Annotated in this window: 54 protein-coding genes and 2 tRNA genes (2 of these 56 cut by a window edge); 32 read left to right on the forward strand and 24 right to left on the reverse strand. The window is 46.0% G+C overall.

The features are described from left to right. On the forward strand, nucleotides 1-153 hold the 3' end of the coding sequence (locus tag AZI85_RS16710; RefSeq protein WP_063245122.1) for a serine hydrolase. The gene continues 876 nt to the left of window position 1, outside the view; 153 of the gene's 1,029 nt are visible here — the last part of the coding sequence; its start codon lies off the left edge, out of view; the stop codon is at nucleotides 151-153. A gap of 1 nt (nucleotide 154) precedes the next feature. Here AZI85_RS16710 and AZI85_RS16715 read toward each other — a convergent pair whose 3' ends face one another. Then, a complete protein-coding gene (locus tag AZI85_RS16715; protein WP_063245123.1) occupies nucleotides 155-1,177 on the reverse strand; it encodes an aldo/keto reductase in 1,023 nt (340 codons plus the stop codon). A gap of 229 nt (nucleotides 1,178-1,406) precedes the next feature. Here AZI85_RS16715 and AZI85_RS16720 point away from each other — a divergent pair, with 229 nt between their 5' ends. The 5 genes from AZI85_RS16720 to AZI85_RS16740 all read left to right on the forward strand — a co-directional run bounded on the left by AZI85_RS16720 (nucleotide 1,407) and on the right by AZI85_RS16740 (nucleotide 7,372). Beyond that, nucleotides 1,407-4,757: a Calx-beta domain-containing protein gene (locus tag AZI85_RS16720; protein ID WP_063245124.1), complete on the forward strand. Its 3,351-nt coding sequence runs from the start codon at nucleotides 1,407-1,409 to the stop codon at nucleotides 4,755-4,757. Nucleotides 4,758-4,944: 187 nt separating this feature from the next. Beyond that, nucleotides 4,945-5,685 (forward strand): bifunctional 2-polyprenyl-6-hydroxyphenol methylase/3-demethylubiquinol 3-O-methyltransferase UbiG, encoded by a 741-nt coding sequence (gene ubiG / locus AZI85_RS16725; RefSeq protein ID WP_216635874.1) that lies wholly within the window; start codon nucleotides 4,945-4,947, stop codon nucleotides 5,683-5,685. 60 nt (nucleotides 5,686-5,745) lie between these two features. Then, complete coding sequence (locus AZI85_RS16730) at nucleotides 5,746-6,375, forward strand: LysE family translocator (protein ID WP_063245125.1); 630 nt, start codon at nucleotides 5,746-5,748, stop codon at nucleotides 6,373-6,375. A gap of 165 nt (nucleotides 6,376-6,540) precedes the next feature. Further along, nucleotides 6,541-6,626, forward strand: a tRNA-Leu gene (locus AZI85_RS16735). Between the two features lie 320 nt (nucleotides 6,627-6,946). After that, complete coding sequence (locus AZI85_RS16740; RefSeq protein ID WP_063245126.1) at nucleotides 6,947-7,372, forward strand: hypothetical protein; 426 nt, start codon at nucleotides 6,947-6,949, stop codon at nucleotides 7,370-7,372. A 90-nt stretch (nucleotides 7,373-7,462) separates the two neighbouring features. Here AZI85_RS16740 and AZI85_RS16745 read toward each other — a convergent pair whose 3' ends face one another. Next, nucleotides 7,463-8,368 carry a S1 family peptidase gene (locus AZI85_RS16745; RefSeq protein WP_063245127.1) on the reverse strand — a complete coding sequence of 302 codons (906 nt, stop codon included), beginning with the start codon at nucleotides 8,366-8,368 and terminating at the stop codon, nucleotides 7,463-7,465. A 277-nt stretch (nucleotides 8,369-8,645) separates the two neighbouring features. On the opposite strand from AZI85_RS16745, the gene AZI85_RS16750 reads away from it, so the two are divergent. The 13 genes from AZI85_RS16750 (at nucleotide 8,646) to AZI85_RS16810 (ending at nucleotide 22,068) form a co-directional block, all read left to right on the forward strand. Further along, nucleotides 8,646-9,845 (forward strand): hypothetical protein, encoded by a 1,200-nt coding sequence (locus tag AZI85_RS16750; RefSeq protein WP_063208342.1) that lies wholly within the window; start codon nucleotides 8,646-8,648, stop codon nucleotides 9,843-9,845. Nucleotides 9,846-9,962: 117 nt separating this feature from the next. Beyond that, nucleotides 9,963-10,592, forward strand: a complete 630-nt coding sequence (locus AZI85_RS16755; RefSeq protein ID WP_063245128.1) for a hypothetical protein — start codon at nucleotides 9,963-9,965, stop codon at nucleotides 10,590-10,592. 1 nt (nucleotide 10,593) lies between these two features. Then, entirely contained in the window at nucleotides 10,594-11,031 is a 438-nt protein-coding gene (locus tag AZI85_RS16760) for a GNAT family N-acetyltransferase (RefSeq protein ID WP_063245129.1), read from the forward strand. Between the two features lie 247 nt (nucleotides 11,032-11,278). Next, nucleotides 11,279-11,800, forward strand: coding sequence for a ribosome maturation factor RimP (gene rimP, locus AZI85_RS16765; RefSeq protein WP_063245130.1), 522 nt, complete (start codon nucleotides 11,279-11,281; stop codon nucleotides 11,798-11,800). A gap of 15 nt (nucleotides 11,801-11,815) precedes the next feature. After that, nucleotides 11,816-13,213 (forward strand): transcription termination factor NusA, encoded by a 1,398-nt coding sequence (nusA, locus tag AZI85_RS16770; RefSeq protein ID WP_063245131.1) that lies wholly within the window; start codon nucleotides 11,816-11,818, stop codon nucleotides 13,211-13,213. Nucleotides 13,214-13,308: 95 nt separating this feature from the next. Further along, a complete protein-coding gene (gene infB, locus AZI85_RS16775; RefSeq protein WP_063245132.1) occupies nucleotides 13,309-16,224 on the forward strand; it encodes a translation initiation factor IF-2 in 2,916 nt (971 codons plus the stop codon). After that, on the forward strand, nucleotides 16,224-16,625 hold the full coding sequence (gene rbfA / locus AZI85_RS16780) for a 30S ribosome-binding factor RbfA (protein ID WP_063208330.1): 402 nt from the start codon (nucleotides 16,224-16,226) through the stop codon (nucleotides 16,623-16,625). The genes infB and rbfA overlap by 1 nt, the downstream gene beginning before the upstream one ends. Continuing rightward, a complete protein-coding gene (truB, locus tag AZI85_RS16785; RefSeq protein WP_253721045.1) occupies nucleotides 16,561-17,547 on the forward strand; it encodes a tRNA pseudouridine(55) synthase TruB in 987 nt (328 codons plus the stop codon). Before rbfA ends, truB begins: the two co-directional genes overlap by 65 nt. Nucleotides 17,548-17,692: 145 nt before the next feature. Continuing rightward, nucleotides 17,693-17,962, forward strand: a complete 270-nt coding sequence (gene rpsO / locus AZI85_RS16790) for a 30S ribosomal protein S15 (protein WP_063208326.1) — start codon at nucleotides 17,693-17,695, stop codon at nucleotides 17,960-17,962. Between the two features lie 104 nt (nucleotides 17,963-18,066). Then, on the forward strand, nucleotides 18,067-20,160 hold the full coding sequence (pnp, locus tag AZI85_RS16795; protein ID WP_063245134.1) for a polyribonucleotide nucleotidyltransferase: 2,094 nt from the start codon (nucleotides 18,067-18,069) through the stop codon (nucleotides 20,158-20,160). Between the two features lie 70 nt (nucleotides 20,161-20,230). Further along, nucleotides 20,231-21,502: a M16 family metallopeptidase gene (locus tag AZI85_RS16800; protein ID WP_063245135.1), complete on the forward strand. Its 1,272-nt coding sequence runs from the start codon at nucleotides 20,231-20,233 to the stop codon at nucleotides 21,500-21,502. 18 nt (nucleotides 21,503-21,520) lie between these two features. Continuing rightward, on the forward strand, nucleotides 21,521-21,970 hold the full coding sequence (dut, locus tag AZI85_RS16805) for a dUTP diphosphatase (protein WP_063208320.1): 450 nt from the start codon (nucleotides 21,521-21,523) through the stop codon (nucleotides 21,968-21,970). Between the two features lie 22 nt (nucleotides 21,971-21,992). Beyond that, nucleotides 21,993-22,068: transfer RNA gene (locus AZI85_RS16810), tRNA-Ala, on the forward strand. Between the two features lie 213 nt (nucleotides 22,069-22,281). Here the strand turns inward: AZI85_RS16810 and AZI85_RS16815 are convergent. The 4 genes from AZI85_RS16815 to AZI85_RS16830 form a co-directional block, all read right to left on the reverse strand. Then, nucleotides 22,282-23,070 carry an aminoglycoside adenylyltransferase family protein gene (locus AZI85_RS16815; RefSeq protein WP_063245136.1) on the reverse strand — a complete coding sequence of 263 codons (789 nt, stop codon included), beginning with the start codon at nucleotides 23,068-23,070 and terminating at the stop codon, nucleotides 22,282-22,284. Between the two features lie 13 nt (nucleotides 23,071-23,083). Next, on the reverse strand, nucleotides 23,084-23,923 hold the full coding sequence (locus tag AZI85_RS16820; RefSeq protein ID WP_063245137.1) for a hypothetical protein: 840 nt from the start codon (nucleotides 23,921-23,923) through the stop codon (nucleotides 23,084-23,086). A gap of 46 nt (nucleotides 23,924-23,969) precedes the next feature. Further along, on the reverse strand, nucleotides 23,970-24,743 hold the full coding sequence (locus AZI85_RS16825; protein ID WP_063245138.1) for an exodeoxyribonuclease III: 774 nt from the start codon (nucleotides 24,741-24,743) through the stop codon (nucleotides 23,970-23,972). Between the two features lie 71 nt (nucleotides 24,744-24,814). Then, a complete protein-coding gene (locus tag AZI85_RS16830; RefSeq protein WP_063245139.1) occupies nucleotides 24,815-25,714 on the reverse strand; it encodes a LysR family transcriptional regulator in 900 nt (299 codons plus the stop codon). A 116-nt stretch (nucleotides 25,715-25,830) separates the two neighbouring features. Here AZI85_RS16830 and AZI85_RS16835 point away from each other — a divergent pair, with 116 nt between their 5' ends. Next, nucleotides 25,831-26,583, forward strand: a complete 753-nt coding sequence (locus AZI85_RS16835) for an SDR family NAD(P)-dependent oxidoreductase (RefSeq protein WP_063245140.1) — start codon at nucleotides 25,831-25,833, stop codon at nucleotides 26,581-26,583. On the opposite strand, the gene AZI85_RS16840 is transcribed toward AZI85_RS16835, so the two are convergent. The 8 genes from AZI85_RS16840 to AZI85_RS16875 form a co-directional block, all read right to left on the reverse strand. After that, nucleotides 26,584-27,021: a hypothetical protein gene (locus AZI85_RS16840; RefSeq protein WP_063245141.1), complete on the reverse strand. Its 438-nt coding sequence runs from the start codon at nucleotides 27,019-27,021 to the stop codon at nucleotides 26,584-26,586. A 125-nt stretch (nucleotides 27,022-27,146) separates the two neighbouring features. After that, nucleotides 27,147-29,825 (reverse strand): phosphoenolpyruvate synthase, encoded by a 2,679-nt coding sequence (locus AZI85_RS16845; RefSeq protein ID WP_063245142.1) that lies wholly within the window; start codon nucleotides 29,823-29,825, stop codon nucleotides 27,147-27,149. Nucleotides 29,826-29,827: 2 nt separating this feature from the next. Continuing rightward, on the reverse strand, nucleotides 29,828-30,691 hold the full coding sequence (locus tag AZI85_RS16850) for a UbiA family prenyltransferase (protein WP_253721046.1): 864 nt from the start codon (nucleotides 30,689-30,691) through the stop codon (nucleotides 29,828-29,830). Continuing rightward, entirely contained in the window at nucleotides 30,684-33,092 is a 2,409-nt protein-coding gene (locus tag AZI85_RS16855) for an alpha/beta fold hydrolase (RefSeq protein ID WP_063245143.1), read from the reverse strand. The genes AZI85_RS16850 and AZI85_RS16855 overlap by 8 nt, the downstream gene beginning before the upstream one ends. Continuing rightward, the gene (locus AZI85_RS16860) at nucleotides 33,089-33,829 is read right to left on the reverse strand and encodes a formyltransferase family protein (protein ID WP_063245144.1); all 741 of its coding nucleotides are present in this window, start codon (nucleotides 33,827-33,829) and stop codon (nucleotides 33,089-33,091) included. Before AZI85_RS16860 ends, AZI85_RS16855 begins: the two co-directional genes overlap by 4 nt. Nucleotides 33,830-34,000: 171 nt before the next feature. Then, nucleotides 34,001-34,570, reverse strand: coding sequence for a Yip1 family protein (locus AZI85_RS16865; RefSeq protein WP_063245145.1), 570 nt, complete (start codon nucleotides 34,568-34,570; stop codon nucleotides 34,001-34,003). A gap of 41 nt (nucleotides 34,571-34,611) precedes the next feature. After that, nucleotides 34,612-35,280, reverse strand: a complete 669-nt coding sequence (locus AZI85_RS16870; RefSeq protein ID WP_063245146.1) for a hypothetical protein — start codon at nucleotides 35,278-35,280, stop codon at nucleotides 34,612-34,614. A 7-nt stretch (nucleotides 35,281-35,287) separates the two neighbouring features. Beyond that, on the reverse strand, nucleotides 35,288-35,944 hold the full coding sequence (locus AZI85_RS16875) for a hypothetical protein (RefSeq protein ID WP_063245147.1): 657 nt from the start codon (nucleotides 35,942-35,944) through the stop codon (nucleotides 35,288-35,290). Nucleotides 35,945-36,023: 79 nt separating this feature from the next. On the opposite strand from AZI85_RS16875, the gene AZI85_RS16880 reads away from it, so the two are divergent. From AZI85_RS16880 to AZI85_RS16935, 12 genes are all read left to right on the forward strand, one after another. Next, nucleotides 36,024-36,464 (forward strand): hypothetical protein, encoded by a 441-nt coding sequence (locus tag AZI85_RS16880; RefSeq protein WP_063245148.1) that lies wholly within the window; start codon nucleotides 36,024-36,026, stop codon nucleotides 36,462-36,464. A gap of 45 nt (nucleotides 36,465-36,509) precedes the next feature. Then, complete coding sequence (locus tag AZI85_RS16885; RefSeq protein ID WP_063245149.1) at nucleotides 36,510-37,205, forward strand: polyprenol monophosphomannose synthase; 696 nt, start codon at nucleotides 36,510-36,512, stop codon at nucleotides 37,203-37,205. Next, nucleotides 37,180-38,025: an SH3 domain-containing protein gene (locus tag AZI85_RS16890; RefSeq protein ID WP_063245150.1), complete on the forward strand. Its 846-nt coding sequence runs from the start codon at nucleotides 37,180-37,182 to the stop codon at nucleotides 38,023-38,025. The genes AZI85_RS16885 and AZI85_RS16890 overlap by 26 nt, the downstream gene beginning before the upstream one ends. Nucleotides 38,026-38,105: 80 nt before the next feature. After that, the gene (locus AZI85_RS16895; RefSeq protein WP_063245151.1) at nucleotides 38,106-38,681 is read left to right on the forward strand and encodes a hypothetical protein; all 576 of its coding nucleotides are present in this window, start codon (nucleotides 38,106-38,108) and stop codon (nucleotides 38,679-38,681) included. Nucleotides 38,682-38,756: 75 nt separating this feature from the next. Beyond that, nucleotides 38,757-40,625 carry a DNA mismatch repair endonuclease MutL gene (mutL, locus tag AZI85_RS16900; RefSeq protein WP_063245152.1) on the forward strand — a complete coding sequence of 623 codons (1,869 nt, stop codon included), beginning with the start codon at nucleotides 38,757-38,759 and terminating at the stop codon, nucleotides 40,623-40,625. Further along, on the forward strand, nucleotides 40,625-41,584 hold the full coding sequence (gene miaA, locus AZI85_RS16905; protein WP_063245153.1) for a tRNA (adenosine(37)-N6)-dimethylallyltransferase MiaA: 960 nt from the start codon (nucleotides 40,625-40,627) through the stop codon (nucleotides 41,582-41,584). Before mutL ends, miaA begins: the two co-directional genes overlap by 1 nt. A gap of 7 nt (nucleotides 41,585-41,591) precedes the next feature. Further along, on the forward strand, nucleotides 41,592-42,470 hold the full coding sequence (locus AZI85_RS16910) for a YicC/YloC family endoribonuclease (RefSeq protein ID WP_063245154.1): 879 nt from the start codon (nucleotides 41,592-41,594) through the stop codon (nucleotides 42,468-42,470). Further along, entirely contained in the window at nucleotides 42,467-43,024 is a 558-nt protein-coding gene (gene gmk, locus AZI85_RS16915; RefSeq protein WP_063245155.1) for a guanylate kinase, read from the forward strand. The genes AZI85_RS16910 and gmk overlap by 4 nt, the downstream gene beginning before the upstream one ends. A 49-nt stretch (nucleotides 43,025-43,073) precedes the next feature. Further along, complete coding sequence (gene rpoZ / locus AZI85_RS16920; protein ID WP_063245156.1) at nucleotides 43,074-43,313, forward strand: DNA-directed RNA polymerase subunit omega; 240 nt, start codon at nucleotides 43,074-43,076, stop codon at nucleotides 43,311-43,313. A 150-nt stretch (nucleotides 43,314-43,463) separates the two neighbouring features. Beyond that, nucleotides 43,464-45,680 carry a RelA/SpoT family protein gene (locus AZI85_RS16925; RefSeq protein WP_063245157.1) on the forward strand — a complete coding sequence of 739 codons (2,217 nt, stop codon included), beginning with the start codon at nucleotides 43,464-43,466 and terminating at the stop codon, nucleotides 45,678-45,680. Next, entirely contained in the window at nucleotides 45,667-48,264 is a 2,598-nt protein-coding gene (locus AZI85_RS16930) for an ATP-binding protein (RefSeq protein ID WP_155724070.1), read from the forward strand. Before AZI85_RS16925 ends, AZI85_RS16930 begins: the two co-directional genes overlap by 14 nt. Nucleotides 48,265-48,566: 302 nt before the next feature. Continuing rightward, complete coding sequence (locus tag AZI85_RS16935) at nucleotides 48,567-49,223, forward strand: transposase (protein WP_253721047.1); 657 nt, start codon at nucleotides 48,567-48,569, stop codon at nucleotides 49,221-49,223. 11 nt (nucleotides 49,224-49,234) lie between these two features. On the opposite strand, the gene AZI85_RS16940 is transcribed toward AZI85_RS16935, so the two are convergent. The 10 genes from AZI85_RS16940 to AZI85_RS16985 form a co-directional block, all read right to left on the reverse strand. After that, nucleotides 49,235-50,140 carry an OmpW family outer membrane protein gene (locus AZI85_RS16940; RefSeq protein ID WP_063245160.1) on the reverse strand — a complete coding sequence of 302 codons (906 nt, stop codon included), beginning with the start codon at nucleotides 50,138-50,140 and terminating at the stop codon, nucleotides 49,235-49,237. A 9-nt stretch (nucleotides 50,141-50,149) separates the two neighbouring features. After that, nucleotides 50,150-50,542, reverse strand: coding sequence for a hypothetical protein (locus tag AZI85_RS16945; protein ID WP_063245161.1), 393 nt, complete (start codon nucleotides 50,540-50,542; stop codon nucleotides 50,150-50,152). A gap of 196 nt (nucleotides 50,543-50,738) precedes the next feature. Beyond that, complete coding sequence (locus AZI85_RS16950) at nucleotides 50,739-51,182, reverse strand: single-stranded DNA-binding protein (protein WP_063208275.1); 444 nt, start codon at nucleotides 51,180-51,182, stop codon at nucleotides 50,739-50,741. A 158-nt stretch (nucleotides 51,183-51,340) separates the two neighbouring features. Next, nucleotides 51,341-52,306 (reverse strand): type II secretion system protein GspN, encoded by a 966-nt coding sequence (gspN, locus tag AZI85_RS16955; protein WP_063245162.1) that lies wholly within the window; start codon nucleotides 52,304-52,306, stop codon nucleotides 51,341-51,343. A 2-nt stretch (nucleotides 52,307-52,308) separates the two neighbouring features. Then, the gene (locus AZI85_RS16960; protein WP_063245163.1) at nucleotides 52,309-52,995 is read right to left on the reverse strand and encodes a hypothetical protein; all 687 of its coding nucleotides are present in this window, start codon (nucleotides 52,993-52,995) and stop codon (nucleotides 52,309-52,311) included. Further along, on the reverse strand, nucleotides 52,992-54,662 hold the full coding sequence (gene pilM / locus AZI85_RS16965) for a pilus assembly protein PilM (RefSeq protein WP_063245164.1): 1,671 nt from the start codon (nucleotides 54,660-54,662) through the stop codon (nucleotides 52,992-52,994). The genes AZI85_RS16960 and pilM overlap by 4 nt, the downstream gene beginning before the upstream one ends. A gap of 274 nt (nucleotides 54,663-54,936) precedes the next feature. Next, nucleotides 54,937-56,199 (reverse strand): general secretion pathway protein GspK, encoded by a 1,263-nt coding sequence (locus AZI85_RS16970; RefSeq protein ID WP_253721048.1) that lies wholly within the window; start codon nucleotides 56,197-56,199, stop codon nucleotides 54,937-54,939. Further along, nucleotides 56,147-57,001: a type II secretion system protein GspJ gene (locus AZI85_RS16975; protein ID WP_063245165.1), complete on the reverse strand. Its 855-nt coding sequence runs from the start codon at nucleotides 56,999-57,001 to the stop codon at nucleotides 56,147-56,149. The genes AZI85_RS16970 and AZI85_RS16975 overlap by 53 nt, the downstream gene beginning before the upstream one ends. A gap of 2 nt (nucleotides 57,002-57,003) precedes the next feature. Then, on the reverse strand, nucleotides 57,004-57,513 hold the full coding sequence (locus AZI85_RS16980; protein WP_253721049.1) for a prepilin-type N-terminal cleavage/methylation domain-containing protein: 510 nt from the start codon (nucleotides 57,511-57,513) through the stop codon (nucleotides 57,004-57,006). After that, nucleotides 57,510-57,671, reverse strand: the final stretch of a protein-coding gene (locus AZI85_RS16985) for a pilus assembly FimT family protein (protein WP_063245252.1). The gene runs 429 nt beyond the window's last position; only the last 162 of its 591 coding nucleotides appear in the window; the start codon falls outside the window, past its right edge — the gene reads right to left on this strand; it ends in the stop codon at nucleotides 57,510-57,512. The genes AZI85_RS16980 and AZI85_RS16985 overlap by 4 nt, the downstream gene beginning before the upstream one ends.

Consider the following 57,671-nt stretch of genomic DNA (forward strand, 5'->3'; position numbering starts at 1 on the left):
AATGTCGGTATCGCTGCCTCAAAGAAGAAAGCTCAACAAAAGACGGTGATTGTGGCTTGTGCTGAAAAATACCTCGATCAAGCGGGGGCAGAGAAAGTTCTAAAGAAAATGGCCGACGCCCTCACTGAAGAAGGCGCCTTTAAAAATTTCTAAATTAGATAGGTGAAGGAATTAACTCGCGATCACCGTGTTGATGCCAATACGGATAAATCGGTTTCACGGCACTGACTTTGTCAAGTTTAGCAACGTGTTCTGCCGAAAGCTTCCATCCCAGAGCCCCGAAGTTTTGTTTTAATTGTTCTTCGTTGCGTGCGCCAATCACAATGCTCGTGACAGAAGGACGATGCATCACCCAGTTTAAAGCGACTTGCGGTATTGTCTTGCCTGTTTCTTTGGAAATTTCATCGAGCGTATCGACGATGTTGTGCAAAGCTTCAGATTTAGCGGACACCACAAAATCAATTTGTGAAGAACGACTGCCCGCTGGAGGCGCCTGATTACGACGGAATTTTCCGGAAAGGGCTCCACCGGCCAAAGGACTCCACACAAACGTAGAAATTTTTTGATCTAGCGCTAGCGGCATTAACTCCCATTCAAACTCACGACCTGCCAAAGAATAATAAGCTTGGTGGGCCACATATTTGCTCCAACCATAGCGCTCAGAAACACTCAGTGACTTCATCAAATGCCAACCCGAAAAATTGGAAGCTCCGATGTAGCGGATTTTTCCGGCGGTGATCAAATCATCTAAGGCGCGCAGAGTTTCTTCGACAGGAGTATTGGCGTCAAATCCATGCATTGTATAAAGATCGACGTAATCGGTTTTCAGGCGACGCAGACTGGCTTCGCATTCTTTGATAATATTCCAGCGCGTGGAACCTGACTTGTTCGGTCCATCGCCCATACGGAAGGTGGATTTTGTCGATAACAAGATCTGATCCCGTTTGCCTTCAATCGCAGCACCCAAAATTTCTTCCGACATTCCTTGAGAATAAACATTGGCGGTGTCGAAAAGATTTAAACCGTTATCTAAGCAAACACTAATCAGTCGCTGAGCTTCTTTAAGATCCGTGCTGCCCCAAGCCTTAAAGAACTCGCTGCCACCACCAAATGTCGCTGTGCCGAAACTCATCACGGGAACATCAAGACCGCTGCCTAATAACTTTCTGTATTCCATAGTATCTCCTAACGGTACTTAGCCTAGGTCAGTTTGAAGAAGGAAACAATCAGGCAAAAACCGAATTGAGTTTTTCCTAAAGGGAAATAATTTGAATGAATATGAGACGCTCCTGGAAATTCGCGGACATAATTCGCATCCAATGGCGGTAACTTCGGATTTTTATCTGTAAAAACGCTCACTTTTGACCGAAGAGCCTAAGATGGAACCCTTGTGGAGGCCCTTTGAGATGAAATGGAACGTTCTTGGACGAGCTCTAGCAGCTGTGCTTTTCTGCCTGCTGTCCGGATGTGGACAAATGCGCGCCGATTTTTTTGGTCGTATGACGAAAGAGATTCTTCCGTCGACGCCGGCATTGCCACCTGTTCCAAAAGTTACCAAAGTCGATGCCGATACAGCGGGCGCTTCGTCAGTGTCAGCGTTTTCAGTTCCTCGTTTCACCACCGCGCAAGTCGTACCTATTCAAGTGCATTTTTCTGGGCCTGTGAGTGTCACGGGCGTTCCTAGTATTGAGTTAGAAACGGGCAGTGTCAAAAGAACCGCCTTTTATGCCTCTGGTTCGGGAACTGCCATCTTAACTTTTGAATATGCCGTCGTAGCCGGGGATTCGGCTCTGACTTTGGATTATACGAGCTCCACAGCTCTTGCATTGAATGGCGGAACTATCGAACCCGCCGAAGAGGTCCAAGGAACGACGGAGGATTTTGATAATCTAACAAAACTGCCCGATCCAGGAACGGACGAGTCTTTATCTAAGACCACTCCGATCTTGATTCGTACAATTCCCGAAGTTAAAAAACTCAGTGCACCACAAACAGACGTCTATCTGGATGGAACAAGCTTAGAAATCGTTGTGAAGTATGACCAGCCGATCACCGTCACGGGATCTCCGCGAATTCCGGTGAAGGTCGCTGGCAACACGCGACTCGTGAACCTGATTTCACAGATTTCTCCTTCAGAACTTTTGTTCCGCTATGAAGTTGTTGTCGGTGATAATGACACGGATGGAATCGAACTTCCCACCGCGATTGATTTAAATGGTGGATCCATCGTGAATCCTGCAAATGAAACGGCAGTGACCGCTCTTCCCGTCAAAGACACGACCGGTGTTTTGACCTACACCACACCGTTGACGGCTTCATTTCTGTCCAGCACACAACTTGTGAGTGAAGGGGTGGGAAGTATCCATGTTCCAATCAGCTTAAGTACGCCCGCGCCAATCCCATTCAAAGTCAGTATCAGTGTTTTAGGAGAAGCCGATGGCAACGACTATGTACTTACTTCTCGTGAAGTGCAGTTTGCAGCGGGTGATCAGCTGAAGTATTTGACCGTGCAAATCACCGACGACACGCTCCCAGAAAGTGAAGAGCGTTTACGCCTGGTTTTGTCGCGCAACTCTTTAGGAAATGGGGGAGATGTTTCTTTCCACGAAATCCATATTAAAGACAATGACAGCGGCACAGTCCCGACTGTTGTGTCTATGAGTAAGGGATATGCCTTTAGTTGCGCTCTGTTTTCCAATAAAGACTTGAAGTGTTGGGGTGACAATAGCTCAGGCCAGCTAGGAAACGGGACTTATGTTTCCACTTCGGCGGTGAGCACTGTGGCGATGAGTGACGTCGAACAATTTGAAGTGACTCACAGTCTGGCTTGCGCATTGAATTCGAACCAAGAACTTTGGTGTTGGGGAAAAGACAATATGGGTTATCTTTTCCCAGGATCTTCAGGAGGCAAACTTCATCCAAACCCTGTGAAAGTCATTGCATCCGGTGTGGCTTCATTTGCTCTGCATCCCAACGTCATCTGCTACGTCAAAACCAATGCGACGAAAGATCTGATGTGCTGGGGATATGAGTCGACCGGGATCATGGCGCAAGGTGCGGTCACGCAAAATCGCTCTTTTGCCAGTGCTTTGAAAGTGACAGATCAAGTAGATAGAGTGCAGATCATCACCGGAGCTGTTGACAGTATTTGCGTTTTAAAAACGAATAAAGACCTTTATTGCTGGGGGCATAACGGCGTTCAGAATTCCCCAGCAACGCAAATCAAAACCTTTCCCGCGACCCCTATAGATACAAACGTCACATCGTTTTTCATACAAGGTTCAAATATTTGTACACAAAAAGAAGAGGGAACTCCTTCGGTTCGTACAAACTATTGTTGGGGTTCTAACTACAATGCCCAAATCACTCCGGGAACGGCCACACCTTCGCATATTTTCACTCCAGTTCAAATGCCGTTAGATTATGTAGAGACTAAACCCGTAGGGGCGGCGATCTGCGGAATTAAAACCGATGGGTCGATGTGGTGTTGGGGATGGGGCGTTGATTTACCGAGTACGAATAGCACCGGCAACTTAGCTCCGTATAAAGTCATTCCCGAAAGAGTCGCGTCTTTCTTGGATGTCACTTATCGTTTAAATCCTCTCCACTGTGTTCTTATGGTTGATTCCAGTGTGCGCTGTTGGGCTGGAAGCAGTGAAAGCTTAACAAGAGTCACTCCTGTTACCGTGATTCCATCAGGTGTTTCAAAAGTATCTTTGCATGGGAATACTATCTACCGTCATATGTGCGCCCTGCTAACGAATGGCGAAGTGCAGTGCTGGGGTCGCAATAATGGCGGGCAGGTAGGTGATCGTACGGTCATAAATCGTCTGGTACCAACGCAAGCCCTCGCGCGCAATCAAAGTCAGATACTCACAGATCGAGAACGCAGTTGTGCGATTTCTACTTTTGGGGAATTGCGCTGTTGGGGTAAGAACTCCGCATTGGGAAGTTTGGGTATGGGCACGATGGCCAATTTCACATCGCCAAAACTCCTCATAGATAGAAATGTCGAAAAGGTCACCATGAATGATGATGGCGGCTGTGCGGTTTTAAAAAACGGAGAGCTTCGCTGCTGGGGAAATAACAGTGACGGACAGGCGAAGCCCGGTTCAACGTCATTTCAATCTACACCAGTGGTCGTGAAGGCCAGCGGAGTGCGTGATGTGGAAATGGAGCACAACAGTGCTTGTTATATCTCCACCGATGATAAACTTTATTGTTGGGGAAAAAATCTGAACAATCAGTTGGGAAATGGCACAACCACAGCGCAAAATACTTTGCCGGCAACACCTACTCTGGAAAATGTCAGCAGCGTTATTTTGGGAGGCGGATTTTCTCAACCGATCGGCTGTGCTCTTCAAAAAAATGGCGATCTGAGTTGTTGGGGAGGAGGACAATCAGCTTGTCTTGGCACAAACTCTTCCATACCGAAGTTTATGATGGCAGATGTCCGTAAGTATTCTGTCGGTCCTTATGGCGTGTGCGTAATCACGGGCGATGAGGGAAAACTTCAATGCTGGGGGACGAACTCTGCAGGCGAATTAGGTGTCGGTCACACGTCCAACGTTTGCTGGGCGGCGGGACCTGCCACTATAGTTAGTGAAGGCGTGACAGAGGTGAGCCTTGGATCTTCGGCAACCTGTTTTGTGTTAAACACCGGTGAACTAAAGTGCATGGGAGATAACTCGTCGGGAGTTTTAGGAACCGGTGATACGCTAGTTCATCCGCGCACTGTCTTTGGTCTCACTAATTAGGGTCGCAAGAACAAAAAGCGAATGAACAGATCCTCGATCTGAAAGAAAACACGAAAAAATATATTCCCATTGTGGCGGTGACAGCCAATTCTCTTAAAGAAGACCGCGAAAAATGTTTTGCGAGCGGCATCGACGTGTGTCCAAGTCTTATCAATATTTACTAAAAATCGAAATGAGGGGAAGAACTTTGCATCAACACAAAGTGAATAACTCATTCTACGAAAGCTACGGCGATCGTTGGTACACAGCTTTCGATGATCCGGTGGCGTTATTGCGTGCAGAATCCAACGTTAAAATTCCTTGGGTTGTCGAAAGAATACGTCGGCACTTTTCTCAAGCTCACATTTTAGATGTTGGCTGTGGCGGAGGCTTTGTCAGTAATGCGTTGGCGCAAGAAGGTTTCACGGTCACAGGAATAGATCTTTCCGAAGCTTCGTTAGAAATAGCAAGAAAGCACGATGTCACCCGTAAGGTGCAGTACTTAAAGGCCAACGCGTTTCACTTGCCATTTCCCGATGCCCACTTCGAAGTCGTGACAGCCATGGATTTTCTAGAGCATATCGAAAACCCCGAACTCTTTATTAAAGAAGCTTCTCGAGTTCTAAAGCCCGGAGGCTTGTTTTTCTTTAACACCTTCAATCGTCATTGGCTTTCGTGGTTTCTCGTCATCAAAATGATAGAGTGGATGGTGAAGAACACCCCTAAAGACATGCATGTGATAGAGTATTTTATTAAACCCAATGAACTGCGCGAGTATTGCTTCAAAGCCGACATGACCGTCGAAGAAATGACGGGTCTGAAAATGGATTTTTCAACAATCCCTATAAAAAACTATTTCACGGGTATCGTTCCCCAGGAGTTAAGGTTTAAGCTCACCTCCTCTTTGCTCTTATCTTATTTAGGTTATGCAATAAAAAATGAAGCTTAGTTCATTTTTTGTGAACGATTAATTGTGATATCATATCCGGATACCTGTAAGGAGTTTTACGTGGATCAATCCCTCGTGGCATTTTCAGTTCTGTGCTTGTTATTGACGATAGCGCCCGGCGCGGACACGGCACTCGTATTGAAAAGTTCAATGACCGGAAAACAAAAACACTTCGTCGCAACGATCCTAGGTATTTGCGTCGGATTGCTATTCCACGCAACGATGTCGTCATTAGGACTTTCCGCCATTTTAAAGAAATCTGCTGAGCTCTATGCGGTGGTCAAGTATTTGGGGGCCGCTTATTTGATCTACCTGGGGCTTCAAAGTTTGTTTGAGGCTTGGTTCCGTAAAGATAAGGAAGATGAAACATCAGGAGTCATGAAGAACTCTGAAGGCTCTTTCGCTCAAGAGTTTCGAAAAGGCCTTCTGACAAACACCCTCAACCCCAAAGTTGCCGTGTTTTATCTAACCTTCCTTCCGCAATTCGTGAACGTTAAGAAAAACGTCCTTATCCAATCTTTGGGACTATCGATGATCCACATTCTCATGAATCTGGTGTGGCTCTATCTCGTAGGATCGTTTGTGATGTTCTTCAAAGCTCAGTTCGCTAAAAAGTCCGTAAAAAGAAAAATAGAAACTCTGACGGGCTTCGCTCTTTTAGGTTTCGGTATAAAACTAGGAACAGACTGACCCTCAAAAGCTGTTATGAAGAGGAGTTCATCTCGGGAAGGTGGAAAAGAAGCCTGGTTTTTAGGCAATATTGGCTTAAATGCGGGCTTTTTTGGGTTTTCGCAGCAGATTTTAAAAAAAGATCTTGAGTATTTGGGGTAATTTCTTTAAAAAATATCCCTCTACGCGGGTGTGGTGTAATGGTAGCCACGAGAGACTCAAAATCTCTTGGATTCACGTCCGTGGGGGTTCAAGTCCCTCCACCCGCACCAAATCTTCCCCATCAAAATTCTTCGGACAGTCCTCGCTCTTTTTTGTTTTTCGTTGTTTTGGGTTTCTTTGCTTCGTCGTGGTTTTTCGGCTTCGTGTTGGATTTTCGTTGCTGTGGAACTTGAATTTTGATGGGGAAGATTTGGTCGCTCTTTTTCTGGCTTCGCTGGGGGGAGAGCGGGGTAGTTTTTTGTTCTTCTTCTTTTTTCTTGGTTATTGTTCTTAATTGTTTGTAAGGGTCCTTTCTTATTTTCGTGGTGTGGGCTTCTGCTGTTGTGGTGTTTGGTTGGGTTGTTTATATCCTTTCTCATTGGAGGATTTTATGCGACTTGTGGGTTTTGTCTTTTTTTTGGTTTTGATTTCTGAGTATTCTTTGGCGGATCAGGCGGCTACTTTGACTTGCGCTGGAGAACGCGTCGTTCTTACGGAAAAATCTCCTTATTTGGGAGAGGATTCTCGATATTCTCAATCGCTTTTTGTGCTTTCTTCTAAAGACGGAGATGAGTCTTCTTATACGGCTTATTTTTTGGACGTTGAAGAAGACATCGGTGGAGTTCGTCATGGGGGAGCGGGGACTTTGGTTTTTACTGGTGCGAATTCTAAGGGTGGTTCTTTTCAGCTTATTATCTCACCTTGGCAAGATGTGGGTGATGGGACTGTGATTCATGAAACGTCTCGTGGGGTGATTACTTATAAACATGGACCTCTTCGTGGAAAGAGTGAACCTGTTGAGTGTGTTCGTCAGTAAAGGAGGTCTCTCAAAGAGTAGGTCCCCTCAAAAATAAAAAACCCGAGTGCTTAGGCCTCGGTTTTTTTTATTTTGTTAGAAGCGATCGTTCTATTTCATCGCTTCCATTTTTTCGCGGATCCACGTTAGGTTTTCGCGAACGTCAGCAAAAATACCGACTCCATGACATACGCGGGAGTCTTGTTCTTTTTTGGCGCGGTTGTCGATGCCCATAGAGGTGATGCCTACTAGGGTCAGGCCGTCTTTGGTTTTCGCATAAAGCGGACCGCCAGAGTCTCCTTTACATACGCCGTTTTGAACTTGGTCTAAAACTAGAGTGTTCGGGATAGAAACTGTGTCGTTGATAAGTGCTAGGTGAAAACGGGTTGAAACTCTTGTCGCTGACGCTGTTGTGTATCTTAGTAAGCCTGAATCTTTGGCTTTTTCTGATGTGACTCCGTAGCCCGCCATCACCATTTCATCTGTTTGATTGATTGTGAAACCGGCACTTGGCAAAGCACGGACTTTATATCCTGGAGCCAAGCCGCCTTTGAATTTTAGGATGGCTAAATCATATGTTGAGTTGTCCCAGCTGGTGTTTTTAGAGTAGCGGTATTCGTTAGGAACGGCTCTATCCGTGACTAGGCGTAGAGTCCTTTTAGGAGCATTTACTACGCAGTTCACATTGTTTGAGAAGGCGATGACTGTGGCGCCTGCGAATCTTTCCGTACAGTGGGCGGCTGTCAGGACTTTATCATTATCTATAAGAGTCCCGGTGCAGATACCTTCATTTTTATCGTCATCTATATGGACAACTAAGACGGTGCTAGAGCTAAGTTCGTTGCCAGAGCCTAAAGTGTTTCCTCCGACGATTCCATAAGAGTGACCCGAAACTTCGCAGGCTGAGGGTTCAACGGTGTTCGTGAGATTTTCTCCTCCTCCGCCGCCACCAGAGCACGCTGCTAGAGTAGAAAGAGATAAAGCCAAAGAGCAGATACGGAAGAACGGCTTAAACATGAAGGCATCTCCTTAATATATAGTGAGTAGTTTTATCAGAATCCTTCCACACTCAGTGACCAAATGGCTCCGTTTGCAAGAATTTCAGAAACCGTCTTGTAAGTTGTCACATTTCTGGTCAGCAAGCGGGGGAGGGGTCCGCAAGCAAGAGGGGCACTTACTTTAGATATCAACAACTTAGACGTCGGGGACGATTTTCGGCCAGGTTGGCATCAGGCTTGCTCTACGCCTGAATGACTTAAAAAGGTTTTTTAAACCAGTACCACGAGGAGACCCTATGAAAAAGTATTTCTATATCCTTGCGGCCTTGAGCATCGCGCCTACTTATTCGCTTGCTCAGAGCCTAGAAAGTGATGTTGATGCGGAGCTTGATCAAATGTATTCAAGCCAACAGGCCGCACCAGCAGCAGCTTCTGCCCCACAGGCAGGAATTGCCAACACAGCACCTGTAAGCGGACAGCCTATCTATATCTTGAATCAGGCGACTCCGACTTCCAATGCTCAGTTGCAACAATCACAAATTCAAAAACAGCCTACAACTGTGATTGAAGCTTCTCCATTGACTGAGTCTCGCGCGGAACAAATCCGTCGTGCTCGTCAAGATGCTGAGCTGCAAACAGAACAAAGAATCGTTGAAAAACTTGAGCACTCTCGTATGGAAGACGAGAAGAAACGTGCCGGCGTTCTTTTTGGTGATAAATTTAATCAGTTGGATCAATCCCAACAACAACCTCAACAGCAGTATCAACAGCCCGTAGCTGTTCAACCTGTTCAGGTTCAACAAGTTCAAGAGCCTAAAGAAAACACTCGCGACATCGTTCGTGAAGAAATCGCAGCGGCGATGAAAGTGGAAGAAGAAGCTCCTTTAGCTCCTCTTGAGACTAAATACGTAGCAGGTATCCTTGGTATCGGTGACTATCCAGACACTCGCCAAGTAAAAGGAAACTATGCTCTCGGTGTGGCTTTCGGTACTAAGTACGATAACTTCATCGTTGAGGGTTCATTCCTTTACTCTAACTACACAGTAGAAGGCCAAGGTTACTACACTGGCAACTACGGTTATGGTTACGGATATCCTTACTCTGGTGGAACTTACATCCCAGATACTATCGACGTACAACAGTACACAGGTTCTTTGGCAGCCAAAGTTCAGTTGTTCTCTGGTATCATCAAACCTGTATTCGGTGGTGTGGTTGCTTACTCTTACCGCGGATACTCTTGGGATAATAAAAATCCATACGGATACGTGAACGATACAAAAGCCAACTCTCACGCTATCGATATTGGTACAGTAGTGGGTGCTGACTTGGAGTTCTCTCCGAAGTATTCTTTGGGTGTGGATTTCAGATACATGTGGAATCTTTCAAGCCGTGTGAATGCGGATGATAACACATGGATTTCTAGACCTGAGTACAGCAACTCTCTCGAAAAGTTGCAGTACTATGTGATGTCTCTTGTCGGACGCGTAAATTTCTAATCTAATAGAACAAGTTAATTATTAATTCCTCAGTGGTTTACAAGCCCCGCCCTTAAAAGCGGGGTTTGTTTTTTTGGTCTGCTGGACTTTAAGTTCTTCTTGGCTCATAGTGACCGTATGAGATTTCTTCTTCCTCTTTTATTTTGTATTCAGGCGAGTGCGGCGACCACGGTCGTGACTGAAACCGTCGGGCAGGCGGCGGATCACGTGGTGACTTCGCGGGAAGTTCAGATCTCGATGGTGATCGAAAATATTCTTTATCCTCCGAAGCTTCCTTTAAAAGGCCTTTATGAGGTTCGGCCCGGTCAACCTGAGTTTCGTTCGGCGGTGACAGCGGTTTTGTTAGAATCGGTTTTGGCGTTGGAGGCTGAAAACTTCAATGTTGCGGCGATTTCCGAAAGTGAAATTTCCAATGCGCTGGCGAAGGTTGAAAAGGCTACGGTGGGGAAGCCTTATTGGACTCAGCTAGAGGTTTCTTCGGTGCAGCTTAAAAAACTAGTGACTCGTAAAATGACGGCGAAAAGTTTTTTGGCGTTTAAGACGAGTTCGATGACAGGAATTATCACGGACCAAGAAGCGCAAGCTTACTACGATAAAAACCGTGTGAAGTTTGGCAGCCATCCGTTTTCCTCCTTTAAAGACAATATCAAATCTTTCCTGGCGCAGCAGCAGTTGGAAGAGCGCATTCGCTCTTGGTTCGAAGTGATTAAGCGCAAATACAAAGTGCGCACCTTTATTACGGAATAATATGGAAATTCGAGTTCTTCAGGGTTTAGACAAACCGGCAATGCGCGCTTTGGTGGAGGCCGTTCACGCCGATCAAGGCTTGCTTCCTCAGTTTTACTGGCCTGCGGATCTTTTAGGAGCCGAGCTTGCCACGGCGGAAGCTGTCGGGGTTTTTAAAGGCGAGGAATTAGCGGGTTTTGTTCTTTATCGCGATTTGCCGGATGCGTGGGAGATTTCGTTAGTGGCGAGCCATCCTCGATTTCGACGCCAAGGACTGATGGAAAGATTGTTTGCCCACCTGATTGCCGCAAAGGGTCAGGATAAACAGCTCTGGCTTGAGGTGCATGAGGAAAATGTCTCGGCACAAAAACTCTATGAAAAACTGGGGTTTAAAGAGGTTCGCCGGCGTCCTCGCTATTATGGTGACGGGGCGACGGCTATTTTGTACTCATTGGCGTAGGGGCCTTGCCTCACTCGAGGGAAGGTCAGATAAACCCTTGCATTGTCTGGATTTTCTTGCTAGTTTCAGAGTCGTTCTCATGGGCCCCGCAGGCCCATTTTTTTTTGCCGCGGCGGCGGCGGGTTGAAACATCGACGGGTGGTCAACCAAAGCAATTCCCTCTGACAGTTGGATTTTTTGCTCGCGTGCGCTGCCGTGAACTGGACTCGTGCGTGCTGAGAAGTATGCTATATAAGGATTGCTGTAAATGTCACAAACCCCATCTTGGATGGATAAAGTAGAAAAGATTGCCAACGAAGTGGCGGACCGCGAAGGCTGCCTTCTTTATGACATCGAATTCGTTGGCGTGGGTAAGGGCAGAACATTGCGCGTTTTCATCGACAAAGAAGATGGAAACGTTTCGCTGGATGATTGCTCAAATGTCTCCAAAGGTCTGAACGCCATTTTAGATACTGATGAAGATATTATTCCTGGTGGAGCCTATAACTTGGAAGTTTCAACTCCAGGTTTGGACCGCCATTTGAACAAGCCTTGGCATTTCCAAAAAGTTGTAGGCAAGAAAGTGTACATCAAAACTTCCAAAGCTTTGGAAAGTGTTGGGGTCACGGATAAGAAATGGAAAGCGACTAAAACTGTCGAACAGGTTTTAGAATCAGCAGATAATGAAGGTGTTCGATTTGTCGTAGATAACGTCGAGATCAAAATCCCGTACGCGCTCATCGACAAAGCTAAATTGGTGTTTGAATTTACTAAAGGTCAAAAAAAGTAACGAGAGAGGAAAGTCATGGCTGAAAATATGTTTTCAGATCTTTCTAAAGTGATTGATCAGGTCGGAAAAGACAAAGGTATCGACAAACAAGTTGTTATCGATGCAATCACTCAAGGTATGTTGGTAGCTGCTCGTAAAAAATACGGTACTTACCGTGAAATTGAAGCCGCTTATAATGAAGAAACTGGCGAAGTTGAACTTTTTGAGTTCAAAGAAGTCGTCCCTCGTGAAAAATACATCGATGAGGAAGTTGAAATTCCTTACGATGAAGCGCAAAAATTGGATCCAAATGTGCAACTGGATGACTCTATCGGTATCAAGCTAGAGGCTTCAGATTTGGGTCGTATCGCAGCACAAACTGCGAAGCAAATCATCATGCAGAAAGTGCGTGATGCAGAACGCTCTATCATCTTCAATGAATTTGAAGAGCGTAAAGGTGAAATCGCATCTGGTATCGCTCGTCGCGTGGAAAAAGGCGCTATCGTTGTCGACTTGGGTCGTACGGAAGCTTACATCCCGCCTCGTGAACAAATCCCGGGTGAGCAGTACAAACCAGGCGATCGCATCCAAGGTTATTTATCTGAAGTTCGTCAAACAACTCGTGGTCCGCAAATCATCATGTCTCGCGCGGACGAGCGTTATTTGATGAAACTTTTTGAAATGGAAGTTCCGGAAATCTACGACGGTGTTGTCGAGATCATGGCTGCAGCTCGTGAGCCAGGCCAACGCGCGAAAATCGCGGTTCGTTCTAAAGACAACTCTGTAGATCCAGTGGGCGCTTGCGTAGGTATGAAAGGTTCTCGTGTACAAAACATCGTACAAGAACTTCGTGGCGAGAAAATTGATATCGTTCCTTGGGACGAAGATATCACTCGTTTTGCGTGCAACGCTTTGGCTCCTGCGGAAATCTCTCGCGTGTTCCTAGACGACGCGAACAGAGAGATGGAGATCGTAGTTCCAGATTCTCAATTGTCTTTGGCTATCGGTAAACGTGGTCAAAACGTTCGCTTGGCAGCGAAATTGACAGGTTGGAAGTTGGATATCATTTCTGAATCTTCAGCCGCTTCTCGTACTGCGGAATCCATCTTCAACTTGATGTTGATCCCAGGCATGAACGAGACAATGGCACAAAACATCTTCCAATCTGGCTTCGGTTCATTCCAAGCTGTTGCAGCGGCGGGTGTTGAAGAATTGATGACAATTCCTGGTTACGACGATCCAGATAAAGCTGAAAAATTGTCGAAAGAAGCCAAAACTTTGGTTGCGAAATATGAAGCTGAAGGTGTTCCAGTTCCAACAGCTCCAACAGCAGCTAAAGACAATAAATCGAATGTTTCTGCGAAAGCTCAAGCCGATGCACTTCTAAAACAAGAATTGCAAAAACTTGATGCTCAAGAAGCGGACGAAGAATAATCCGGCGTTAGTCGGAAAAGCTAAGGCGGCAAGAGCCGCCGAAGTTGAAGCAGTAAGCAACATTGAATTGGATTAAAAGAAAACAGGGAGACTGAGTGAGTAATCCAAAGGTTTTTGAATTTGCAAAAGAGATCGGGATGACCCCGCTAGCCCTCATGGATAAAATCCGCGAGTGGAATTTGCCTGTGAAAAGTCACATGGCAGAGCTGGATCCGACAGTTCTAGAGCAAATTAAAATTAAACTCTCAGGCGGAGATAAACCGGCTGAAGAGGCTAAACCGAAAAAAGCAGCAACTCGTAAAGCGGCACCGAAAAAAGCCGTAGCTGCTTCAGAAGGGGAAGCGCCGGCGGCAGCAGCGCCAGCAAAAACCCCTGTTATTCGTCGTAAAAAAGAAGAAGAAGCTCCAAAAGCTAAAGTCGTCGCGAAAGCAGAAGAGGCTGAAACGGAAGAATCAGCAGCTCCCGCTAAGACAACTCGTGTGGTGGTGAAGAAAACAGCTGCAAAAGCAGAAGCTGAAGAAGCTCCTGTTGAAGAAGTGGCTCCAGCACCGGTTGTTGAAAAACCAGCTCCAGCGGCAAAAGTCGTAGCAAAAGAGGAAGCTCCCGCTCCTGAGGTGAAGGCGAAACCTGAACCTGTGGTAGCAAAAGAAACTCCGGCAGCTCCTCCAGCGCCAGAACCGGCGGCTCCAGCTCCAGCAGCCCGTAAAAAAGAGGTTGTTGTGGGCACAAGTGGCGTATCCAGTTCTTCGACTCCAGCGACGACTGTAAAAAGAAATATTATCGGTCGTATGGACCTTTCCCGCGTGCAGTCACAAGCTCCGCAGCGCCAACAAGGTGACAGACCACAAGGTGGTTACCAACCTCGTGGCGCCGGTGGTGGCGACCGTCCTCAAGGCGGTGGCGGATACCAACCTCGTCCGGGCGGTTTCAACCGTCCTTCAGGTGGGGCTCCAACACGCAACATCCGTACTGGTTTCGTGGCAGCAAATCAAACGCCAGAACCAATGCCGGATGTGAATGACTTTAAGAAAAATGATTTTGATCGCCGTAAAAAAGTAGGCAGCCCTGGCGCTGGAACTTCAACGACGCGTGAAAAAGAAAAAGAGAAGGAAGAAGAAGTAGCGGTATTCAACGCGGTTGAATTCCGTAAGCGTGAGATGGTCTTCCAGCCTAAGAAGAAAAAAGGCATGTTGGATCGTGAAGCGCAAAAAACTCAGATCACGACACCTTCCGCTCACAAACGTGTAGTTAAGGTTAACAACACGATGAAGCTAAGTGACCTTGCCATGGAGATGGGCTTGAAAGCTCCTCAATTGGTGAAGGTTCTTATGCAAAACGGTGTGATGGCGAACATGAACACGGACCTTGATTTCGATACGATCGCTTTGATTGTTCCGGAGTTTGGTTGGGAAGCACAAAACGTATTTAAAACCGCCGATGCTGTGGCAGAAGAAACAGCGTTTGGTGATTTGAGTGCGGAAGCAGTGATTCGTCCTCCAGTTGTGACAGTTATGGGTCACGTCGACCACGGTAAAACATCTTTGTTGGATGCCATTCGCAATGCGGATGTGGCAGCAGGTGAGGCCGGTGGTATCACTCAGCACATTGGTGCTTACAGTGTTAAAATCGACGACGGTTCTTTGATCACATTCCTAGATACTCCGGGCCACGAAGCCTTTACGGCCATGCGTGCGCGCGGTGCGAATGCGACAGACATCGCGATCATCGTGGTGGCGGCAGACGACGGTATGATGCCTCAAACTCAAGAGGCGATTAACCACGCCAAAGCGGCGGGCGTACCGATGATCGTAGCGGTGAACAAAATGGATAAGCCAGGTGCAAATCCAGACCGTATTAAACAGCAATTAACTGAGCTTGAAATCGTTCCGGAAGAATGGGGTGGAAACACGATCTTCTGTGAAGTTTCAGCTTTGAAGAAAACAGGTATCAAAGAACTTCTGGAGCAAGTGAAACTTCTTGCTGAGGTTGCAGAACTTAAAGCCAATCCAAAACGTTCAGGCACGGGTATCGTGATTGAAGCGAAAATGGAAAAAGGCAAAGGCCCAGTGGCGACTCTTCTTGTTAAAGACGGAACTGTGTCTGTAGGTCAATACATCGTAGCGGGTACAATGAAAGGCCGTGTTCGTTCTTTGGTGAACGATCGTGGTGAAAGAATTGAATCCGTAGGACCTGGTTTGCCAGCCGAGGTTTTGGGTCTTGAAGCGGTTCCAGCTGCCGGCGACAAATTTGACATCGTCAAAGATGAAGCGACAGCGAACGAAGTTTCTACTCTAAGAAAAGAACAGGCTGAAAAAGCCGCGACGACTCCAGCGTCGAAAATGTCTTTGGAAGATATCTTCGCGAAAGTGAAGTCCGGAGACGTGAAAGAACTTGCGATCGTTCTGAAAGCAGACGTTCACGGTTCTTTGGAAGCTATCAACGGCATGTTGTCGAAATTGTCGACTCCAGAGGTGAAGGCGAAAGTCATCCACTCTGCAGTGGGTGGTATCAATGAAGGTGACGTTGTTCTAGCTCACACCGCAAAAGGTATCGTTCTTGGTTTCAACGTACGTCCTGACTTGGGCGCACAAGCCAAAGCGAAACAAATGGGTGTGGATATCAGAACTTACTCGATCGTGTACGAATTGATCGACCAAATGAAAGCGGCTATGGCGGGTCTATTGACTCCAGACGTAGTTGAAGAAGTTATGGGTCGCGTGGAAGTTCGTAATACCTTCAACGTACCTAAAGTGGGCACGATTGCAGGTTGCTTCGTGATCGACGGTAAGATCCAACGTAACAATATGATCCGTCTTCTTCGTGAAAATAAAATCGTTTACGAAGGTAAGATCGCTTCCCTTAAACGTTTCAAAGACGACGCCAAAGAAGTGGCTCAAGGCTACGAGTGCGGTATCGGCATTGAAAACTACAACGACGTTAAAGTCGGCGATATGATGGAAGCTTACGTGAAAAAAGAAGTTGCTCGTGAATTGGACGGGAGCTTGCAGTAATGAAGAACATGGGTGATGGGCGCCGAGTCGCTCGCGTAGAACGAGAAATTCAAGCTACTATCGCTCAGTTTTTGCTTCGCGGTTTTAAATCACCGTTACCAGGTTTGGTGACGGTGGCTTCCGTAAAGATGCCGGCCGACCTTCGCGCAGCGAAAGTGTATATCAGTGTATTAGGTTCCGACGCTCAGAAGACTGAGGCGTTGGAACTTCTTCAAGAAAGAGCTTTTGAGATTCAAAACTTTATCGGTAAAGAACTCAAAATGCGCTATTGCCCGAAGCTGACTTTCTATGCGGATCACGCAACAGATCAGGTTTTGAAGGTGGAAAAAATCCTTCATGAGCTTGAACTGGAAAGAAAAGCTAAAGGCGAAACTTCCGACGACGAATCTGATGACGAATAATCCAACAATTTTTAATGGTCTCTTGTTGGTTGATAAACCTTCAGGGATTTCCAGCCATGATGTCGTGGCAAGGCTTCGACGTATTCTAAAAACCAAAGCCGTAGGTCATTCAGGAACTTTGGATCCGATGGCTTCAGGTTTGATGGTGTGCCTTGTAAATGAAGGTACAAAACTCAGCCAATATATTCTTGAAGGTGATAAGGGTTACCGCGTGCGCGCCCAACTCGGTGTGCGTACAGACACTTTAGATACGACGGGTGAGGTTTTAGAAAAAGTCTCTGTCGAATTTCCTAAAGAGCGTATCTTGGCTGAAGCTTTCAAGCTTCAAGGCGAGATGGAGCTTGAAGTTCCCATTTACTCGGCGATCAAAGTTCAGGGTAAAAAACTTTACGAATACGCTCGCCAAGGTCAGGAAGAACAAGTCGTCATCCCTAAAAAAATGATGAACTTCTGGGATGTGGAAGCGGTTGAAATCGGTCCCGATTGGGCCGAGTTTGACATCAAATGCAGCAAAGGCAGTTACATCCGCACCTGGGTCGACCTTTTAGGGAAGGCTTTGGGGTGTGGAGCGGCGATGAGTTCTTTGCGCAGAACTTGGTCGGCCCCTTATCATTTACCTCAGGCACAAACCTTAGAACAGATTGAGCAGGCTTATACGGGAGCCCCTCCTTGGGGAACGGCTTTTGTGGGGATGGAGCACGCCTTGCCTCAGATCAAACGTATTCGTATTAAAGGGCAGGACAAAGTCCTTTTGGGGAACGGGCAGATCAGCCATGACTTGCGCTCCCAATTGATCACCGTCTTTCGCCCTTCTGAGGACCAATATGTCCAAGTTTTAGCTCAAGATACCGGGCATTTATTGGCTCTGGTGGGGCTTGAAGAGGGGCGCGGTTTTGTCCTAAAAAGGGTCTTTAAATATTAGGCCTGTGTCCTCTTTGCCTTGACCGGGGTGGGGATGCGGGGTAGAACCTTAAAACTTATAAACAACACTCTACAGATCGACAGCCATGACGACTGCGGGGTTTGTTTGAAAACTAAGCAATTTTTAAAAAGAACAGGAGACTTTAATGGCAGTCACTAAAGATACAAAAAACCAAATCGTTAAGAAATTCCAAACGAAAGATCTAGATACTGGATCTCCAGAAGTGCAAGTGGCGCTTTTGACAGCGAAAATCAATGATTTGACTGTGCACTTCAGCACTCACAAAAAAGATCATCACGGCCGTCGCGGTCTTGTGACTTTGGTTAACAAAAGAAGAAAACTTTTGGACTACCTACATCGTAAAGATGTGAAACGTTACCAAGACCTTATCAAGGCTCTTGATATCCGTAAGTAATCTGACATTCCTGAAGGGGCGAAGAGCCCCTTCAATCTTTTCCTCGACAGGAAATTCTCGTACACTCAGAGCATAAGGCTCTGGCATCAATTCAAGGAGATTTAATGAAAACGACTGTAACTACATCGGTGGGCGGAAAACAAATCACCATCGAAACAGGCCGTTTGGCAAAACAAGCAGATGGATCTGTTCTAGTCTCTTGCGGTAACAACATGGTTCTTGTTACGGCAGTATCTAGCAAAAAAGCCTCTGAACTAGATTTCTTCCCACTGACTGTGGAATATATCGAAAAATTCTACGCTACCGGTAAAATCCCAGGTGGCTACTTCAAACGCGAAGGTAAACCAACGACAGACGCTGTTCTGATCGCGCGTTTGATCGACCGTCCGATCCGCCCTGTATTCCCAGAAGGATACAGAAACGAAACTCAAGTTGTGGCGACGGTTCTTTCTGCAGACGGTGCATTCCCTCTTGAGATTCTTTCAAGCTTGGGTGCTTCTGCAGCTCTTCATCTTTCAGACATTCCATTCAACGGTCCAACAGCGGCGATTCAAGTAGGTCGCGTTGATGGTCAATTCGTGGCGAATCCAACTCCTCAACAAATGGAAAAATCCGACATGGATATCATCGTTGCGGGAACTCGCAATGGTTTGTTGATGGTTGAAGGTGAAACAAAATTCATCTCTGAAGCAGACGTTTTGGCGGCTTTGAAATTCGGTCACCAATCCATGATGCCACTTTTGAATGCGCAAGACGAATTGCGTGAAAAGTTTGGTTCTGCGACAAAACGTTCTTTCACTCCAGCGACTATCGACGCTGATTTCAAAGGACAAGTAGAGTCTTTCTTGAAACCAAAAATCGCTGCGGCTCTTGGTATCAAAATTAAGCAAGACCGTTATGCAGCAGCTTCGGCGGCGCAAGCTGAAGCAGAGGCGATGTTCCTAGCTTCTATCACTGACAAAGATCTTGCTAAACAACGCAAGAAAGAAATCGGCGCGATCGTTGAAGAGCTTAAATACAATGAAGCTCGTTCTATGATCCTAGACCGCAAAGTTCGTATCGATGGTCGTGACGTGAAAACGGTTCGCTCTATCGCGAATGAAGTGGGTCTTCTTCCTCGTGCGCACGGTTCTGGTTTGTTCACTCGTGGCGAAACTCAATGTTTGGGCACAGTGACTTTGGGAACAGGTGATGACGAGCAAATGGTGGACGCGCTTTTGGGAACTCAAAAACGCAAATTCATGCTTCACTACAACTTCCCTCCATACTCTGTAGGTGAAGTCGGTCGCTTCGGTGGTCAAGGTCGTCGTGAAATCGGTCACGGTAACTTGGCAGAGCGCGCTTTGAAAGCCGTTCTTCCTGATCACGAAAAATTCCCATACACAATCCGTATCGTTTCTGAAGTTCTAGAGTCTAACGGTTCTTCTTCAATGGGTTCTGTTTGTGCGGGAACTTTGGCGATGCTTGATGCCGGTGTACCTATCAAAGGGAACGTTGCCGGTGTAGCGATGGGTCTTATTAAAGAAGGCGATCGCGTAGCCGTTCTTACTGACATCTTGGGTGATGAAGATCACTTGGGTGACATGGACTTCAAAGTAGCGGGTACTCCAACAGGTATCACAGCTCTTCAAATGGATATCAAAATTGACTCTGTTTCTTTCGACGTGATGGAACAGGCTTTGGCTCAAGCTAAAGAAGGTCGCTCGCACATCTTGAACGAGATGGAAAAAGTGATCAAAGTAGCTCGTGGTCAAATCTCTGAATTTGCTCCTCGTATCGAAACAATCAAAATTAAACCAGATAAGATCCGTGAAGTGATCGGTTCTGGTGGTAAAGTAATCCGTGGTATCACGGAAGCTACGGGCGTTAAGATTGAAATCGAAGACGACGGTACAATCCACATTGCCTCTGCAGATCCTGAAGCAACTAAAAAGGCGATCGCTATGATCAACGACATCGTTGCTGAAGCTGAAGTAGGTAAGACTTATAAAGGTCGCGTTGTGAAGATTGCTGAATTCGGTGCTTTCGTTGAAATCTTGCCGAACACTCAAGGTCTATTGCACATCTCTGAAATCGCTAACGAACGTGTACGCGCAGTGACTGACGTACTTAAAGAAGGCGAAATGATTGATGTTAAAGTTCTTGAAGTGGACCGTGCAGGCCGTATCAAGCTTTCTCGTAAGGCTCTTCTTCAATAGCCGCGGACGCTGGCAGAGCGAGGCGGCCTAGGGGCCGCCGTGCTGAAACAGCATCTTTAAAAGAGAATCAATGACAAATACTAAGTTCAAAAAATCTGAACTTTCTAACGGGATCCGAGTGGTGAGCGAGCTTCATCCAGGGTCCCGTGCCGTTTCTATCAGTATCTGGGTTTTGACTGGCACTCGGGATGAGTCGCCAGAGAATGCGGGCATCTCGCATCTTCTTGAGCACTTGGTGTTTAAGGGAACTAAAACTCGTTCTGCCTATCAAATCGCAAAATCTTTAGAAGCTTTGGGTGGGGATTTAAATGCCTACACGACACGTGAATACACGTGTTACCACGCTTTGGTTCTAAAAGATCACTGGGAAAAGGCCTTGGATGTTTTGTCGGATCTGGTGTCCAACATGCATCTGAACAAGAAAGAATTCGACCTGGAAAAAGGCGTGATCTTGCAAGAAATCGCCATGTCCGAAGACAGCCATGAAGAAATCATTTATGACGTCTTCTATGAACAAGTGTACGGAAAAAATCCGTTAGCTCGTCCTATCTTGGGAACTCCAAAGTCTATCGCCATGATGAAACAAAATCAGGTGATGGATTATTATAAGAAAAACTACACCGGAAAAAACATCATCGTCAGTGCGGCCGGTTGCTTGGATCACGACGAGTTGATGGTCGGTATTGAAAAGCGCTTGGGAAAGAAAAAGCAGTCCGTGCTTAAGAATTCTCGTAAGTTCCCACGCTGGTTGAAACGTCGTCACGTCGTTGAAAAACAAGCCGAGCAAGTACACATGCTGATGGGATTTCCGACAGCAAGTTTTAAAGACAAACGTCGTTTTGAAGCTGTGATTGCGAACACACTTTTGGGTGGAGGTATGACTTCCAAACTTTATCAAAGTGTGCGTGAAAAAAGAGGCTTGGTTTATACAATTCACTCCAGTCTAAATACACATATCGATTCAGGAATGCTCACGATTTATGCGGGAACAGAAACGAAGAACGTCAAAAAAGTGGGCGATCTTATTTCTAAAGAACTGCAGAAGATTCGTAAGCAAGGTGTGTCTAAGGCCGATGTGGAGATGTTTAAGACTCAAGTTATTGGCAGCATTTTATTGAGTTCTGATGATATCGAAAATCGTATGACGTCTTTGGCGGTGAATGAAATCGTCTTTGGCAGCTTCCGTTCAGTTGAATCCGTGATTGAGGAAATCAAAGCGGTGACGGTCGACTCGGTGAATGATTATATTCGCGAAGAGCTTGATTTAAACGCTGCATCCGGGGTTTTATTAGGACCGGGCGTAACCGAGCTGAAAACTTGGTTTGAAGAACTGACTCTGTAATTGGAAAAGGATTTATAAATGCAAAAGCTCACAGTCAAAGTAAAGAAACTTGAAAACTTCCACGGTGAACTTCCGCAATATCAATCTTTGGGTGCCAGTGGTTTTGATGTTCGCGCGCAACTTGCGGGTCCGGTGATTTTAAATCCGGGCGAAAGAGCATTGATTCCAACAGGTTTGTCTTTTGAAATTCCACTGGGTTATGAAATCCAAGCTCGTCCACGCAGTGGATGGGCGGCAAAAAGTGGTTTGACGGTTTTGAATACGCCGGGAACTATCGATGCGGATTATCGTGGTGAAGTAAAAATCATCGTGATTAATTTGGGCAATGAAGCTGTGACAATCAGCGATCAAGAGCGCTGTGCTCAATTGGTGATTGCTCCAGTTCTGCAGGCGCAATTCCAAGTTGTTGATGAATTGGGAACTACCGAGCGTGGTGCTGGTGGTTTCGGTTCTACGGGACGCGCTTAGTTTTTTCTTTTAGTTTTTTAGTGGGGACGTAGCTCAGCTGGGAGAGCGCAACGCTGGCAGTGTTGAGGTCGTCGGTTCGACCCCGATCGTCTCCACCATCTTCTTTTTTTCTCTTTAATTTTGTCGTTTGGAAATTCTTCGTAAAGACTTGGACGATCGGGGTGCGAGCCCGACGACGTCGCAAATCCATCCGCCTTCGCGGATGGGTTTGCTCCATGCTCCGCACTAAAACGCGCCCACTCGGCGCGTTTTACCGCGGGCACAAAGTTCGATCCCTGGGTGGTTTTTTTTCGGAGGATTTTTTTTAAGGGTTATTTTTCTAGAAGTGATTTTGCGGATTTTTTGGTGAAATTGATGAAGGCATTTAAATCTTGTTCTTGGCTTGTTAGATTTTCTTTTTCTTTTCCTAAATAGTCGGCTTGGGCTGATTTTAGTATGTTTTGGTGTTCTGGGGGGAGTTGTTGCAGGACCCAGGTGGCGGCTTTCTCTTTGGATGTGATCTCGCCGGTGGCGGCGCTGAACCAAATGCGTGCTAGTGTGAGTACTACATTTCTTTCGTCGCCTTTCCAGTCTTCGGGGGTGTTCCATAAAATTAGGGTTTTGTTCATGGCTTGAAAGAAATCTTTTTGAGGTACGGGGTCGAACATTGTCACGGCTTCGGGGCCCCACAGGGAGATACTCTTTTGGCGTACTTTCGTAAGTAATATTGCTAAGTCGTGATCTAAAGTTGGAAGATCAAATATTCCTTTTAGTAAGTCATTTCTAAGCCATTCGCCAAATTGGAGTTCGCGTTTTGGCGGATACCTCCAGGGTCTGATTTCTTCATAGACAATGGCTGTAATTTCTAATGCTCTTAAGTTCTTATTGGTTTTTGGTGGCGCGGATACTGTAAGAAGATCCCGCAATAAGTTTTTTCGAGTGTCTTCTTCAAGGGAACGATTCAAAGTTACTAACAGATCAATGTCACTGCTGGGCTTTAATCCGCCGTCAATGGCAGAGCCGTAAAGATGTATAGCTAGTAGGTCAGGTATGTGGCCTTTGAGTACTTTTATGGCGGCGTCTATTTGCCCTTGATAAGGAGTTGCTACTTCTTCTGACATCGCATCCTGATTTCTAATCTATGTCTGTTAGATCCAGAGGGAGTTCGAATTCTTGAACCTCTAGGAGTGGCATCTGATTTTGGAAAACTATGATTGAGAAAACCAGTTGGCTGCTATTGTTCTTATAGGGTTGGTTTGCCTTGAAGAAGTTTTCAACGGCGTCGGCCATCGCGGCGGCGTCCGCTTTGTCGTATTGTTTTGACGGAGCTAAGAAGACGGGGAGGACGATCCACGGGGTTTTGGGAGCGACAGTGTATTCGTAAGAAACACGGAACGAGTACGTCAAATTAGCTCCTACCGCCGCGGTCTTTGTAAGAAGCAGGTCGATCCACGATTTTAAATCTTTTTTGTCTTTCGAATTTAAAACTGCGGGAAGAGAAATTTCTTCTTGATGTATGAGCAACGGTTGCAACGCATTTTGGAATTGCACCCAAGGTGTGGTGTCTAGGCCATTTATATAGCGGTAACTGATTTTCGGATTTCCATTTTTAACGATATGCCACTGCGGAACCTGGATCTGCACTTGATCTTCCAGAATCTTTACAGTCGGTAGAGTCAGATCTTTTGGATAGTTTTTATCAGCGATCACGTTAAAGCTCTTTGGATTCTTGGAAGTGATTTTGACTGTTGAGGAGTCATTGATTTTCATTTCAACGGTAGTTCCGTCCCAGTCAATCATGCCCAGCTTGTTTTGAACGGTGATGATAAAAAGATCGTCGGCATTGGCGACTTTGTCGTCATAGAAGTAAGTTTGGCTGATGAGTACAGGAGACGCTACTTCCTTGGCATGAGCCGTCGTTAAAGGAGCCAACAAAAGTGAAAGTGCAAAAGTTTTAAAGCATGATTTCGTCATACTTTTTCGTATCACGAAACTTTCACTAAACTCAATCAGCCTTGCATTACTTCTTCAATGTTAGGCGCACAGGGCAATGATCGGATCCCATAACATCCGGCAGGTGACTGACGGCCTTTAAACGGTCTGAGGCCTCTTTATTCACTAAGAAGTAGTCTAAGCGCCAACCTACATTTCTTTCACGGACTCCGGGACGATAGCTCCACCATGTGTAGTGTCCTTCCCCTGGTTCAAATTTACGGAAGCTGTCGACCCACTCTAGCTTTTCAAGAAAGTGAGTCATCCAGGCGCGCTCTTCAGGCAGAAAGCCCGCGTTTTTGACATTGGTCTTTGGGTTTTTCAAATCAATCTCTTTATGGGCGATATTGAAGTCACCGCAGATAACAACCTCGCGACCTTTTTTGCGTAAAGCTTGTAAGCGCTTTTCCGCCGCCGCACAGAATTCCAATTTAAAAGGCAGGCGAGCGTGATCACGTTGGCTGTTGGGCCAATAACTATTCACCACGGTGACGGATCCAAAATCAGCTTCAAGCCACCGTCCTTCGCGATCAAATTTTTCAATGCCTAAGCCGCGGCGAACCGCATCGGGTTCTTTTTTGGAATAAAGTGCCAATCCTGAATAGCCCGGCTTTTCAGCGAAATTCCAAGTCGAGTGATAACGAGCTGGATGATAAAATGTTTCGTCCTCTTGGATGGCTTCTTCAGAAATTTTGATTTCTTGAAGGCAGACGATGTCAGCCTTTTCGTTTTCAAACCATTCACGAAAGTTTTTACGTTGAACCGAACGAAGACCGTTAACATTCCATGTGATCAATTTCATGTTTTTACAATAGGCAAGGACGTCTTAGAAATCAAGTCAGGTTCGGTGATGCGAGGACGTGTCAGGTCCTTCTAGACGATATAGTCCCGCATGATTTCGCTCACCCAATCCATAAATACCTGAACACGCTTGGCCACGTGACGACGATGAGGATAAACGAGAGAGACCGGCATAGGCTCACTTTTTAAGGTCGGTAAAATCTCGATCAAGGATTTATTCTCTAGATACTCTTTTAAACCCGCTTTAGGGGCTTGAATAATTCCCAGTCCTGCTAGGCATGCCGACAGATAATTTTCGGCATTATTCACCGTGATCTGACTCCGCATTTTTTTGATCTGATACTTTTCTCCGTCGAAGTATTCAAAACCGTCAGGCTTCGCTCCGAGGGTTTGCACATAGTGGACCAGAAAGTGCTCTGATAAATCTTCCAGATTTTTAGGACGACCGTATTTTTTTATATAAAGGGGACTCACACAGTTTACGACCGTGAACTTTCCCAGAGGTCTTGCAATAAGTCCCGAATCCGTCAAATTTCCTACACGAATAACACAGTCAAAACCTTCGCGGACAAGGTCCACTCGACGATCCGTGCTGCTTAATTCGATCTCAATACACGGGTGGGCTTTCAAAAATTCCGGAAGCCGCGGAACGATCAAATTTTTTGCTATACCTGTCGACATATCGACACGAATTCGTCCCGACAGGCGACCCGCGTCTTTCTTAAACAGCGAATCCAGTTCCTCAATATCCGCCAGAAGATCTTTGCATCGCTCATAGTAAGTCATTCCGTCTTGGGTCATCTGAACTCGACGGGTGGTGCGATGAAGAAGTCTGGTGCCCGTATCCGCCTCAAGCTGTTGGATGATATTAGAAATATGGGCCTTGGACATTCCAAGGCTTTCTGCCGCTTTTACGAAGCTCGATAATTCGCTCACGCGCATGTAGACCTTCATAGCTTCTATACGATCCATCTCATCCTCGATTGTTCAGTAATAGTGAACAGTGTATCAAAAATATCGGTGTTTATCAATTATGGCAAACTTCCTAAAATAAAAATGTAACCAGGACTATTCAAAAGGAGTTTGTTATGAAAATCGCAATTATCACTGGTGGCAGCCGAGGGTTGGGTAAGAATACCGCATTGAAGCTAGCTCAAAAAGGGACCGACGTAATCTTGACTTATCATTCTAAGAAAGCCGAGGCAGACCAAGTCGTGGCCGAGATTGAAAGACAAGGACGTAAGGCCGTGGCCTTGCCTCTTAACGCTGGAGCGGTGGAGAGTTTTGAAGCCTTTGCCGTGGCAGTTCGTCAGGTTTTAAAAGAAAAATGGAATCGTACGGACTTTGACTTTCTTATTAACAATGCAGGAACGGCTCTTGAGGCTTCGATCCTGGAGACCACCGCCGAGGACTTCGATAAGTTGGTCAATGTTCATCTGAAAGGTCCTTTCTTTTTAACTCAAAAGCTTCTTCCCCTTATGAAAGACGGCGGGCGCATTGTGAATATCTCTTCGGGGCTAGCTCGTTTCGCCTTACCAGGTAAAGCGGCTTATGCTTCGATGAAAGGCGCGATCGAAGTTCTGACTCGCTATATGGCGAAAGAATTCGGAGCCCGTGGCATCGCTGCCAATGTCGTAGCGCCAGGAGCCATTGAGACTGATTTTGGTGGGGGCGTGGTTCGGGATAATCCTGAAGTAAATAAATTCATCGCATCCCAAACGGCCTTAGGAAGAGTCGGCGTTCCCGATGATATTGGGGGCGTGATTGCCTCCCTTCTTTCTGAAGATAATGCCTGGATCAATGCTCAACGAATTGAAGCTTCCGGTGGGATGTTTCTTTAATTAATCTGCACACGGAGCGGGTGTCATGGTGAGGTTGCGATAAGCGACCTCACCGGTTGAACAACCTTCGTCTGCGGAATTGACTTCTCCGGCCAAGTAGTCGGAAGTTAAAATCAAAGAGCTCGATTTTTTAATAAGCGAAGTCTTTCCTCCATCACACTCCACCAAGAAATCACCGCCCTTATCGAATTGATAGGCAACGGTTGAAAATTTCAAAGTCTTTGATTGAGCACGAAGGTGAAGATGGGGAGGTGTTTCGACGCCCTCGGCATCGACTGATTTCTCGTCTTGATAGATGAGTTGGGCCGCCTGAGCCTTCTCTGATTTTCCACTTTCTGTTTTAATCGTGATACTTTGGGGATTTGAAGCTTTGAAGCAAGAAACTTTGCCGTAAGAGATGCTCGTAAAGAGAAGCACGAAAGCGAAAAGTGACTTCATAAAGGCCTCCTTCGGGGACCCATTTAGGCTAGTGGCGAAGCATGAAGAAGTACTGAAGATTCTTTCGCGCCTATCAAATGACAAAGTTTTTGAAAGAATAAAGACGGGAAGTCCCGTCCTCATTCTTATTCGTCCAAAATTTTAATTGTGCCGGCTTTAGCATCAATGCGAACGCGCATGCCGGACTTAATTCGTTTTGTTAATCCCGGGATGCTGACGATCGCCGGTATTCCCATTTCACGGGCGACAATGGCCGAGTGAGAAAGCAAACTTCCACGCTCTACTAAAAGACCCGAGATCGCCGGATAAAGAGGAACCCATCCTGGATCCGTGCGAGCTGTCACTAGAATCTCACCGTTCAGTTCCAAGTTATCACTTGGATTTAAGATGACCTTGACGACACCTTCAAGAACTCCTGGGCAGCACGGCAGACCTTTTAAATCATAGTCGCCAGATTCAGCGACTTGCGGAATTTCTTCTTTAATAAACGTGTTATCCCAATAAACAGCTCCGCGAGTCATCACGCGTGGGTCGGTCTCTTCACTGAATTGACCGTAGTCTTTTTTGCGAAGTTCGATAATGCCTTTTAAGTTGTACGAAGGCAGGGTGCCGTTGTAAATCCCGAAGACCTCCTCGATCGTTAGCCAGAAGATATCGCGAGGTTGTTCGAGCGCGCTCATCGTCGCCAGATCTTCCCCAATAGTTTGGAAAATCGTGCGGGCAATACCGTAAATACGGGTGCGGGCAAAGCGCGTGTTCTCGCGGTTTTTCACAGCTTTACGGGCGTGTTTCAGAACCCAGAAATAAAATTTCTTTTTAAAGCCTGTCAGATGCGAAGCCACTTTGGCTTCGGCTTGAGCACGCAATGACTTTTCGTGAGAGTCATCGTGAATTTCAGTCTGACCTGACTTCAAATAGTTTTTCAAACAGACAAAGAGATAACTTGGATCTGTTAGAAGATCGATCTCTTCAAGTTTCATCTCACTCATACAGCGGAAGCCGTACTTATCGAGATAATCCAGAACCGACTTATAAAACTCTTGATAGGGCGACTGATTTAAGGCCTCAAGACCCTCTGCGGGGTCGATGGTTTCGATAAGTTTGCGCAAGTCAGGATTTTGCGCGGCTTTATTGGCTAAACGCAAAAGAGCCTTCGTCGGTTCGGCACTTTCAAGACCGCCTTCACCAGCTAAAAGATCATTTTGAATGGTCGAATCCAAATCTTTCAACCACGTCGTCGTCAGTTTACGCAAAAGACCGAAGTGAACCATGCACAAGAAGTCATTGATGATCGGGGCTTTCCAGCGACCCAACATATTTCGTTCAAGCTCCATGTAAATGCGAATCAGCTGGTCGCCACGCATGCGCTTAAGGGGAAGACTTCGGTACTTGTCATAGTCGCGATGGAAAGTCGCTAAAAAGTCATCCACCGTGCTTTGAATGGTGAAGTGATATTTTATGAAATTGAATCCTGTGATGGCTTTGCGGATGCGACCACTGAAAGTGTCCCACGAAGGGTGCGGTTTAATGCGATCCGCGATTTCTTCGCTGAGCGCTTCAGAAACTCCCATCATGGTTTCCATGAACTCACGGTTTTGTTTGAAACCGGGAAGCACGCCGACAAGCTTGTACCAGTTGAAAAGATTGTAGTAAACGCGACCGTTCAAAGATCCCAGCATGTAACCTAAGTAAGAGTCCATGTCTTTGATGATTTCATTCGGTACACCTAAGACTTCACAGAACTGCACATACACGGCTTTATAGTTACGAAGAGCGAAACTAAAACTCAGTGGCGATGTCAAACCACCGTACGACTCGATGATATTTGAGTTGTCCCAAAGATTCGGATAGCCAATCAAATCAGCCTGTAACGTCGTCACGGGACGAGTTTGTAAAATATAGATCTTACCACCTTCAATGGCCCATTCGATATCTTGCGGACGGTGATACTGTTCTTGAATTTTATGTCCAAGGCGATAGAGCTTAGAAAGCTCCTCTTGAGTCAAAGAAGCGGTGTTCACAAGATTGCTTGGAACAGGCAAAGTCGAACAATGACCCGATGAAGACTTCTTCATCATCTCTTTTTTCTCGACGACTTCTTCTTTTAGCAGTTTGCCGCTGTGTGCTTCCAGCCAGAAAGAATCCGCATCCAGGGTTCCTGACACCAGTCCTTCACCGACACCATAGACGGAAGAAACGACATAGCGATCGATTTTCTTTTCGACCGGGTCACAGGTGAAAAGAACACCGGACTTATCCGGGTCAATCATGCGCTGTAGAACCACCGACACAGAAATTTTCTGAAGGTCAATGCCATTTTCCAAGCGATAGACCAAGCTTCGTTCGGAAAAAGCCGAAATCCAGCACTGACGAATGTATTTAAGAATATCTTCTTTGCCAGAGACATAAAGATAGCTTGAAAGCTGGCCCGCGAAAGAATGCGAAAGACTGTCTTCATCAGCGGCCGACGAACGCACGGAAAATACGTTGTTTGCGCCCAAATCTTTTAAGGCTTTATCCAGGGATTCTGAAAGGTTCTTAGAAAGATCGGTTTTTTCAAAGAGAGCCCGAACCTCCGCCTCGGCTTGCAGGGGAGTGAGTTCTTTCGCCGAAAGACGTTGCATGATCAGCGACAAGGTCGTTTTTACGGATGGCGACGCCAGAAACTCTTGGAAGAATCTTTTACCGAACACGACCCATTCGGGAACGGGAAGTCCTGCTTGCGACATGAGGTAAAGATTAAAGCCTTTTCCTCCGGCTTCGTTTTTAGCAAAGAACAGTGTTGATTTCGGAGTTACAAGCATAGTTAGGATCTCCACATATAGATCACTAGGGCATAGTGAAGCAGCAAATAAACCCCAGAAATCGCGCGGAAGAACTGCGCGGCAGGGGTGGTTTTTTTAATAATATAAATCAAACTTAAAATCACATAAGCCGACAAAGAAACGAGCCAAATCCAGTGAGGCTGAAGGTAGTAAACAACACCCACTCCAAGAATCGCTTGGCTGAGTGAAAGGGCTAAAGCTCCTTTGTCCGTAAAGATATTGGAGTAAGAAGGCACGTGCGGTCTTTCCTCAGAGCTCGCGAAAGTTTTTCGCGCGAACTCAAAAAGATTGAAAAACGCCCAGTTCATAAAAATAAATATCAGTAGCGGCAAGGTGAGTTCTTGCGGATTCACACCCGTCATAGCGACACCACTAGAAAGTCCTAAGAGCACGCTCACAAAGGTGTGGGTCACGGCATAGGTCGTTAAGTGGGGACGTAGCGTCTCGCCAATGAAAAACTCTTCGTACATCAAAAGACTATAACCAATGGCCGCAGCGTGAATCAGAAGAGAATAAACTCCTAAAGTGCTTGCCAGGCCCATCTCGAAAATAATTAAGAAAAGAAGCGCCACCTTCACTTGTCGGACCGTCAAAATCCCGCGCGCCAGCGGACGGGTGGGATTGACTTTCAGATCCACTTCATAGTCTTTGATCTCGTCAAAAAGACGCATGCGGAAAAAGAAAGAAAGCATCAAAAGGAAGACGCCAGCAAAGCGTCCCCAATTCCATTCCAGCCCCAGAGTGGAGGAAAAGAAAAGCCCGTTCGCCCATGAGAAAAGAAATATCATGGGCACATAAGAAGCCGGACTGAATCTTTCTTTAATTAAAATCCACCAATTAGCCAATAATCACCTCGGGATCATTCAATTGATCGCGCAGAACTTTGTATTCCACCTTCGAGTGATGGCGAGGATCCATCGGGATCTTTTTAACGAACTTAATCTGATCGACGGGAATTTTATTCTTTTCAAAAACACGGCGGATTTCTTTTTTCGCCGCTTCAAAGTCAAAGGACTTGCTGTCGATCTCCTGTTTTAACTCGACAACGGCATAAGTCGCCTGACCCAGCGAAGAATCCGGTACTCCTAAGAAAGCACAGCGATAAGTAAAATCAAAACGCTTTAAAAGAACTTCTGAGCGCACTGGGAAGTAGTACTTTCCAGCTCTTTCGATCGCGTTATTGACCCGACCCACGATCCAAAGATTTTTGTCAGAATCGATGTAGGCCAAGTCCCCCGTGCGATGCCATACCCGGTCTTTTTCATCTAAGATCTTAGTCGTTTTAAAAGCATCGGGATTATTATAGTAATCGCGGCAGACGTGGTCACCGGTACAGATAAATTCACCGATCTCTCCATTCGGCACTTCGATTTTCTGCCATGGAGAATCTTTCAAATCCACAGGGCCATCTTTGATACGGATGAACTTGAAGTCGATGTCTTCACTGATGTGGCCGACGTTAACACCTTCTTCGATAATTTCGGGATCGGTGATCTTGCTTTCTTTTAGCATGTCGCGGCCCTCGATGTGAGCCATCGGTTCTGCTTCTGTCGAACCGTATAAAATCCAAAGCTCAGTTTGTGGGGCAATGTCATAGAAAGCTTTGACGTCATCTTTAGAAATAGGCGCACCACCGGTCACGACACGACGAAGTCCCTTTAAGATGATATTCTTTTCTTTGCAGTAACGAGCTAATCCCACAAGCATGCTTGGAGACAATGTCGTACAGTTGATGTTTTCATTGAGAATCTGACACGCCAAAATAGCCGAATCTCTTTCAGACGGAGCTGCTAAATCCAGAGCGGGTAATACCGTCGTCACACCCGAAGCCAAGTTATTCAAACTGAAGATCGGGAAGGCTGGCATGTCTTTGTCGACTTCCGTATAAGGAATCACATGCGAAAGGGCGTGATGTTGCGCTGACAGAAATCGATGTGTGCGGTTAGCTCCTTTCGGTTTCCCCGTTGAGCCGGTCGTAAATGTAATCAAAGCCGTGAACTCGCTTTCTACAGCAGCAATAGGCGAAGGATCTTTTTTCAAAAGCTCCTCGAAGCGGTGAGTGCACTTATCACCCGGCCCATACATAATTCGAATAGGCATGGATTGAAATTCGGGAACCTGGTTTACAAGTTCAAAAGCCATATTGAAACTAATCATGGCTTTGGGGCCAACACATTCCGCCGATGCTCCCAAGTGATGACTGCGGGCCCAAGAATCCAGAAATACGGCGATCGCACCAATGCGTTGTACGGCAAACATGGCCGTATACATATCCAGGCTCATTGGTAAGAAGATGATGACGCGATCTCCTTTTTGAATACCGATATCTAAAAGTCCGCGTGCGAAAGAGTTAATTCTTGCGGCAAAATGTTTGTAAGTAATTTGATCATGCTTCAAAGGGGTGTGAGGATTTCCATCCCACTTCGCTAAGGTCTCACGCGAAACCCACGAAAGCGCCACGCGGTCCGGGAATTCGCGTAAGTGTTTTTCCATGTAGCTGATCACGTTGTTGCGCTCATCAGCGCCCGGATAGTAACCGATTTTTTCAGAAGGGTGGGACATTCCTGGTTTCTCCTGCAAAACTTTTAAGATGTCTTGAATATGCGACCATAGAAGGCTGTGACCAGCTTTGGCCGTTTTCACGATTTTGTGTGCGGGGTATTGAGTGACGATTTGGTTTTGAATCGACTCGTCCGTGATTTTGTCGTCACTTCCATAGACTACGGTGACGGGTGTCTTGACGACGTCTTTTGAAGTCCACGGGTTGTCCTGCATTTTCATTTTATTGAAGGCCGTTTTCTGCCAAAGATTCCAATCAAAACGCTCGGTGATCTTTTGTAAATATGGATGATCCGCGAGGGACCAAGGATGAAAAAGATCTTTAAGGAACGAGTCTTTGGATTTAGCAAAGTTCGATTTAATAAGGGCGTCCCCTAATACCGGAAGCTTTAATAAAGCGCCAGCGATAGGTGAAATCTCACGCTCGGGTTTCAAATAGGGTGTGACCAGAATCACTTGTTCGACGTATTTTTCGTAAGCGGGCAAGGTTTTTAAAATACGATAGCCACCCCACGAATGCCCTAAAAGAATTTTCTTCGATGAATCTTGAGTCAGAAGATTCAACCATTCATCACTGTCGGCTTTCACCGCGTGAAGGTTGTAACCTAAAGGTTGAACGGCCTCTTTAAGAAGAGTCCAATCTTCGGGATGGCCGGGGTTTCCGTGCAAAGCAATGATGGTTTTCATATCTTTATTCCTCGCAGGCGTAGCTTGTAAAAATCGATAAGACCGGGATTGGAGCGATACACGGTCTGGTCTGTTTTAGAATTTTCAATACCTTGGATTTTCTGAGTGCGTGCAATTTCTTGCAGCACTTCCGTCGCCGCGGCCGTTTCCAGCCGCGCGGCATTTTTTAATGACTCCAAATAATTCTTTTTATTGGAAGGTACTTCGACGACTTTCAGTAGTGAGCCGTCATCTAGTTTTGAAGTCATTTCATGGATAGAGAAACCAAAAGAGGTTCCGAAAAGATGCGCCCAAAAGTCACACATCAATCCGCGCTGGTGGGGAAGCAAACCATGATGAATATTGATGCAGCCGATTTTGGGAATGCTTAAAAGACGCTTCTTAAAAAAAGAACGGGTTCGCGCATTTAAAATCACATCGGGCTCTAATGAAGAAAGAAACTTTATTGTTTCTTCAGAATTGATATCTTTAATAACCCAGACTTTTTTACCTAAGGCTTCATAACGTTTTTGTTTGCGCGCTAACGAGTTATCCAAGCTGTTTTTAAGAAGATGCCAACCCATGAGCGGGCCAGCGCCAGAAAGCATCAAAAGAAACGCTTTGAGGTAAATGTCGGCACTGCGGTTATCGATAACAACAAGCCCTTGCACGTAAGGGTTGTTGGCCAAGCCGAGTGTTAAGTCATCATAGTTATCCGGCACGAATGTCACGGCCGAAGTGATAACTAGGGTTTTCATGAAACTACCTCGATGCGTTCCAGAAGTTAAACAAACTGTGTTCCTGGACTTATATCGACAGATTTCGACCCGACCAAAAGAGAGTCGGCGTATTTACCGACAAAGGTCTAGCTGTCTCATATCTAAGATTGAGACATCAAGGCTGTATTCGAAATTAGGAAGGCTAAGAACTTAACCGAGTCTTTCCAAACGTGAAATATCAATACGATTCCAAAGCCAAAGGATGAAGACGATAGCAAAAAGAATTGTGACTAAGCGAAGCGCGCGACGCTTGTCCATCTGGAAATTTTCAGTCAGGCCGACGGCCATGAGTAATGCCGTGAAAGCAAAACCTACTAAAGTGATCGGCGGAATGATTTCGGAACCCACTTGGAAGACGAAGAAAGGAATATTAGCAAAAAGAATCAGTGTAAAAATCTTGCGCAAAGAGCAAGTGCGCTTTTCATAAACTTGGAAGTAGTAATAAATAAACAGAGCCCCGATAAAAGTCGTCGTCACGCCAACAAGGGGAGAGATAATAAATCCACCCATCAAACGGAAGAAGTTCGGTGGTACAAGCCCGGTCAAAACCCCTGAGGCCATCGAAAGAACTACTAAGGTCACGATCAATGTTGTCCAATTCCAGTCCGGCAAAGTTTTGATTTTTTCAATCGGGTGACGAAGGTAGTTCACGATGTAACGAAGAACTTCTTTGGCATTGTCGGAGTGAGCACCGGGAGTAACGTCTCTGTAGTCAGTCATACCGCTATTGCATCACTAGCGCAGGACTTTAGCAAGGGGATTTACAGAGAGTCTCTTAAGTCCATCTCTGCCAATGTTTGGGCACGAGTTAACAAACGGTGACTGTTCTCAAGGGCAGTTTTAGTGTTGGCACCTAGCACGTTCAGGGAGGCCAGCTTCTTGTTCTTCGCGGATTGACGATGAAGAGAATAAGAAAGTTCCAGTAAAAGTGAGGCCGAACTTGCGGGAATTTCGATGACCTCTTTCGGGACCGGATAAGCTTTAAGCGATAAGGCGCGAGGATCTTCCGCGCCCACATCGGCTAGCTCCGTAATACTGATCACGCTCAAGGAACGGCGCGAAGCTAAGAGATCAGAAAACTCTTCCATCGTGGGAGCATCTAAAACCAAATGAAACCGACGTTGATTTTTTTCTTGCTGCTCGAGGAACTGACGAAAGCGTTCTTTACGTTGCTCGGCATTTTTCCACGGAAGATGCAGAGTGAAAACTTCATAGCCATGTTCCGCCAAGAACACGGTATAGATATTCCAGTACTTGCTAAAATAAAAGAGTGAGCGCGGACCGGTGACAAAAAGAAGAGGCCAGCGGGTTAACAGGCAATTCGGTTTTAATTCAAAAGGGATTTCTTGGCGGGCTCGGGCGCGATTTGAAAAAATCGCTAAGCCCAAAATGAAAACTAAAAGACTTAAAGAAAATACTATGACATCCACGTCCCCATTATAGGGACGTAGTCAGGCGAAAGGCAAAGTCAAAGGAGTTTTTGTCAGCTGTACGGTTCACCATAGCCGAACGGGCACTGACTTCCGCACCCAAAGAAAGATTCTTGTGCACCTGAGCGGCAAATCCCGAAGAGATCACCAACGACGGAGTGGTGTCATTCACATCGATATTGCGAGTCGGGTCGGTGAAACGCATAAAACGATTTGAAAGGCCGGCGCTTAAAGAATAGTTCCAAATACTTTCTAATCTGTTCGTGTATCCCAGTTTCAGATCGAACTCTTTCAACGAGAGTTCTTCAGCCCCTGAAGACGTGACACCATAATTTCTAAAAACACCTTCCGAATACCAATTCGGCGAGAACAGATCCATTCCCATCGACAGTTGAATGCCGCTAGCATGGCGATTGAAGTTTTTGTTTTGAGTCGCAATATTCGTGAAAGTATTCACGTAGCCAATGCCAGCATGCAAGCGCACGTCATCGAACGAGCTTGTCTGTTTTGCCGCCATGACATTTTTCTTAGAGCTGAGTTCATCCAGAAGCTGGTCATAGGAAACTTCTTCATAGTCAGAAGAGGAAGCGGCCTGGACCAAAGTGGAAGATGAGAACACCGAAAAAACGATCAAAACGAATTGGAGTGCTTTAGATATTTGCATTCCTTGATTCTAGCAAGGCTTTGTCATTTTTCATAAAATCATCTTTCGTTCTAGACCTCTTTATTGGCACACTAGAAGTATGTTTCCGAACTTTCGCCAACATCACAATTGTTACTGCGCCTTTTGCAAATCGCCTCGTCGCATTTATCGTAAAAGAAGTATTTCTTTGATGAATGTGTTGGGGAGTGCGTTGGCATCGGTCGTTATGATGTTCGCTATCTGGCAGCAGTTTGACCCCCGCGTGATGATTGTTTTCGTGGTGTGCTTGGCTTTTTCCGAAGTCTTCGTGAAAATCCGTTGGCGTCTTTCCGTGGTGTGCCGAGCCTGCGGATTTGATCCCGTTCTTTACACCAAAGATCCGCAAGCGGCGGCGGATAAAGTTCGTTTTCAATTGGATGTTCGCAAGCAGGATCCTAAGTATCTTCTTGCGAAGCCGTTAAATTTGCCCGCAATCCCTGCAGAGAAAGCGAAAGCTCTTCAAGAAAAGGGAAAAGGGCGCTTAGTCTCTCGCTCCATTTGATCTAAAGATTGCCAGGCCGATCGGTTTATGCCAGTTTAAAGGGGCATGAAAACACTGATCGTTATTCCTACGTACAATGAAAAAGAAAACATCCAGGCGATTATCCCGGCCGTTCTTGCGCAAAATTTAGGCGTTGAGATTTTAGTTGTTGATGACAACTCTCCGGATGGTACCGGTGCCATTGTTCGTGAAATGCAAAAGAATATTCCGCAACTGCATTTGTTATCTCGTCCCGGTAAACAGGGTTTGGGAAAAGCATATATTGCAGGTTTTCGTTGGGGTATGGATCATGGCTTTGACGCGATCACAGAAATGGATGCTGACTTTTCTCACCGCCCGGAAGATCTGGGCCCGCTTCTTAAGAAATTAGAAACCCATGATTTCGCCGTAGGTTCTCGTTATGTTGAAGGCGGCCGCACCGTGAACTGGGGAATTTTGCGTAAGATTATTTCTCGTGGCGGCGGTATTTACGCTCGCTTGATCTTAGGCTTCCCGCTGAACGATTGGACGGGGGGCTTTAATGCCTGGAAAAAAGAAGTTCTTCACGCGATTGATCTTTCGACTGTGGAATCAAACGGATACAGCTTTCAAATCGAATTGAAATACAAAGCGATGAAAAAAGGTTTTAAAGGTGCCGAGTCTCCGATTGTGTTTGAAGACCGTCGTGTGGGACAAAGTAAAATGTCTTTAAAAATCGTGATTGAGGCCTTCTATCGTGTTTGGCTTATGCGCTTTAAGTAAGAGTCTTGCGGCTCTTACTTTTCTGCTATTTCTTCCTCTTTTTTCCTGGGCGCAAGCTCAACAGGCGACCGTCATTTTGGATGGCGCCTTGGTTTATCAAGATGCAGATTTCGATGCTCCGGTGATCGCGACCTTAAAGCGAGGTGCCGTTCACAGTATTTCCAAAGGTAAAAAAGGTCCTTTCTATAAAATCCGCATTAAGCCGGGTTCTGTCGGTTGGATTTCCGACACGGATATCAAGCCGGGAGTTTACAAATTAGAAACTCCGAAGGAAGAATCGCGAGCAGAAAAAAAAGACGAAAAAAGAAAACCGTTTTTTGCCACTCGCTATCGTGGTCCCGCATTGGATTTTATCAATTTCACCGAGGACACTTTAGGTCAGGAGCGCTCTGAGTTTCTTCCTTTTTACGGGGTTAAATTCAATGGGTTTAATACGATTTTCACGGGCGAAATTTATACAGAAGGAAATATCCTTTTTCATATCGGGGCTCCGAAATACTATTCGGACTATACGGGAAAAGGGTCTGACGGGTTTATTTTCTTAGCAGATTTTTTATTTCAAACGGTTCTTCCTCAAGGGAAAAACGCGATCTTCTTTTATGGTTTTGGTCCGATGTTTAAGTACTCCCACTTTACCTTGGAAGTTCCTAACGGGACAAAGACGCTCAGTTATTCAGCAGATGATATGTCGCTGGGAGCTGTTTTTGATTTGGGCCTTTCATGGCGCTTAGGTCGCTACTCGTTAAGGACAGATGCCAAATATTATTGGGAACGAACGAAGTATTATGGCTTCGGTTTGAATCTGGGTTGGGAATTCTAATCTAACAATAACGCATTGCAAATTTACTGGCAGGTGACACAAGGGATGTTACATCGAGACCTCGTTGAGGGGGCTTTTTCGTGCGTTCTTTTTTAATCATCGCGTCCGTTCTATTTTCCATTTCTTCTTTTGCCGCAGACATTGAGCCTTACTTTGAATCCCTGAAACAGACGGGCGTGAATTATGAACCCGACGGAGCGATTTGCGAACAAGTCGCAAAGCTTCGCTACCGCGGTGAATATCCTGACGCTCAGTTTTTGATCACCACCGGAGTTGAATACAGTACGGGAGATCGCACCTTGGGCGAACTTGATATTGTGGTTATCGACCGTGGAACGCAGAAAGTGATTTTAGTCAGCGAAGTGAAGTGTTGGAAGAACTTCCAACAAGCATTGGATAAAGCAAAATCGCAACGTTTGCGCTTTCAATGGAACCTAGAAAAACATCCCCAACAAATGCGCTTTGATTCTTATGAGGGACTTCCGTTTTCCGTTTCTCAATTTGACGGTTCCACGCAGTACCGTTCGCTTTCTCAAGCAGGAGGCGTCAACAAGGGTTTTGATGCAGAGCTAGAACTGACGCTTTCAGAGCTAAAACAGCTTCGCATGAAACTGCTTAAATGCCAGGCCTGGGGTGAATGTCGTCGCCCTGAATAAGGACGGACGATTTTTACTTAATACGCACCGCGCCAGGGTGGACTTGCTGGCGCTCCTCATGCACATTCTCTCTCTATGTCCATTCAAGTTTTACCTCCTGAAGTCGTTGACCAAATTGCCGCTGGCGAAGTGGTGGAGCGTCCTGCTCACTTAGTCAAAGAGCTTGTTGAAAACAGCATCGATGCGGGTGCCACGCGTGTGCACGTTGAATTTTTTGATGGCGGTCGCATTGTCAAAGTTATCGATAACGGGAAGGGGATGGCCCCTGAAGATTTACCGAAAGCCTTAGAGCGTTTTGCAACCAGTAAAATTTCAAAGACTGATGATTTGTGGCGCTTAAGAACTTTCGGATTTCGTGGAGAAGCCTTAGCCAGTATTGCCGCTGTTAGTAAGCTGACGCTGACTTCACGTCGCCCTGATGATGAACAAGCCCATCAGTTGATTTCAGAATACGGGCGCAAAAAAGACATCGACAAAGTCGGTGGCTCGCAAGGCACGACCATCTTAATTGAAAATCTTTTTGATAACACGCCGGCGCGTTTGAAGTTCTTAAAATCAGATGCCGCGGAAAATACGGCGATCAAAACAACTTTAAAAGCCATGGCCTTATCTCACTATGACGTGGAATTCCGCATTCAGGAAAATGGCAAGCTCGTCAGTTTCTGGCCGGCATGTAAAAATCGTAAAGACCGTGTTGAACAGATTTTAGAAATCAAACCTCTTTTTGTCGGCGAAGCTTCGCGTGAAAATGTGAAAGCCTACGCGGTGTTTGCAGATCCTCATAACGTGGCAAAGACAGCTAAGAATATTTGGCTTTTTGCTCAGAATCGCTGGATTCAAGACCGCAGTTTACAAGCGGCGGTAAATGAAGCCTATCGCAGTCTTCTTATGCATGGGGAATATCCCATTGCTGTCGTTTGGGTGGAAACAGATCCAGACTGTGTCGATGTGAATATTCATCCGACAAAATCTCAGGTGAAATTCCAAGAACCGTCATTGGCATTCCGTGCGGTCGCAGGGGCGTTGCGCAGCACTTTAGAGCAAGCTCCGTGGCTGCCGGCCCAGCAAAGGCCGCAACCGATAGCACCACTTTCGGATGTGTCTCCTGCGGATTACCCCTCTACACAAGGGCTTCCTAATTTCCTGAATTCATCACCCGCGATGCCGGTGATGCCTAAAGAAAATCTGGCCTTCGATGATTCGTCTTTAAAAGCGACTAGCTTTCAAAAGAAAGATTTTTCTTTCCCAGGTTCCTCAGTGAATCAACCGAAAGTCAGCTATCAAACTTTGGCTGAGGCGGCATCTTCTCGTGAAAGCCTAGGTCCTTCTACAATTGTAGAGCCTGAAGCCCCCTGCGGATACTGGTCGTCATTGGAAGTTTTAGGTCAAGCGAATCTAACTTACATTGTGACTCAAGCTCGCGACAAAATTGTTTTCGTTGATCAGCATGCAGCTCATGAGCGTGTGGTTTATGAAAAACTTATGAACGCCTGGAAGGGTGGCAAGGTCGACGTTCAGGACTTCTTATTTCCTCTAGCTATTGATATGTCTCCGGAAAAAGTAGAAGCCCTTTTGACTTTGGGTAAGGACATTGAGCGCTTGGGTGTATTCATCGAATCTTTGGGGCCTGGCACGATCGGTGTGAAAGCGGCTCCTTTGATGATTAAAGAGTCTATCTTAAGCAGCGTTCTTGATAAAATGGCGAATGAAATTGTCGAACAGGGCGGAAGTTATTCTTTGGAGCGAGTTGTTGGCGACATTTGTGCGACTATGGCCTGCCATTCCGTGGTGCGTGCTGGACAAGCTTTGGGGGTCGATCAAATGAAATCTCTTTTAAGAGACATGGATCAATTCCCCCTTTCAAGTTTCTGTCCTCACGGCCGTCCGGTGAGCGTGGAGTATCCGTTCTATAAGCTTGAAAAAGATTTTGGTCGCATCGTTTGATGAATAAATCTAAGCCTGTGATTTTTGTTGTCGGATCGACAGCCACTGGAAAATCCGAGTGGGCGCTCCGACTTGCACAAGAATTTAAAGGTGTGATTGTGAACTGTGATTCTATTCAAGTTTACAAAAAAGTCGATATTGGCGCCGCAAAGCCCTCAAAAGAAGAACAAGCCCTGGTGCCTCACCATCTTTTGGATTACGTGAATCCTCCGCAGGAGATGACAGCCGGTCAGTATTGCCGCGACTTTTACGAAGTCATGGAAAAGATTCCTGAAGGAACGCCCGTGTTTGTCGTCGGGGGAACGGGTTTTTATTTCATGGCCATTGAAAAGGGCATGTATCCCGTATTGCCAGTGTCTGAAGAAGTTCAAAAACAAGTTGCCGAAGAGCTGAAAACCGAATCGGGAGCGCAAAAACTTCATCAGGAACTTTTAGAAAAAGATCCCGAGTACGGTGCTAAAATTCATTTGTCTGACCACTACCGCATCGGTCGTGCGATCGAATTAATTCGCACTCAAGGTAAGAGCGTGACTGCGATTCAAAAAGAATTTGAAGAGTCGCGAGCGCCCTTTCCATTTCCTCTTTTGAAGATCGGACCTTCTTGGGATCGCGAACTCTTAAAAGAGCGCATTGATCTTCGCACTCGAAAAATGCTCGAGGCGGGATTGATTGAAGAGGTAAAACAGCTTCTCGATGAAGGTCTGGAATTGTGGGCGCCGATGAGCAGCGTGGGCTATAAAGAAACCATCGCGTATTTGAAAAACGAAATCTCTAAAGAACAGCTTCTTGAGGACATCTCTACCAACACAAGACAGCTCGCTAAACGGCAAAGAACCTGGTTTCAGCGAGACAAAAATATCCATTGGTTCGACGGAAAAACAGGCTTTTCCCAAGCAAGATCCGTGGTCGAGGAATTCCTAAATCCTTTTGACCCCACGAAAGGGAAAGCTGGAGAATGAGGTTACTATGAAAAGCATGACAGGGTACGGCACCGCGAGAGTTCAAACCAAAGACGTCACCGTTGAGGTGAGTATTCGTGCCGTGAACGGCCGCTTCTTAGAGCCACGATTCCACTTACCCCGCGAATTCGTATCGCAGGAATCAGAACTAAAAAAAATCTTAAGCCAAACCTTATTGCGCGGAACGATTGATATCTTCGTTTCTCGCCGTGTTCGTAACACCGCCGCGAAAGCGCAAATGACGGTGAATGATACATTGGCGAAGAAATACATGACTGCCTACAAACATCTTTCCAAAGAGTTAGGTGTTCCATTTCAAGTACATCTTGAAGCTTTAGCTCGTCTTCCAGAAATCATTAAAGTGGAAGAGTCCTACGAGATGTTTACCGGCGAAGATAAGATTCTAAAAAAAGCTTTCACAGCGGCTTGCAAGGCCTGCAACGCAGAACGCACGCGCGAGGGGAAAGCTCTTCGTCGCGATTTAGAGAAGCTTCTTTTGTCGTTAGAAAGACAAGTTAAAGTAATCAGTGAACTGCGTGGCGAAGCAAACGCTCAGTTGCAAGAGAAGTTTGAGCAAAAAATCCGTGCCCGTCTTAAAGGCAATGACATTGATCCGACTCGTTTATCGCAGGAAATCGTTATTCAGTTAGAAAAAGCGGATATTAATGAGGAACTCACGCGTTTGAGCGAACATATTAAGAACTACCGCCAACTCGTGACTTCTCAGCAGGCGGAAGGGAAGAAATTAGATTTTTATACCCAAGAGCTGCTCCGCGAGGTGAATACGATTGGATCCAAGTCTCAGGTAGCCAAGATCACTCAAGCCGTGGTAGAAGCAAAAACCCTTATTGAAAGACTTAGAGAACAGGTACAAAACGTCCAATGAAGACGCGTCTTATTATTGTCGCCGCTCCAAGCGGTGCTGGAAAAAGTAGTTTTGTCGAAAAGATCAGCCAGGAAGATCCTCGCTTGGTCGACATTATTACTTTTACGACGCGCTCTATGCGTAAGGGCGAAAGTGAAGGGCATCCCTATCACTTTATCAGTTCCGAGGATTTCCAGAAAAAGATCGAAGAAGGCTTCTTTGTCGAGTGGGCTCGTGTTCACACGAACTATTACGGCACCTCCTATGACAGCATCGAAACTTCCTGGAAACACGGGAAGTGCGCGATCATGGACATCGACATCCAGGGAGTTGCGACTTTTAAGTCTAAATTCCCGGATGCAAAGACGGTTTTCATCCTTCCTCCGTCGATTGATGAGCTGCGTCGCCGTATTGCAAAACGAGACGGGGGCATGCCGGCGGATATCGAAGTGAGAATGGCCAACGCCGAAAAAGAGCTGCGAGAAGCCTCTAAATTCGATTATCAGATCGTGAACGACGTCTTTGAACATTCCTACGCCCAATTTAAAAAAATCGTTGAAGAATTACTAGCTTAGCGGTAACTTGGCCGGATCAGTATTTTCCTTTATTAGTCCTGGAGGCAGAATGGCTCGCGTAACCGTTGAAGATTGCTTGGAAAAAGTTCCTAATAGATTTGCTCTAGTGCTTATGGTTGCTAAAAGAGCGAAGCAACTTCTTAAAGGTGCCGAGGCGACTGTTTCTACTCGTAGCAATAAATACATTGTGAGCGCCCTTCGTGAAGTGGCTATTGGTAACGTAGGCTACACTGAGGCTATGGAAAACTCAGAAGCTGTCCGCCAAATCGAGAAAGATTTGAATAAATAGGGACCCCCACAAATACATGGGATCTAAAAAGGAGGCTCAATAGCCTCCTTTTTTCGTTTTAGGCCTCTTCGCCAAAACCTAATAAATCCAAGACCTTATTGAAAAGGTAGTTGGAACTCGTTCTGCAACTCAGGTAAGCTTATTACAAGTATGTTTGAGACTCTGAAAGAGACCGGCGTCAGCCATAAACCCGTTAAGACCTTAGAGGATCTTCTAAGTCGTATTCGCAGTTTTTACCCGAATGCTGATTTGAAAGTGATCGAGAAGGCCTATTCTTTTTCAGAGAAAGCTCACGAAGGACAGATTCGTCGCAGTGGTGAGCCCTATATTTCTCATCCGCTTTCGGTCGCTGCGATTTTAGCGGATCTTCATCTTGATTTAGATACGATTGCTACGGGACTTCTGCATGACACGGTGGAAGACACGCATGCAACGCTTGATGATATTCGTCGAGAGTTCGGTGACGTGATCGCTCATCTCGTCGATGGCGTCACTAAAATCGGGCAGATGAAATTTAAAAACAGCCACGAAAAACAAGGCGAAAATATTCGTAAGATGATCGTCGCCATGGGTAAAGACGTGCGCGTGGTTCTAGTGAAGCTTGCCGATCGCCTGCACAACATGCGAACACTCAACTTCATGCCTTTTGAAAAGCAAGAGCGCATTGCTTTAGAGACTTTAGAAATTTACTGTCCACTAGCGGGTCGAATGGGTATCAGCTCCCTCAAGATTGAACTTGAGGATCTGTGCTTCCGTTACTATCGCCCGGACATGTACTACCAACTTGTTCAACAAATTAAAAAAAGCGAAGCCGAGCAAACACGTTATATCGATGACGTGAAGAATTTGATTTCGAAAGAATTGAACAAAGCGGGCTTCAAGTACGAAGTCTTCGGACGTTCAAAACACTTGTGGTCCATCTATCGCAAAATGCAATCGCGGAACATCGATTACGATCAAGTTTACGACGTACTGGCGTTCCGCTTGATTGTTGATAGCGTAGCAGAATGTTATGCCGCTTTGGGGTTGGTCCACTCTTTATGGAAGCCCATTCCAGGTCGCTTTAAAGACTTCATCGCGATGCCGAAGGCCAATAATTATCAATCACTGCATACAACAGTGGTAGGGCCCGGCGGAGAGCGCATCGAGATTCAAATCCGCACACAAGAAATGCACTTGGTTGCCGAGCGTGGTATCGCCGCGCACTGGAAGTACAAAGAGCGTGGTAAGATGATTGATGACTCTGATGTGCAGCAGGCCGATTGGTTGCGCGACCTTGTGACTTGGCACCAAAACGTGCGCAGTTCTGACGAGTTCTTAGATACTGTTAAGACCGATCTCTTTGAAACAGAAATTTACGTCTTCACTCCAAACGGAGATGTGCGTGAATTCCCGGAAGGCGCCACTCCCGTAGACTTTGCCTATGCCGTGCATACAGAGTTGGGAAATCAGTGCGTCGGTGCGCGCGTGAACGGAAAAATGGTTCCTTTGAAGTATCAGCTTCAAAACGGGGACTCGGTTGAGATCATGACTTCAAAAACCCAGATGCCTTCTAAGGACTGGTTGAAGTTTGTTGTCACTAATAAAGCAAAATCTAAAATCCGCGCGTTTGTTAAAGAAGAACAGCGTCGTCGCGCAATCATGCTAGGTAAAGAGCTTTTAGAAAAAGAATTCCGCAAGTTCGGTATGGCCGCTGCGAAATACCTAAAAGGCCCCGCCTATGAACAATATCTGAAAGATCACGGTATTGCCGACCTTGATGAGCTTTACGTGACTGTCGGTTACGGAAAACTTGAAACACGTATTTTGGTGGAAAGACTTTCTCCGGAAAATATCGCCAAAGAAGCGGCGAAAACTGAAAATACGACTTTCATGGAAAGAGTCATGCGCGCAGCGACTCAGAAAACGCGCAAGACGAATTCTTTGATCAGTGTTGACGGCATGGATGATGTCCTCGTTCACTACGCGAAATGCTGTCATCCTATTCCGGGTGATCCTATTGTGGGCTTTATCAGCCGTGGCCGTGGTATCACCATTCATCGCAGCGACTGTCGTAAGGCTTTTGAGTTTGATCAACTCCGTAAAGTCGACGTTACTTGGAATGTGAAGCAAGCCGGTGAGGGCCAAGAGCGCGTTGTGCGCCTTAAAATCATTTCTCAGGATACGCCCGGTCTTTTGAAGCTGATGTCGGAAGCCTTTGCGCAACAGGGAATTAATATCCAGTCCGCGCAAATCCGCACGACCAAGGATAAAAAAGCCGTCTGTCATTTCGAAGTCAGTGTGAAAGACGCAAGTCAAGTCAACCAAGCTATCTACGAGATCCAAAAGATCAAAGGTATTATTGGTGTCACTCGTGTTATCCAATAAGATCTCAAACCGCCTGCACTTGATATTCGCATTTATAACATTGGCTTTAGGGCTGACAGTTATGACGGGATGGTGGACCAAGAATCTGACCATCGTGCAAATTCACGCCGATTTTGCTCCGATGGTTTTTAACACCGCCTTTTGTTTCACGGTATTTTCTTTAGGTCTTCTTTTTTCGGATCGTAAAAATCAAACCTTTTCAAAAGTCTGTTCGGCGATCGTCCTTGTGGTATCGGGACTGACGATCGTGCAGTACCTCACGGGCGTGAATTTGGGGATCGATAAACTTTTCGTCGATCCTTTCGTGAGTGTGGGCTCTGTGATTTCAGGACGCATGGCTATCAGTACGGCCATTTGTTTTATCATGATCTCGCTCTCGCGTTTTTTCAAAAAGCGTGATTTTTCCTCTCATATTATTGTCGTGACAGTGTCTTCTTTGGTCATTGGATTCTCTCTTATCGGAATTTTTGGATATGCGTTTGGTTTTAATTCAGAATATGGCTGGGGAAGTTTTTCCCGCATGGCGGTCCATACTTCCATTGGGCAAGTTCTTCTGGCCCTGGCAATGCTCTGGCAACTTCGTGTGGAAAACCGCCTCTTGCCGGAGGCACGCCGCCGCACTTCAGTTCCTTCCTATGTTCTTATCGTGGGGATTTTGACCTCTATTTTGATTTGGCATCTTTTAATTCTGCGCGATCAAGACAGAAACCGCCGGGTCGTTCAGATCCAAGCTGAAAGTATCAAAGCTAATATCACAAATATTTTTGCTCCGCTTGAAAAAGCCTTACAGCACATGGCGCGCCGATTCGCCGCTGGGGCCTACGAGAACGAAAAGATGTGGTACGCCGATGCGGAAAGTTACTTCACCGAGTTTGAAGGCTTGCGCCGTCTTTTGTGGGCGGATCAGAACCACATTGTGCAGTGGGTGTATCCGTTAGATCGCGGTGGAAGCAAACTTATTAAAGCCAACGTGTCGACGGATGCGGCGGTAAAAGAGCGCATGGCGATTGCTGAAAGTGAACACCGTGCTTATCTTTCCAAGTTCATGGAACTTAAAACGGGTGGCAAGGGCTTCGTCATGTTTGCCCCGATCTACAACAAGGATAAATACCTGGGTACGATTCGCGGCGCTTTCTTAGCAAAACCTGTATTTGAAAAAATCATCGACCTCAGCGGATACCATTTAACGATTTATGAAGATGGTCATGAAGTTTATTCCAGCGGCACGGCCGATGCCGTTTTTGCGCGCGATTGGAAAACAAAATCCCGTTATCACTATATGGGAGCGGAGTGGGAAATTCTTTTGATTCCGTCGCCTGAAATCATTCGCGAAAACACCTCGTCGCTGCCAAATCTTGTGCTGTTCTTCGGGGTGAGTATCTCGGTTCTTCTGGGAATTGCTTTAAGTTTTTTCACTCGCGCGCGTGATTCAGAAAAGGCCGCCAAAGAAGCCTTTGAATGGAAACAAGCCGGGATGAACAGCGTTCCGCTTTTGATGATTTCCTTAGACGAAAACACCGTCATTCGCGAAATGAACTCGGCGGCGGAAAGAATTCTGGAATATTCTACGGATGAAATTAAAGGCAAAGAAACTCCGGCGATCTTTCATGACTTGAATGAAGTCATTGCCTTCCGGGATAAAATGGCTTTGCAGGTAGGTAAAAGCATTGAACTGGGGCCGGAATACTTCGAATACTTTTTTAAACTGGGATACAACCGTGCCAGCGAATGGACGATTATTTCTAAGACAGGGCGAAGATATTCAATGGTCTTGTCTTTAAGTAAAATTCTTGATGAGCAGGGAAAAGTGACGGGCTATCTTGGCATTCTTGAAGACGTGACCCAGCTTCGCGAAAAAGAAAAGTTGCTAAAAGAACAAGAGCAAAAAATCCTGGCGTCGTCTCGTTTAGCTTCCTTAGGTGAAATGGCCGCGGGAATCGCACACGAAATCAATAATCCATTGGCTATTATCAATGGTCACGTCAGTGTTCTTCGTCGGGTGCTAAGTCAAAAAGGTGTGCAGGATGGGGATGTCACTAAGAAGTTAGACGCCATTGAATCTGTAATTCAACGTATCGCTAAAATTATTCGCGGCATGCGCAGCTATGCTCATGAGACGGATTTGACCAGTGAAGAAGTGATCGCCGTGGACACGTTGGTGGATGAAACTTTGGCTTTCTGTCACGAAAAGTTTAAATCCGAGGGCGTAGAGTTAGCAGCGCAAATTCAACCGGATTTAAAGCTCCGTGGACGCCCTTATCAGATCTCTCAAGTGCTTTTAAATCTGCTGAACAATGCGATGGATGCAGTGGCCGTAAGCCCCGTAAAAAAAGTGTCCTTAGATGCTTCTTTGCGTAACGGCGGGATTGAAATCAGCGTCTCTGACACCGGCCCGGGAGTCCCTTACCACTTACGCTCCAAAATCATGGAGCCTTTCTTTACAACGAAAGAAGTCGGCAAGGGTGTGGGTTTAGGATTGAGTATCTCGCAAGGAATCGTGCAAGCTCACGGCGGAAAATTTTATCTTGATGATAATTCAACGAAGACGCGATTTGTGATTTGGCTTCCTCAAGAAAAGGCCTAAAGATTCAGAACTGCCCCCTTTTCCTGTGCGAACATAAATAAACCTTCATGGCGTGACCTTTGCCAAACTGAACTTTCATGAAGTTCAAATGCCCATACTGCCATACTCAAAGAAACCCCCAGTCTGCGACTCGGACAATTCGTAAGCTTGGCTCATACTATCGCAAGTCCGATGGTCAGCATCTGACTAGATTCTGGTGCTTCCCATGCAAAAAAAGCTTTTCCGCCGCGACCTTAAGTCCCTTGAAAGGTCAGAAGAAAAGACACCTTAATAAAGCGGTCTGTGACCTGTTAACTGGAGGAGTGAGCCAACGAGAAGCGGCACGGATACTAAAGATCAATCCAAAAACCGTGGTCCGAAAATTTCGATTTGCCATAACTACAGCAAAGGAAGAACTCAAAGAATGGAATCAAAAGTTTCAGTCCTGTACTGAGGTTGAATTCGATGACTTAGAAACTTTTGAGCACACGAAGTGCAAGCCACTTTCAGTAACTTTGATGGTTGAATATCAGACAAGGAGAATCTTAGGATTTGAAGTTGCACAAATGCCAGCCAAAGGAAGAATAGCTGCTTTTGCGAGGAAGAAGTACGGGCCTCGGGCAGACCATCGATCTAAAGCTCGTAGAAAGTTATTTTCAGAGATGAGATCCTTTGTTTCGCCCACAGCGCTTATACGATCAGACTCAAATCCTTATTACCCAAAAGATGTAAAAAGGTATTTCCCGGCAGCCCGACATGAAACCATCTTAGGTGGAAGAGGAGCTATTGTTGGTCAGGGGGAATTAAAGAAACTGAAGTGGGATCCGATTTTTAGTTTGAATCACACTTGTGCGATGTTAAGAGCCCATATCAATAGGCTCTTTAGAAAAACCTGGTGTACAACGAAGAGGGCTGATCAATTAGCAGGACATATTGCTCTCTATGCTCTGCTTCACAATCGCCGCCTCGCCACAGGTTAAGGGGGCAGTTCTTAAAGATTCCAGGCCCATCCTGCTTTTAGTAAAATCTGATTGGCTTTCACCGTGCTGGAAGCAGGGAACATATTGTATTCAAGACTGACCGGAATATAGGTTTTGCGATCCATTTGAATGTCCGTTCCGAATGCCGCTGTGATAACCGAGTTTGTAGAAATCTGGGACTCGTTTAGTGCGGTACTCGATTTTGAAACTGCTAACAAGTAACCCATGCCAGCGCCAATCCAAGGACGGTACTTCCCGATGTAAGGATACCACTTCGCCAAACCATACACTGACAGGTAGTTGATTTTGGCATCACAGCTTGAAGAACCCGAACAAGCGGCTGAAGAGGCCGTGCCAGACACATTAAACTGTTCAATAGCGGCATATCCACGACCCACTAAAGAAGGACTAAAAACATAATCATAGAATCCACCGACACCGAAACCAGAACCGCTCATCTTAACGGCCGCTTTTTGCGTGATACCAAAGCCGTCTTTATAGCTGACGTCTGCATCCATGGAATTCATCAAATATCCGCCCAAGATGCCATAGGAATCTTTTAAGACGCGAGAAACGTTAGTGGTAGGACGAGGTGTGCTCTCTTCGCCTTCTTCCGTCGGGGTGACATCCGCACTCATTTTTGAGGCAGCCTTTGCCTGCAGAGTGTATCCGCTAGCGGCGCGGCCTTTTAAGATTTCACCCAGGGCCTTTTTGCCTTTAACTTGTTTGACACGAATGATGGCCGTGCGTTTTGTCGTGCCTGGATTGACTAGAAAGAACTCATCACCTTCCATAACGGATTCACCGTCGAGAGTGATCAAAACTTTTTGTCCTTTGACGGCAGAAACCGAAGCGGCGAACGCGGAAGAACATCCTAGTAAAAAAACAAGTACGGCAAAGAACTTTCTTCCTAACATCAGCGCTTCCTATTCAAGAGTCATCACGTTGTCTTCAAGCTCGCGGATAAAAGAATCTTTATAAAGGTTCCAGACGATGTCATTCGAGAATTCATAAATACAAGAATGCACAGACGTGTCTGATTTTTGAATGGCTTTGATTTCAACTTTAGAACCGCGATGCGTGCGCCAGATTTCCAAATCATTTTCCATCACGACCATTTCGTAATTGGAAGAAGGAAACTCTTCATGAAACCAAGTTTCAATGCGGCTTTCTTTTTTGCAGCTTTTAAGTTCAAAGTTGGAAGAGGTAGAGACTTTACCGGGAGCTTCAGATTCAAATTGCTTACGGCCTTCCGAACGGTAGATCGTACAACCACTTAAAGTAAGAACCATGAATGCAGTAAATAAAGCACACTTCATAGATCTATAATTATAGGGGAGACTGGACTAAATAAAAAGCCCCGATACGCGATCGAGGCTTTTGACTGGTAACCTTTGCGCCGCCAGACAAGCTTTCTCTGCGTTGCCGCGTCGGCGCTGTACGGTGTACAGCTTTCTCCTTGCGCCTTGATAAAGCTTATCTGTCAGCGCAAAGGAGTATTGCTTTTTTTTAAAATTAGAACGGAATTTCGTCGTTCGAATCAAAACTTGGTTCTGGTCCGAAATCTTGGAAATTGTAATCATCACCGCCACCAGAAGATGAAGAAGAACGGCCTGAACCGGCTTCCGCACCTGCAGAGCCCAAGAATTGAACTGTGCTGGCAACGATCTCAGTCGTGTAGCGTTTTTGACCTTGTTGGTCTTCCCACTGACGAGTTTGCAATTTACCTTCAACGTAAACTTGGCGACCTTTTGAAAGATGCTTACCGCAGATTTCTGCAAGTTTGCCCCATACCGTTACACGGTGCCACTCTGTACGCTCTTGTCTTTGACCGTCTTTCACCCATGATTCGCTTGTCGCGATATTCAAGCGAGCAACAGTGCTCCCACTTCCGATAGCTTTCACTTCTGGATCAGCACCTAAACGACCTACAAGAATAACTTTATTTACTCCAGACATTTTCCCTCCAATAACCACTTGGTTTTTTGTCAGATTAAGAGTGAAGTCAATAAGGACTTCGGCTCTCTATTATTTGCTGTGGAGTGTGAGCAATTCTTAGGCAGACCCCTTGCTCAGTTTAAATATAGCAGGGGTCACTTGAAGGGAACGGATCTCGACTAACGCGCGGCGCCGAAGCTCGGCGGCATCATAGGATTTGTCGCTGAAACCTTGAATTTATACTGGGCGCCCTCAGGTGTTGGCGTTTTGTAGCCATCAATGAATCCCAAGAACAAAGCCGCACGATCTTGAAAGCTGCGTTTCGCTCTTAAATCGATTTCAAAATTGTAGGCACCAATCTGCTGGCCGAAAGAACCGCCGCGGTTGACGATATTAAGACCGATATTGCCTTTAATCGTTCCATAAAGCTCATCACCGGGCTTACCAATAGTTCCCGTTTCGATCACGAAGCGACCGGCAGCAAGGCGACCTTTAAGCTCCACAGAAGTCAGCTTTAAATCCGGCAAAGTCAAAGGACCCATTGGCGTATTCACGTTCGATGGAGGAAGTTCAAATTTATTGATAGTCATATCAATTTCGACATCGGGTTGCTCTTGGAAAGATAAATCAGCAAGAGCTGTCGTCTCTAAATTCAACTGACCTTTTAAAAGAATCGGAAGGTTGGCAAGTTCACGCAAATCATGCAAAGACACTTTCTGCGCTTTCACTTCGATCTTCTGTCTTTCAATGCCATTGTCCGACTTAGCACCTTTGGCAACGACTAAATCCACGTCGCCTTTCAAAAGACCTTTTGCTGAAACATGGCCATAAGGCTTTTGCGCAATCAATCCAGAAATAGAAGGAGTGATCACAAGTTCCTGGGCGGAGAGAGCAGGGGTGCGCAAGGACTCAATATACACAGAATCCATTTGCACGCCCGGTTGCGGGAACACACTCATTTTCAAACGTTCAAAAGTCAAATAAACCGAGTTGTTAGTCAGACGCGACACTTGCGACGAAATAAAATCACTCAAGTCATCAAACGGAAACAACATGAAAAGAAAAACAAAAGCGGAAACCACCATAACAGCGATCTTGCCTTTGCTTTCACGAATCAGTTTAAGAAGCTGACGGAACTGTTCCATGATTACTCCTCGTTGGCCGGTGGTGCATTCCGATTGCGAGAGCCAGGGCGAGTCGGAGCTTCTGCTGGCGGCTCTGGTGGAGCAGGGACAGCTAAAGCAATCAATTTGTAAGTCACGTCGAAATAACGAGAATCTTCGGCATTGGCTGTCATCGCCATGTCTTTTAATTTCACGCTGGCGTTGATGCTTTGAAATTGGTGGCCCAAATCTAAAGCCTGACGGATGTTCAGTTTTGCAAGGCTGACTTGCAACATACCTTCAGTCAAGTTTTGCGGAACAATCTTAGAATCATTCGTCAAAACTTCCGTGCCCTTCATTTGCTCAGGCAAAAGGTTCGCTGCCGTTAGTTGATTCTGAATGTTATTGCGAATCATATCCATGCTGGGTGCCTGTGGGATTTGCGGAACATCGGCTGATTCGCGGCTGACTTTTAAAAGTTCGCGAATCGTCATGCGCTTGCTTTCGAATTCTTCAACATAAGTGCGTGATTCATTGAAAGCGCCATAGGGAATACTTAAAATCATAAAGGCAATCAAAGCGACCACGCCGACCACTGTCAGCTTCTGCATAACAGGTGTCATGTTTTCGTAACGGTCGCGCAATTGGTTGTAAGCCGCGCTATCTTGGATTCTTTCCCAAGTTTGACGGGCATCACTGATAAATCTGTCCTTTAAATCGTCTAAATTCATCTTGTCACCTTTTGGATTCCGCGATCGACATTAAAGCTGAATGAAAAAGCCGTACGTCCGTTCAGAGGTTTTAAAGTGGAACGTTGAGTTCGTACTTGGCCATCGGAAGTGATGTTTGTTAAAGACTGCTGAAGCAGGGACGCCTCTTGGGGGGTATTTACATAACCCTGCATTTGCACCAAAGCGTCCGTCACCGAAAGCTGTTGAACATCTAACGTCACAGCCGTTTTCGCCGGAGTCGCATCATTTACTTTTTTAATCACATCCAGGGCGGAATTCATATTGGCAACACTGGCCAATGTTTTTAAATCCGCGGCCCGTTTTTTATTGTCGCGAATGTATTTGCGAATACCGCTTTCAGAGGCGTTTCTGCCACGAAGTCCCGCGACAGTTTTAGCTTGATCTTTTAAAACTTCCTGAGTGCGATCTGCTAAACTGACAGAAAAGCTTTCGCGCAACGATGTGTAGACGAAAAGAACAAGAACGGCTGCCGCGACGACTTTCGCCGTGTGACCCCATTTTTCCCAGAACATTTTCATCTGGTGATTTTCTTTGGCGAACTCTCCACGAAGGAAGTTCACCGGAGGATTTCTTGGTTTCTTAAAGCCCTCGATGGCCAATCCCAAGGCGACGCCGGCTTTCGCGCCATTGTAAGCAGAACGTTCAAATAGAACATTTGGAATCAAATCTAAAGTAGAAGTGCGATTCACGGGAACTTCCAGAATCTGAGTCAGGAACGGTCCGATATTTTGAATTTGTGAAACACCACCTGTCAAACCGATCGAGTCGATTTGAGCGTTGAATTCACTTTTAAGTTCCAAAATAGAAAGTTGTAAGTCACGAGCCAACTCACGAACACTTTTTGCAATCGTGTCTGAAAAAGTCACTTGATCAAAAGTTGCGCCTTGTTTGTTCGTCAAGATAAAGGCTTTGGTTTGCAATTCTTTGATCGCTTCCAAGAAAGGGATTTCGTATTTTTTAGAAATCGCTTCGGCGATATTTTTACCACCCCAAAGAACGGAGCGCACCGCAATCAAAGAGTTTCCTTCAAAGGCACTGACGAGTGTACGGGAGTGACCGATATTTAAAATCAACTGCACGTGGCGAACAGGTCTGTTGTCTTCGTCATTCAAAGCGATATTCGGAGGCAGAAGAGCTGGTGGAGCTTCATTCCATTTTTCAAAGACATTCGCAAGGGCTGTTCCTTCGGCAGAAACAATCGCCGGGTCAATGCCGGCATCTTGACCACGTTGAATGCAGTTTTGCACGTGAACTTTCGGAGCCGCACAGGCAAGCACTTCCGCGCCACCACCCACGGTGCGAACGATCTTTGCATCGAACACGGCATTTTCAGAAGAGAAAGGAAGATCTTCTTCGAGTTCAAACGCCAAGCTTTTAGAAATTTTAATGCGGTCGTTGAACGGGAAGAATTTATTGCGAATCGCCACACGATCCTGACGAAGAGCTAAAATAAATTTCGTTTGATTCGCATCATAGGTCGCCGTGAAGTTTCTTAAAAACTCGATGACCTCAAGTTCTTGGTCTGCGCCTGGAGCGATATTCAAGGCATGTTCAATGAACTGAGTGACCTGAAAGCCTTTGGACGAGCTGGTCATCTCGACAATTTTGATACTGCTAGAGCCTATGTCTATGCCTACTGACTTCACCGTTGAATTCCTCCATGAATCCTTGACTTTAGTTTATGCGAGGTTCGGCTTGGTGTATAGCATTTTAAGTTAGCGGCACGCCTTCCGGGCTCGTCGGTGCCGAAGCTTCGCTTCGGTTCGCGCCGTCCGGGCGCCACCGAAGGCCGCTAACTTAAAATGCTATACACCAAGCCTAATCGATAAACTTAAGATCTCGTCTCCGTTTTTTTTCTGGGCGCCTGGCGGCGCCGTGGGGGCGGATTTTTCAGAGGGAAAATGGACGTTGGTCTAGGTGTTAGCGTTCTTGCCAGAAGACTATTCTTGGGGGGCCTTTTTGGACTTGGTTTGATTGGTTGTTGTTTCCACCTGTCGGAGTCTTTGGTTTGGTCGGGTCCTCAGGTGGTGGGTTTGGATCTTGTTTTTCTTTGTCTACGAAGGATTTGATTTTCGTAGCGGCGCGGTTCAGGTCCATCACTATCGCGGTGATTTCTCTTGTGGCTCCGGCGAATTCGCCTGTGCTTCTGATTTTGAAGTTCATGACGGTGTCGCAGGTCATGGGGATGTCTTCAGGATTTCCCATAATGCGGATGCCTTTTTGTTGTACGAAGCTCCAGAAGTCTTGGCTGCCGCCGTTTTGGTCGCACTTAAAGGGGCCGCCCTCTTCTTCGGTTTCTCTTCTTTTAATAATTTCAGCTACGACTTCGTCGGTCATTGCGGGGTCTAAAGATTTTAAAACTTCTTTTGTTGCTAGATTTGGATTGATGCCCTTCATTCCGTAGATGGTGATTCTGGGTTGAAGAAGATCAAAAAAAGTATCATTCATTCCTGGAACCATGTGCAGTTCGGCAATCGTGCGAAAGGCGCGGTTCGGGGGGTAGTAGTCGGTTTGGGACAGTTGATTGAGTTCGGCGTAGTTCGCTCTTTTGTCGCCGCCGTTCAGGGATTGAGATTTGGGGCTCATCCAGTCGGCGATGTTGTTGATCAACTCTTCAAAGCGGACGTTGCTGTATTCGCGGGCGAATTCTTCGTCTTCTTGTTTCTTTTGTTCAAAGATATTTAGAAGCTGCTTCTTCGTCATTTCTTGCAGGCTTTTTGACGGAGAGTTCAAGTCGTTCAAATCAATTTTTGAGCCTTCGTCTTCAATCGTGACGATGTAGCTGGAATCCATCGAGGACTCTTTAAAGATTTTTTTGAAATTATCTTTGTCGACCGCGCTTAACTCATCAGGGATGGGCATCGGCCAGGCGAAAGGGAACTTCCAGATTTGATCTAGCATGGGGCTATTGCCTAATTGGGCGCCAAATTTACTTTGCGCTTGCTGATAGATTTTGATGCGCAGAAGACTTAGCTGCATTCCGGATTTGGCAGCGTAATAGGCTTTCACTCGATTCAAGCTTTGTGAGTTCACTAAATATTCCACGTTGGAGTCATAAGAGACTTCCATCGCGAAATACATGATCAGCATAATACAAGCGACGGTCACCATCATGGCCACGCCCCTTTGATTACTGAGTGGGACCGCTAGGTTGCGGCCAAGAACTTTGATTTCCTTGCGCATTTGCTGCCTCCTCAGGATTGTTGGGGAAGTGGATCGGGACTATGGCTTGCATAGAGTATTTTTTAGATTTGCCTTTTTCTTTTTTCTCAACTGTTAAAGAAACTTCCACGGCTTGGGGGAATTTTCCTTTTGTTGCGCCGTCGCCTTGAGCATCGGTACGCCAGTCGGTGACCCAGTCTTGCTTGCCTTTACCCATGTAGCGAAGTTTGAATTCAGAGACGTTCTCTAGAAGAACGACTTCGTCGCCGCCTTTAGTGACATCTAGATCCACATACGGCGTGCTTCGTCTCCACAAACATTTTGATGATGCGGAATCATTGCGCAAGTTTTTGCAATCCTTCACGGAATAACCGACTTCAAGAAAATCGGCTTGAGCGGTATTGCGAGTCGTGCGCGCATTGTTCATCGTCACTAGATTTAAGCTTTCGCCGTTGCCTACAAAGTGAGTTGCGGGATCGCGGCGAGGGACTTCACGGCGGTTGTTGGGGTCTTGGTTTGGGTCGGGAAACACCGAAGGGGCCGTCCCCCCGTTGCCACCGCCATTAGCATTCGTGGAGTTTTTCTTTTTTAAGATCTGCTCCATCTCTTTTTCAAGATCGCGATAGTGATAAGCTAAATTGATATCTCTTTCCACCAAGCGCATGGCATCGCGCATGCGGGAAACATCGTCGATTTGATCTTGCAATTTCCCTTTAGCTTTGATGGCTTGAGTGATCGACTGCGCCGTTAAAACGGTGAGGGTCGCCAGAATCGCAACCGTGATCATCAACTCAATCATGGTGAAACCCTTATTGTTTCTCATGACTAGCCTCCCGCACCCGGGATGGAAGGAAGTGGCAGTTGTTTATCGTAATCGACGAAATATTGAGTGGCCGAAAATTCTAAAGGCTTCTTCGCACCTTTGTAGATCACCGTGACTTTGACTTCCTTGATGGATTTTCCTAAGTGCTCGGCCAAAGTTTTCATGATCGTCAATGTCAGCTCGTCTGCGCCGCCCGCTTGGGCTGTGAGCGTCGCTGAAAAATCCGGAACTTCAAATTCTTTCGAAGTCATGCGCCAAGAGTACTGAGGATATTCGGAACCAAAGTCGTCTTCTTTTTCTTCGGGGATGGAGTCTAAGGGTTTACCTTGATATTCCATTTCCACTTCAACCATTTTGCGTTCAAGCAAGGCCGAGACTTCGGTAGAAAGCTGGGTTTTACGAACACGCATGAAACTGCCGCTCCAAGAATTTGCTAGCAAAAGCAAACCTGAAGACAGGATGACCAGCGCCATCACCGTTTCAATAAGTGTAAAACCTCTTTTATTTCTCACCGTTGGACATCCTTTAACGAAGAAGCTTTTTCTATAATATCAGCTTGACCCGTTAAAGGATTAAAAACAAGAGTCCAAGTTAAATTATTTCCGTTCGTGATTTGCACGGCGGAGGCTTCCACAAAGCCTTCAGGGAAGAAGTGAATATACGCGAGTCC

The sequence above is a fragment of the Bdellovibrio bacteriovorus genome, from assembly GCF_001592755.1.
GTDB classification, from domain to species: Bacteria; Bdellovibrionota; Bdellovibrionia; order Bdellovibrionales; family Bdellovibrionaceae; genus Bdellovibrio; species Bdellovibrio bacteriovorus_E.

What these genes read in the sequence shown, in the direction of transcription:
- AZI85_RS16715 (WP_063245123.1), bottom strand. Translation starts at nt 1,177, where the DNA reads ATGGAATACAGAAAGTTATTAGGCAGCGGTCTTGATGTTCCCGTGATG.
- AZI85_RS16720 (WP_063245124.1), top strand. Translation starts at nt 1,407, where the DNA reads ATGAAATGGAACGTTCTTGGACGAGCTCTAGCAGCTGTGCTTTTCTGC.
- AZI85_RS16740 (WP_063245126.1), top strand. Translation starts at nt 6,947, where the DNA reads ATGCGACTTGTGGGTTTTGTCTTTTTTTTGGTTTTGATTTCTGAGTAT.
- AZI85_RS16745 (WP_063245127.1), bottom strand. Translation starts at nt 8,368, where the DNA reads ATGTTTAAGCCGTTCTTCCGTATCTGCTCTTTGGCTTTATCTCTTTCT.
- AZI85_RS16750 (WP_063208342.1), top strand. Translation starts at nt 8,646, where the DNA reads ATGAAAAAGTATTTCTATATCCTTGCGGCCTTGAGCATCGCGCCTACT.
- AZI85_RS16755 (WP_063245128.1), top strand. Translation starts at nt 9,963, where the DNA reads ATGAGATTTCTTCTTCCTCTTTTATTTTGTATTCAGGCGAGTGCGGCG.
- AZI85_RS16760 (WP_063245129.1), top strand. Translation starts at nt 10,594, where the DNA reads ATGGAAATTCGAGTTCTTCAGGGTTTAGACAAACCGGCAATGCGCGCT.
- rimP (WP_063245130.1), top strand. Translation starts at nt 11,279, where the DNA reads ATGTCACAAACCCCATCTTGGATGGATAAAGTAGAAAAGATTGCCAAC.
- nusA (WP_063245131.1), top strand. Translation starts at nt 11,816, where the DNA reads ATGGCTGAAAATATGTTTTCAGATCTTTCTAAAGTGATTGATCAGGTC.
- rbfA (WP_063208330.1), top strand. Translation starts at nt 16,224, where the DNA reads ATGAAGAACATGGGTGATGGGCGCCGAGTCGCTCGCGTAGAACGAGAA.
- truB (WP_253721045.1), top strand. Translation starts at nt 16,561, where the DNA reads ATGAGCTTGAACTGGAAAGAAAAGCTAAAGGCGAAACTTCCGACGACG.
- rpsO (WP_063208326.1), top strand. Translation starts at nt 17,693, where the DNA reads ATGGCAGTCACTAAAGATACAAAAAACCAAATCGTTAAGAAATTCCAA.
- pnp (WP_063245134.1), top strand. Translation starts at nt 18,067, where the DNA reads ATGAAAACGACTGTAACTACATCGGTGGGCGGAAAACAAATCACCATC.
- AZI85_RS16800 (WP_063245135.1), top strand. Translation starts at nt 20,231, where the DNA reads ATGACAAATACTAAGTTCAAAAAATCTGAACTTTCTAACGGGATCCGA.
- dut (WP_063208320.1), top strand. Translation starts at nt 21,521, where the DNA reads ATGCAAAAGCTCACAGTCAAAGTAAAGAAACTTGAAAACTTCCACGGT.
- AZI85_RS16815 (WP_063245136.1), bottom strand. Translation starts at nt 23,070, where the DNA reads ATGTCAGAAGAAGTAGCAACTCCTTATCAAGGGCAAATAGACGCCGCC.
- AZI85_RS16820 (WP_063245137.1), bottom strand. Translation starts at nt 23,923, where the DNA reads ATGACGAAATCATGCTTTAAAACTTTTGCACTTTCACTTTTGTTGGCT.
- AZI85_RS16825 (WP_063245138.1), bottom strand. Translation starts at nt 24,743, where the DNA reads ATGAAATTGATCACATGGAATGTTAACGGTCTTCGTTCGGTTCAACGT.
- AZI85_RS16830 (WP_063245139.1), bottom strand. Translation starts at nt 25,714, where the DNA reads ATGGATCGTATAGAAGCTATGAAGGTCTACATGCGCGTGAGCGAATTA.
- AZI85_RS16835 (WP_063245140.1), top strand. Translation starts at nt 25,831, where the DNA reads ATGAAAATCGCAATTATCACTGGTGGCAGCCGAGGGTTGGGTAAGAAT.
- AZI85_RS16840 (WP_063245141.1), bottom strand. Translation starts at nt 27,021, where the DNA reads ATGAAGTCACTTTTCGCTTTCGTGCTTCTCTTTACGAGCATCTCTTAC.
- AZI85_RS16845 (WP_063245142.1), bottom strand. Translation starts at nt 29,825, where the DNA reads ATGCTTGTAACTCCGAAATCAACACTGTTCTTTGCTAAAAACGAAGCC.
- AZI85_RS16855 (WP_063245143.1), bottom strand. Translation starts at nt 33,092, where the DNA reads ATGAAAACCATCATTGCTTTGCACGGAAACCCCGGCCATCCCGAAGAT.
- AZI85_RS16860 (WP_063245144.1), bottom strand. Translation starts at nt 33,829, where the DNA reads ATGAAAACCCTAGTTATCACTTCGGCCGTGACATTCGTGCCGGATAAC.
- AZI85_RS16865 (WP_063245145.1), bottom strand. Translation starts at nt 34,570, where the DNA reads ATGACTGACTACAGAGACGTTACTCCCGGTGCTCACTCCGACAATGCC.
- AZI85_RS16875 (WP_063245147.1), bottom strand. Translation starts at nt 35,944, where the DNA reads ATGCAAATATCTAAAGCACTCCAATTCGTTTTGATCGTTTTTTCGGTG.
- AZI85_RS16880 (WP_063245148.1), top strand. Translation starts at nt 36,024, where the DNA reads ATGTTTCCGAACTTTCGCCAACATCACAATTGTTACTGCGCCTTTTGC.
- AZI85_RS16885 (WP_063245149.1), top strand. Translation starts at nt 36,510, where the DNA reads ATGAAAACACTGATCGTTATTCCTACGTACAATGAAAAAGAAAACATC.
- mutL (WP_063245152.1), top strand. Translation starts at nt 38,757, where the DNA reads ATGTCCATTCAAGTTTTACCTCCTGAAGTCGTTGACCAAATTGCCGCT.
- miaA (WP_063245153.1), top strand. Translation starts at nt 40,625, where the DNA reads ATGAATAAATCTAAGCCTGTGATTTTTGTTGTCGGATCGACAGCCACT.
- AZI85_RS16910 (WP_063245154.1), top strand. Translation starts at nt 41,592, where the DNA reads ATGAAAAGCATGACAGGGTACGGCACCGCGAGAGTTCAAACCAAAGAC.
- gmk (WP_063245155.1), top strand. Translation starts at nt 42,467, where the DNA reads ATGAAGACGCGTCTTATTATTGTCGCCGCTCCAAGCGGTGCTGGAAAA.
- rpoZ (WP_063245156.1), top strand. Translation starts at nt 43,074, where the DNA reads ATGGCTCGCGTAACCGTTGAAGATTGCTTGGAAAAAGTTCCTAATAGA.
- AZI85_RS16925 (WP_063245157.1), top strand. Translation starts at nt 43,464, where the DNA reads ATGTTTGAGACTCTGAAAGAGACCGGCGTCAGCCATAAACCCGTTAAG.
- AZI85_RS16940 (WP_063245160.1), bottom strand. Translation starts at nt 50,140, where the DNA reads ATGTTAGGAAGAAAGTTCTTTGCCGTACTTGTTTTTTTACTAGGATGT.
- AZI85_RS16945 (WP_063245161.1), bottom strand. Translation starts at nt 50,542, where the DNA reads ATGAAGTGTGCTTTATTTACTGCATTCATGGTTCTTACTTTAAGTGGT.
- AZI85_RS16950 (WP_063208275.1), bottom strand. Translation starts at nt 51,182, where the DNA reads ATGTCTGGAGTAAATAAAGTTATTCTTGTAGGTCGTTTAGGTGCTGAT.
- gspN (WP_063245162.1), bottom strand. Translation starts at nt 52,306, where the DNA reads ATGGAACAGTTCCGTCAGCTTCTTAAACTGATTCGTGAAAGCAAAGGC.
- AZI85_RS16960 (WP_063245163.1), bottom strand. Translation starts at nt 52,995, where the DNA reads ATGAATTTAGACGATTTAAAGGACAGATTTATCAGTGATGCCCGTCAA.
- AZI85_RS16970 (WP_253721048.1), bottom strand. Translation starts at nt 56,199, where the DNA reads ATGCGCAAGGAAATCAAAGTTCTTGGCCGCAACCTAGCGGTCCCACTC.
- AZI85_RS16975 (WP_063245165.1), bottom strand. Translation starts at nt 57,001, where the DNA reads ATGAGAAACAATAAGGGTTTCACCATGATTGAGTTGATGATCACGGTT.